General features: G+C 45.0%; 36 protein-coding genes (1 of these 36 running past the window's edge). 16 read left to right on the top strand and 20 right to left on the bottom strand.

What is annotated here, in order from left to right; genetic code table 11:
- The 3 genes from H6F77_RS02370 to H6F77_RS02360 all read left to right on the top strand — a co-directional run.
- A protein-coding gene (locus H6F77_RS02370; protein ID WP_190484978.1) for a winged helix-turn-helix domain-containing protein crosses the window boundary here: on the top strand, positions 1-616 show its 3' portion. 284 nt of this gene lie to the left of the window's left edge; 616 of the gene's 900 nt are visible here — the last part of the coding sequence; its start codon lies beyond the left edge, outside the window; its stop codon occupies positions 614-616.
- A 318-nt stretch (positions 617-934) separates the two neighbouring features.
- Positions 935-4,021 carry a PAS domain S-box protein gene (locus tag H6F77_RS27725; protein WP_190484975.1) on the top strand — a complete coding sequence of 1,029 codons (3,087 nt, stop codon included), beginning with the start codon at positions 935-937 and terminating at the stop codon, positions 4,019-4,021.
- A 97-nt stretch (positions 4,022-4,118) separates the two neighbouring features.
- Entirely contained in the window at positions 4,119-4,493 is a 375-nt protein-coding gene (locus H6F77_RS02360; RefSeq protein WP_190484973.1) for a response regulator, read from the top strand.
- A 37-nt stretch (positions 4,494-4,530) separates the two neighbouring features.
- Here H6F77_RS02360 and H6F77_RS02355 read toward each other — a convergent pair whose 3' ends face one another.
- Complete coding sequence (locus H6F77_RS02355) at positions 4,531-5,379, bottom strand: COP23 domain-containing protein (protein ID WP_242021842.1); 849 nt, start codon at positions 5,377-5,379, stop codon at positions 4,531-4,533.
- Positions 5,380-5,695: 316 nt separating this feature from the next.
- Between H6F77_RS02355 and crtR the strand changes: the two genes are divergently transcribed.
- The gene (gene crtR / locus H6F77_RS02350) at positions 5,696-6,586 is read left to right on the top strand and encodes a beta-carotene hydroxylase (RefSeq protein WP_190484971.1); all 891 of its coding nucleotides are present in this window, start codon (positions 5,696-5,698) and stop codon (positions 6,584-6,586) included.
- Here the strand turns inward: crtR and H6F77_RS02345 are convergent.
- The 4 genes from H6F77_RS02345 to H6F77_RS02330 all read right to left on the bottom strand — a co-directional run bounded on the left by H6F77_RS02345 (position 6,565) and on the right by H6F77_RS02330 (position 10,563).
- The gene (locus H6F77_RS02345) at positions 6,565-8,049 is read right to left on the bottom strand and encodes a sensor histidine kinase (protein WP_190484969.1); all 1,485 of its coding nucleotides are present in this window, start codon (positions 8,047-8,049) and stop codon (positions 6,565-6,567) included. The two genes, crtR and H6F77_RS02345, sit on opposite strands and share 22 nt — an antisense overlap.
- Positions 8,050-8,176: 127 nt before the next feature.
- Positions 8,177-8,563: a chorismate mutase gene (gene aroH, locus H6F77_RS02340; protein ID WP_190484967.1), complete on the bottom strand. Its 387-nt coding sequence runs from the start codon at positions 8,561-8,563 to the stop codon at positions 8,177-8,179.
- Positions 8,564-8,705: 142 nt separating this feature from the next.
- Positions 8,706-9,527 (bottom strand): signal peptide peptidase SppA, encoded by an 822-nt coding sequence (gene sppA / locus H6F77_RS02335; RefSeq protein WP_190484966.1) that lies wholly within the window; start codon positions 9,525-9,527, stop codon positions 8,706-8,708.
- Between the two features lie 367 nt (positions 9,528-9,894).
- Positions 9,895-10,563 (bottom strand): WGxxGxxG-CTERM domain-containing protein, encoded by a 669-nt coding sequence (locus H6F77_RS02330; RefSeq protein WP_190484963.1) that lies wholly within the window; start codon positions 10,561-10,563, stop codon positions 9,895-9,897.
- 662 nt (positions 10,564-11,225) lie between these two features.
- Here H6F77_RS02330 and H6F77_RS02325 point away from each other — a divergent pair.
- The 3 genes from H6F77_RS02325 (at position 11,226) to H6F77_RS02310 (ending at position 15,321) form a co-directional block, all read left to right on the top strand.
- Positions 11,226-12,326, top strand: coding sequence for a DMT family transporter (locus H6F77_RS02325; RefSeq protein ID WP_190484961.1), 1,101 nt, complete (start codon positions 11,226-11,228; stop codon positions 12,324-12,326).
- A gap of 210 nt (positions 12,327-12,536) precedes the next feature.
- Positions 12,537-14,009 (top strand): peptidoglycan-binding protein, encoded by a 1,473-nt coding sequence (locus H6F77_RS02315; protein WP_199321140.1) that lies wholly within the window; start codon positions 12,537-12,539, stop codon positions 14,007-14,009.
- 31 nt (positions 14,010-14,040) lie between these two features.
- Positions 14,041-15,321 carry a glycosyltransferase gene (locus H6F77_RS02310; RefSeq protein ID WP_190484960.1) on the top strand — a complete coding sequence of 427 codons (1,281 nt, stop codon included), beginning with the start codon at positions 14,041-14,043 and terminating at the stop codon, positions 15,319-15,321.
- 76 nt (positions 15,322-15,397) lie between these two features.
- On the opposite strand, the gene H6F77_RS02305 is transcribed toward H6F77_RS02310, so the two are convergent.
- Positions 15,398-16,570 (bottom strand): ABC transporter substrate-binding protein, encoded by a 1,173-nt coding sequence (locus H6F77_RS02305; protein ID WP_309228786.1) that lies wholly within the window; start codon positions 16,568-16,570, stop codon positions 15,398-15,400.
- Positions 16,571-17,028: 458 nt separating this feature from the next.
- Between H6F77_RS02305 and H6F77_RS02300 the strand changes: the two genes are divergently transcribed.
- The 4 genes from H6F77_RS02300 (at position 17,029) to H6F77_RS02285 (ending at position 21,713) form a co-directional block, all read left to right on the top strand.
- Positions 17,029-17,955, top strand: a complete 927-nt coding sequence (locus H6F77_RS02300; RefSeq protein ID WP_190484956.1) for a S66 peptidase family protein — start codon at positions 17,029-17,031, stop codon at positions 17,953-17,955.
- 95 nt (positions 17,956-18,050) lie between these two features.
- A complete protein-coding gene (locus H6F77_RS02295; protein ID WP_190484955.1) occupies positions 18,051-19,490 on the top strand; it encodes a hypothetical protein in 1,440 nt (479 codons plus the stop codon).
- A gap of 110 nt (positions 19,491-19,600) precedes the next feature.
- The gene (gene hemE / locus H6F77_RS02290) at positions 19,601-20,659 is read left to right on the top strand and encodes a uroporphyrinogen decarboxylase (protein WP_190484952.1); all 1,059 of its coding nucleotides are present in this window, start codon (positions 19,601-19,603) and stop codon (positions 20,657-20,659) included.
- Between the two features lie 103 nt (positions 20,660-20,762).
- Positions 20,763-21,713 carry an NAD-dependent epimerase/dehydratase family protein gene (locus H6F77_RS02285; protein WP_190484951.1) on the top strand — a complete coding sequence of 317 codons (951 nt, stop codon included), beginning with the start codon at positions 20,763-20,765 and terminating at the stop codon, positions 21,711-21,713.
- A 206-nt stretch (positions 21,714-21,919) separates the two neighbouring features.
- On the opposite strand, the gene H6F77_RS02280 is transcribed toward H6F77_RS02285, so the two are convergent.
- Together H6F77_RS02280 and mnmH are read right to left on the bottom strand one after the other, a co-directional pair.
- Entirely contained in the window at positions 21,920-22,552 is a 633-nt protein-coding gene (locus H6F77_RS02280) for a hypothetical protein (protein WP_190484949.1), read from the bottom strand.
- 507 nt (positions 22,553-23,059) lie between these two features.
- Complete coding sequence (gene mnmH, locus H6F77_RS02275) at positions 23,060-24,106, bottom strand: tRNA 2-selenouridine(34) synthase MnmH (RefSeq protein WP_190484947.1); 1,047 nt, start codon at positions 24,104-24,106, stop codon at positions 23,060-23,062.
- Positions 24,107-24,152: 46 nt separating this feature from the next.
- Between mnmH and H6F77_RS02270 the strand changes: the two genes are divergently transcribed.
- The 3 genes from H6F77_RS02270 to H6F77_RS02260 all read left to right on the top strand — a co-directional run bounded on the left by H6F77_RS02270 (position 24,153) and on the right by H6F77_RS02260 (position 31,262).
- On the top strand, positions 24,153-25,475 hold the full coding sequence (locus H6F77_RS02270; RefSeq protein ID WP_190484945.1) for a cytochrome P450: 1,323 nt from the start codon (positions 24,153-24,155) through the stop codon (positions 25,473-25,475).
- A gap of 96 nt (positions 25,476-25,571) precedes the next feature.
- Complete coding sequence (locus H6F77_RS02265) at positions 25,572-29,531, top strand: EAL domain-containing protein (RefSeq protein WP_190484943.1); 3,960 nt, start codon at positions 25,572-25,574, stop codon at positions 29,529-29,531.
- Between the two features lie 186 nt (positions 29,532-29,717).
- On the top strand, positions 29,718-31,262 hold the full coding sequence (locus tag H6F77_RS02260; RefSeq protein ID WP_190484941.1) for a glycosyltransferase family 39 protein: 1,545 nt from the start codon (positions 29,718-29,720) through the stop codon (positions 31,260-31,262).
- A 121-nt stretch (positions 31,263-31,383) separates the two neighbouring features.
- On the opposite strand, the gene H6F77_RS02255 is transcribed toward H6F77_RS02260, so the two are convergent.
- From H6F77_RS02255 to H6F77_RS02195, 10 genes are all read right to left on the bottom strand, one after another.
- Positions 31,384-33,633 carry an ATP-binding protein gene (locus tag H6F77_RS02255; RefSeq protein WP_190484939.1) on the bottom strand — a complete coding sequence of 750 codons (2,250 nt, stop codon included), beginning with the start codon at positions 33,631-33,633 and terminating at the stop codon, positions 31,384-31,386.
- Positions 33,634-33,668: 35 nt separating this feature from the next.
- Positions 33,669-34,784 (bottom strand): TRAP transporter substrate-binding protein, encoded by a 1,116-nt coding sequence (locus H6F77_RS02250; protein ID WP_190484936.1) that lies wholly within the window; start codon positions 34,782-34,784, stop codon positions 33,669-33,671.
- 438 nt (positions 34,785-35,222) lie between these two features.
- Positions 35,223-38,210: a CHASE2 domain-containing protein gene (locus H6F77_RS02245; RefSeq protein WP_190484934.1), complete on the bottom strand. Its 2,988-nt coding sequence runs from the start codon at positions 38,208-38,210 to the stop codon at positions 35,223-35,225.
- Between the two features lie 493 nt (positions 38,211-38,703).
- A complete protein-coding gene (locus tag H6F77_RS02235; protein WP_190484933.1) occupies positions 38,704-40,263 on the bottom strand; it encodes a diguanylate cyclase domain-containing protein in 1,560 nt (519 codons plus the stop codon).
- On the bottom strand, positions 40,256-45,481 hold the full coding sequence (locus tag H6F77_RS27335) for a PAS domain S-box protein (RefSeq protein ID WP_199321139.1): 5,226 nt from the start codon (positions 45,479-45,481) through the stop codon (positions 40,256-40,258). The genes H6F77_RS02235 and H6F77_RS27335 overlap by 8 nt, the downstream gene beginning before the upstream one ends.
- 162 nt (positions 45,482-45,643) lie before the next feature.
- Positions 45,644-45,784: a four helix bundle protein gene (locus H6F77_RS28810; RefSeq protein WP_190485021.1), complete on the bottom strand. Its 141-nt coding sequence runs from the start codon at positions 45,782-45,784 to the stop codon at positions 45,644-45,646.
- Between the two features lie 139 nt (positions 45,785-45,923).
- Entirely contained in the window at positions 45,924-46,697 is a 774-nt protein-coding gene (locus H6F77_RS02210) for a DUF928 domain-containing protein (RefSeq protein ID WP_190484931.1), read from the bottom strand.
- Between the two features lie 350 nt (positions 46,698-47,047).
- Positions 47,048-49,732 (bottom strand): CHAT domain-containing protein, encoded by a 2,685-nt coding sequence (locus H6F77_RS02205; RefSeq protein ID WP_190484929.1) that lies wholly within the window; start codon positions 49,730-49,732, stop codon positions 47,048-47,050.
- On the bottom strand, positions 49,732-52,047 hold the full coding sequence (locus tag H6F77_RS02200; protein WP_190484927.1) for a two-partner secretion domain-containing protein: 2,316 nt from the start codon (positions 52,045-52,047) through the stop codon (positions 49,732-49,734). Before H6F77_RS02200 ends, H6F77_RS02205 begins: the two co-directional genes overlap by 1 nt.
- Before the next feature lie 461 nt (positions 52,048-52,508).
- Positions 52,509-52,688 carry a hypothetical protein gene (locus tag H6F77_RS02195; protein ID WP_190484925.1) on the bottom strand — a complete coding sequence of 60 codons (180 nt, stop codon included), beginning with the start codon at positions 52,686-52,688 and terminating at the stop codon, positions 52,509-52,511.
- Between the two features lie 107 nt (positions 52,689-52,795).
- Here H6F77_RS02195 and H6F77_RS02190 point away from each other — a divergent pair, with 107 nt between their 5' ends.
- On the top strand, positions 52,796-53,629 hold the full coding sequence (locus H6F77_RS02190) for an aldo/keto reductase (RefSeq protein ID WP_190484924.1): 834 nt from the start codon (positions 52,796-52,798) through the stop codon (positions 53,627-53,629).
- Positions 53,630-53,823: 194 nt separating this feature from the next.
- Here the strand turns inward: H6F77_RS02190 and H6F77_RS02185 are convergent, their stop codons facing one another.
- Complete coding sequence (locus H6F77_RS02185; RefSeq protein ID WP_190484922.1) at positions 53,824-55,518, bottom strand: 2OG-Fe(II) oxygenase; 1,695 nt, start codon at positions 55,516-55,518, stop codon at positions 53,824-53,826.
- Between the two features lie 500 nt (positions 55,519-56,018).
- On the opposite strand from H6F77_RS02185, the gene H6F77_RS02180 reads away from it, so the two are divergent.
- Entirely contained in the window at positions 56,019-57,263 is a 1,245-nt protein-coding gene (locus tag H6F77_RS02180; protein ID WP_190484920.1) for a family 1 glycosylhydrolase, read from the top strand.
- An 18-nt stretch (positions 57,264-57,281) separates the two neighbouring features.
- Here the strand turns inward: H6F77_RS02180 and arfB are convergent.
- On the bottom strand, positions 57,282-57,671 hold a 390-nt coding region (gene arfB / locus H6F77_RS02175; protein ID WP_199321138.1), incomplete at its 5' end, for an alternative ribosome rescue aminoacyl-tRNA hydrolase ArfB.

The following is a 57,671-nucleotide window of genomic DNA, read 5'->3' as shown; positions in this document are numbered from 1 at the left end:
GCTGGGTTATCGTCTTTGCAGACAAAAAACATTCTGCACGAGTAGTAAAGCAAGCCAGAGTGCAAGTCTTATAGAGACGTTTCCAAGCGCGGATTCGCAATCTGACGATCCAGATAGTTCCACAAAGGAGGAAGAACAAAGAAATTTACCAATTCATCAATTTTCTCCATCGCCTTTGCACCCCAGTAACTTAAGCTTTCAGCCTTTCTCCCTCTGCGTACCTCCGAGTTTCTTCGCAGTCCCAGCCTTATCTGTTCCAGACCCACACCAGCTCCCAACGCAGCTACAGATCCAGGCAGCAATGGTCAGCGTGTGGCAGCGCTTCAAAGACAAGATCGTGGCTAGGGTAATTGTAATTGAGCAGGCGATCGCGGCTGTGCGTTTGGGCGAATTATCCGAGGGGTTGCGTTCTGAAGCAGAGTCGGAGGCTCACAAGCTGGCGGGTTCATTAGGTACTTTTGGTTTTCCTTGTGGTTCTCTTTTAGCCAAGGAAATAGAGGAAATTTTTAACAGCGGAGCGTTTTTAGGTGAAAATGAGGCTCTACACTTAGGCGAACTGTTAGCTGTTTTACGAAACGAGCTTCTAGAAACAGAAAAATATCCGGGAAGCGGGTAACATAGCAGCAAAAAATATTAAATGCCTCATGGAGATTTACAGCGGGATAGGGGTTTGTACAGCCACTCATACAACACAACATTTGGCGATGAGTTCTTCGATTGGTTAGCGAAGCGTAGCGCCAAGCGCTATACCACCACGCAGCGGACTTGATTTAATTGGGCGATCGCGCGTATGCCTCCTTTTTTTAGCCAACTCAGCTGAACCAGCTAGTACTAATTGCTAATATGCCTCCCGATAGATGACAATTAAAAGATTGAGCAGCATAGCGCTGCTTGTTGAGAGAGCCATCTTTGTCACCCCTGTCGAGGTAGAAATATGCAGCCTTGTGAGAAAGTAAACATTCTCCTGGTGGATGACAGCCAGCATAATCTGCTGGCTTTGGAGGCTATACTTGAGGGCTTGGGCCAAAATCTGGTTTTAGCCAGTTCGGGAGAGGAAGCCTTAAAATGTCTCCTCAAGCAGGATTTTGCCGCGATCTTGCTCGACGTGCAAATGCCCATTCTAGATGGATTTGAAACAGCAGCCTTAATTCGAGAACGGCAGAAGTCTAAGCACACGCCAATTATTTTTCTTACAGCTTTTAGTAATAGCGACTCGCTGATATCCAAAGGTTATGCTCTTGGTGCAGTGGACTATCTGCTCAAGCCAATCGTGCCAGAAATATTAAGAGCCAAGGTAGCTGTGTTTATCGATTTGTACAAGAAAACGCAGCAACTGAAACGACAAGCAAAAGACCTAGCGCTTACTAACAAACAACTAAAACATGAAATTAGCCAACGCAAGCGTATAGAAGATGAACGAGCTAATTTAGTAAACATCCTGGAAACAACTTCGGATTTTGTTGGTACTGCGAACATTAACGGAGAAGTCCTCTACTTAAATCGTGCCGCACGGATAATTTTGGGAGTCAGCGAGAATGAGGAAATATCAGCTCTAAAGATACCGGGCGTCCATCCGACTTGGGCAACTAAAATAATTCTCAATGGGATAATTGCAAATCCCCTTGGTAATCGTGTCTGGATTGGTGAAACTGAATTTTTAAGCGCTCAAGGATGTGAAATACCAGTTTCGCAGCTAATTATGTCGCACAAATCTCCCAATGGAACTGTTGATTATATTTCTACAATTGCGCGTGACATTAGCGATCGCAAAGCTGTTGAAGAAGCATTATCCGAAAGTGAAGAGTGCTTCCGCCGAGCATTTTACGACGCCGCAATTGGCATGGCGCTTTTATCAACTGATGGGCGTTGGCTGCAAGTCAATCGCTCTTTGTGCGAAATTGTCGGCTATTCAGAGCAAGAATTGCTGACAACAACATTTCAGGCAATCACCCATCCAGACGATTTGGATAAAGATCTCGAATACGTGCGCCAAATGCTAACTGGGGAGATTCGTTCCTACGAAATGGAAAAGCGATACTTGCACAAGCAAGGGCACGTAGTATGGATTTTGTTAAGCGGTTCCTTGGTACGCGATGTCGAGGGGAACCCGTTGTATTTTATTGGTCAAATCCAAGACATTAGCGATCGCAAGCGCGGGGAAGAAGCGCGATCTCAATTAGCTTCTATTGTCGAATCTTCAGATGACGCTATCATCGGCAAGACCCTAGATGGCGTCATTGTTTCTTGGAACTCTGGTGCCCAGAAGATTTATGGCTATAGTGCCCAAGAAGTCAAGGGGCAACATATTTCGATTTTGCTACCACCAGATCGCTTCGATGAGATGGAGGAAATTCTAGAAAAACTAAAGCGGGGAGAACGTATTAACTCTTATGAAACAGTGCGCGTGAGAAAAGATGGCAAGCAAATTGATGTCGCCCTAACCGTTTCTCCGATTCACGATGCTAATGGCAAAGTAACAGGTATTTCGGCGATTTCTCGCGACATTAGCGATCGCCGACTGATAGAACGAATGAAAGATGAGTTTGTCGGCGTCGTCAGCCACGAACTACGCACGCCCCTTACATCAATTCGCGGTGCATTGGGCTTGCTAGCAGGTGGTCTGCTAAAATCGCGACCTGAAAACGCTACTCGCATGCTGGAAATAGCTCTAAGCAACACTGACCGCCTAGTGCGCCTGATTAACGACATTCTAGACATAGAGCGAATAGAGTCGGGGCGCGTTCCTTTAGAAAAGCAGCTTTGTAATATCGCAAATCTGATGTCTGAGGCGTCAGACGCGATCGCCCCCGTAGCTGATAAGGCAGGGGTTGCTATATCAGTGTCTCCCATTTCAGCCCAAGTCTGGGGCGATCCAGACCGCATCATCCAAACCCTGACGAACTTACTCAGCAATGCCATCAAATTTTCGCCCGAAGGCTCTACAGTCTGGTTGAGCGCCACAGCTCAAGATAAAGAAATCTTGTTTGAAATCAAGGATCGCGGACGGGGAATTCCTGATAATAAACTCCAAACCATCTTTGAGCGATTTGGGCAAGTCGATGCGAGTGACTCGCGAGCTAAAGGAGGCACAGGTCTAGGTTTAGCGATCTGTCGCAGCATTGTCGAACAGCACAAAGGTCGCATCTGGGTTGAAAGCTGTTCGGGTGGCGGTAGTAGCTTCTACTTTACCCTACCAGTAGTTAAAGAAATCCAAATTGCCCCTGTAACAGAGCTAGCAGATATTCAGCCATCCCTAGAGCGAGCGATCGCTACCTTAATCCTCGCCTGCGATGACGAACCTGCGGTCTGCACAAGGCTCAAAACTTCACTAGAACAGCGAAACTACCACGTTTTAATGTCCAATTCTGGTCGGGAGGCGGTGGACTTGGCCACGCAAGAGCAACCGACGGCGATTTTACTCAACTTGCTCGTCCCCGGTATGAACGGCTGGGAAACCGCTGCTATCCTCAAACAGCGCCCCGATACCAAGGATATCCCCATCATTCTCTTCAGCGATTTATCCCTAGAGAACAAGGCTAACTCTCCTCATGCAGATGTTAGAGGTTGGGTAGCTAACTCCCTAGACGAAAATACATTATTCCATGCTCTAGAGCAGTCGGTGCAGCAGCGAGAAAAGTTAGCCACAGTCTTAGTAGTTGAGGATGACATCGATCTGGGGCGAGTGATCGCAGCTATGTTTGAGCGACGGGGCATCAAAACTTTCCACGCAACTACTGATCGAGAAGCTATCGATCTGAGTCAGCGCATCACTCCTGACTTGCTGGTATTGGATCTGGTGCTATCAGAATCAGATGGTTTTTCTCTAGTAGATTGCCTACGGCAGCATGACCGCCTGAGCCAAATCCCGCTAGTAGTATATTCTGCTAAAGATGTGGATAATGCTGAACGGGAGCGGCTGCGTCTGGGACAGACAGAGTTTCTGACCAAAGGGCGCATTTCACCAGACGAATTTGAACAGCGCGTTATTTCCTTACTTAATCGAATTATTCCCCACAGTTAATCGCTGGTTGAGAAAGGCAAAAGCAAAAAGTTGCCTTTTTACTTTTTGGGTCATTGGTCATGGGTCAAGCGAACAACAGACACAGACAAGGTACAAAATGACGGCAAAGCGTATCTTAGTGATTGATGATGAAGAGGATATCCGGGAAGTGGCTCAACTTTCTTTGGAGATGGTGGGAAACTGGGAAGTCCTGACGGCTGGCTCTGGTCGTGAGGGTCTTGCTGTCGCCGCTGCCGAACTGCCGGATGCTATTCTTCTAGATGTGATGATGCCCGACCTGGATGGCCCGAGTACGTTTGAGAAGTTGCAGGAAAATCCAAGGACGCGAAACATTCCTGTAATTTTGCTAACGGCAAAGATGCAAGCTGCCGATAGACGCCGCTTCGAGCGATTAGGAATTAATGGAGTTATTGCTAAACCTTTCGACCCCATGACTCTTGCCGAGCAAGTGGCAGAAGCTTTGCAACCCTAACCCTCTCCCTGTGGGAGAGGGTTAGGGTGAGGTTTCCTTAGCGGAAGTTGCCTGGACTTAAGCGACGAGGAGTAGAGCGTGAATTGCTACGGAAACGCGCTCCTCCTATCAGTTTTGCCCCAGTTCCGCCGTCTGCTGAATCTAAGAAGGGTCGCAGGTTAATACCATTCGCTCTCATAGAATTTCCGCCGATGCTGCCGATGCCTTTGCCTACTCCAGGCAACCCGGCTGCACCCAGCATTCGGTCTAGCAGTTCGCTATCTTTACCGCCACCTACAAAGGTGTTGACGCCTTCTGTCGTTTTGCCACTGTCAGCAATTGTTAGGTTTTCAAACACGCGATCGCGGGTTATATCTGCACTCTGTCCTGGGGGTACTGTAAGCACAATCCTACAGGTGCGATCTTTCTGCGTAGTTACACAAATCGTATTGTAGTTATTCTCTACCGCTGTTTGCAGTTCTTGCAAGCCATCTGGGCGGTACGTTTCCAATCGGCGGCTAATTTCGTTACAACGACGTTCTGGCGACCAACCGCTCCCCATTGCACTAGGAGTCGCCCAAGGGTAGGATTCATTGGGTTGGCTTTTTGGGTGGTACATTACGGTGTGCTGACCGTTAAACAACTCGCAGCTAAACCTTGCTGCTTGAGTGACTGTTCTGTTATCCGATGCTGAACCAGTGGTTGTCGTTGTTGACTCGTCACCTTCTGTCTTAGTATCTACCTCAACATCTTCACGTTGAGGTTTAGTTAAGGAGTCGTTTGAGGTGGTATTCGGCTCGGCGGCGATCGCCGCCCCCATACTTACTACCATTCCCAAACCAATTGCTAAACCAATACTTTTCAACGAAACCTTATACATCGGTCGTGACATAGAAACAATCCTCATAGCAGATTTCAAGACTCTTTTTTGCCCCGCATCGCCCCCCAACATCCCTGCTTCTTACCCAGCATCCTGATAATTAAATTAGCTACTTACTTCACAAATCTTTGTAAATAGCCTTTGTATCTTATACTACGGAAGAGGCGAACCTGGGCGGGCAACTGCTGAAACTGGACGCAGCGGGGTATTGCTATAAACGTATACTGCTCCCCTAGATGTCAGTATGACGGGTAAAACTGAAAAATGTTCCCTTCAGTTCTGAGTATCTACGCCCTTGGTAAGATTTTGCAGTCTAGTCTAATTAAAAGGAGTACAAGCAAAGATGTCTGAGGCAGTAAAGGCGCTGACAGTTCCCAGAGAATATTTGGAAGCGCCAGCGAATCTAAGCCCGACACTACTAATGTTTTTAGCATCGGCGATCGCTGCCGTGCTATCAAACTTTGGTTATTGGCTGTGGAACTGGCCTGATTGGTGCTGCTTTGTCATCAACGTCATTGCTTTGCATATCTGCGGGACGGTGATTCATGATGCCTGCCACCAATCTGCCCATCGTAATAAAATTGTCAATGCTATGTTAGGGCATGGCAGCGCGTTGATGTTAGCATTTGCCTACCCCGTCTTTACCCGCGTTCACTTACAGCATCATGCAAATGTAAACGATCCGGAAAACGACCCGGATCATTATGTTTCTACAGGTGGGCCGCTGTGGTTAATTCCGGTGCGCTTTCTATACCACGAAGTATTTTTCTTTAAAAGGCGGCTGTGGCGCAAATATGAATTGCTGGAATGGTTTTTGAGCCGATTGGTAGTCGGTTCTATTTTCTATGTGTCAATTCAATACCACTTTTTGGGTTACATTCTCAATTTTTGGTTTATACCCTCTTTCATAGTAGGGCTGGCACTAGGATTGTTTTTCGATTATTTACCGCACAGACCATTCCAAGATCGCGATCGCTGGAAGAATGCTAGAGTCTACCCCAACTCAATTTTAAATGTGTTAATTATGGGGCAAAATTACCATCTCATTCATCACTTGTGGCCTTCTGTTCCCTGGTATAACTACCAGCCAACCTATTACGCTATTAAGCCATTATTAGATGCCAAAGGATCTCCGCAAACTTTGGGATTGTGGAAAGGGAAAGCTTTTTGGAGTTTCGTCTATGACCTCTTTTTGGGCATCCATTTTCACGGTCACAAACCCAGCGTGAAATAAAAGGTCGCACCTTGTTCAACACTTGCTTCAACCCAAATGCGACCGCTATGACGCTCAATTATTCGCCCCACTGTAGCTAAGCCAACTCCCGTGCCTTCAAACTCAGTAATCGAGTGCAAACGCTGGAAAGGTTTAAATATTTTTTCAGCGTGTTTAATATCAAAACCAACACCGTTATCGCGGACGAAGTAAATAGGGGTAGGCAATTGGGGATTAGGGGTTGGGGATTGGGAAGAGGCCGTAAATGCATTATTGCGTTCCTCTAGTTCAGCGTCACCAGCCCCTGGTCTCCGGTTACTATCAACTATGCCAAATTCAATGATGGCATTTACTTTAGAACTTGTGTACTTCCAAGCATTACCCAGTAAGTTTTCTAACATTAATCGTAATAGCCCTTCGTCCCCTTGAGCGATCGCACCTTTGGCTATGTTAAATGTTACGTTGCGGTCAGCTTGCGTACTTTGCAGCTGGAGTGCAATACTTTCCGCTAGGCTGCTCAAATCAACGCTTTGCGGTTGAACTGGAGTGCGTGAAATGCGCGATAAATTGAGGAAATCATCAATCATTTTCCCCATCCGTTGACCTGCCAGCGCCATACGTTGGAGATACTCCTTACCCTCCTCATCCAGACTGTCAGCGTAAAATTGCTGTAGCAGCAGTGTAAAACCGTTGATATGTCGTAGCGGTGCGCGTAGGTCGTGCGAAACAGAGTAGTTAAAAGCCTCTAACTCTTTGTTAGCAGCTGCTAGTTCAACACTTTGGCGCATCAATTCTTGATTCAAATCTATTATTTGCTTTTCTGCCTGTTGGCGCTTGGAGATCTCGCGATGCATTTGATAATAGACAAAGCAGAGCAGGCAAAAATTCAGAAATATACCAATTAAGTAACTTAGAATTGTGTTGTGGGCGCTAGTTTTCTCCTTCTCAGACCGACCAGCCAGCAAAGCGTTCTCCTCAGTTTCCATCTGGTCGATCAGATTCCGGATTTCATCCATTATCTGTTTTCCCGAACCAGTCAAGACAAATTCCCACGCAGCGTTATATCCTTTTGTCTTGCGTAATTCAATCGTATACTTAAGAAGCTCAAATCTGTCGGAAATTTTCAACTGTAGGACGTTAATCCGTCGTTGTTGGTTGACGTTATCTGCTGTCAATTTCCTCAGCCGCTGTATACGTTCATCTATGGCAAAGATGGCCTTGTTATAAGGTTCTAGATAAGTTTCTTCTCCTGTGATGATATAGCCCCGCTGTCCAGTTTCGGCATCAGTAACAGTGGTGAGTGTTTTTTGCAGTTCTTTAAGCACCTCTTGCGTATGTGCAGTCCAGCGACTGTCCTGGATCAGGCTAAGGGTGCGCGCATAACCAACCAAACCAGAAGTGAGCAAAATTGCCGAGCCTAGAGCAAAACCTCCGACGATCTTGTTTTTGATAGACCAGTGCATCCCCAACTCACTTTTAGCCAAAATTGTTTTTTATAGATAATTAAATGTTGCAACAAATTTAACCCCTTAGCCTCCTTCCGAGAGGGGGAAGGAAGCGGGGGAGAAGCTATAATTTCGTGCAACAGGAAAGTTTTAGAGTTGGGGAAACCTACAAGGTGGCTGGAGCGAGTTGCCAATCTGGTCTAAGGTTTTTTGCCCCGCGCAGATAAGGATGATGAATTTTCTTATGGGCGGCTGGCATATTAACGTGAATTAAAAACCGGATGCAACGCTCTAAGCCGCCTTCGACGTGCATTTGCTGCACGTCGAGGAGGGGAACGTTGTCCCAGAAAGGACGCTGGCGGGCGATCGCGGCAGGAAAGATAGCATCTAGATCGCGGGTGACAGAGAAAACAACGCTGATAATCTCATCTGGGTCTAGTTGATTACGCGATTCCAATTCATCCATCAGTTCCGTGACCGCTTCTCGGATAGCCTGAACGGAATTTTCTGAAACAGTTGTTGCCCCGCGAATTCCTTTTACTCGCCACTCCACGCAAAAATCCTCCGTTTATTTACTTATTTTTTAATTGTTAATTTTCTTGTGGGTTGTTGGTTATTAGCAGCGATCGCTAACTGCCAACAACCCACAACTATAACAACGAACAACCAAAAACTAATAACCAATTACCTAGCGATTATGGTCTATATAACCACAAAGGCAGGCCGCTGGTAGATTGATCAAACTCTAACCACTCTAACCCAGTTGCCAACCTTGTTGGCAATTGCACTTTTTGTGATGTCAGACGGGTTAACAAGGGTTTACGCTCTTCTAAGGTATAACACTGAGCTTTCTCAGGGTCTAGATTTGCTAATTCTGCTGCCCAGCGCCTTGCATCTTCCTCAGTTCCCAGCCTGTCAACGATACCCAACTCTTTAGCCTGTTCTCCGGTAAAAATGCGCCCATCGGCGAAACTTTTTACTTTTTCAATGTCCAGGTTACGCGCTGAAGCAACAGTTTGGACAAACTGGAGGTAACTGGTGTCGATCAATTCTTGGAGAATTTCCTTTTCTGGCTCAGTCAGTTCCCGATCAAAAGATAGGATATCTTTATAGGGGCCGGATTTGATAACTTTGAAAGAAACTCCAATTTTTTCGAGCAAACGCTCGATGTTATTACCCCGGATGATAACGCCGATGCTACCCGTGATCGTGCCTGGGTTGGCGACTATGTGTTCTGCTCCCATGCCGATGTAGACTCCGCCAGATGCGGAAATATTGCCGAAACTGGCAACAATTTTGACTTTCTCACGCAGTCTGGTTAGGGCGCTGTAGATTTCTTGAGAATCCCCAACCGTACCGCCAGGACTGTCGATGCGTAGCAGTAGAGCTGGGAAGCGTTTTTCTTCAATGGTTTTAAGTGCTTCCAGAACTCGCTTGCGGGTTGCGCCTGCGATCGCTCCTGTAATTTCTATTCGGGCTATTTGTTTGCGAAATTTGGGCTTAAAAGGCCAGATCATGTGCGGTGAACGAACCAGTCGTGAAAGAATGTATTAATTTCGGGAAGTCGGTTTGCGGCGATCCCTTCTCTAGTTTGCACGATCTCTGTTAGTTTCGTGGCCTAGCTTGGTTGTAAGCCTGATTTTCATATACTTACCCCCTGTCTCGTATCCAAATTCTCGAGCAGATCTGCAAATTGGCTATTTTTAAATAAAACTTAGACGGAGAGTTTGCTTTTGCTGTACAGAAATTTATACTTTTATTTCCATGCCTGCTAAAGGTTAGGCATCAAAAATTTGAGAATGCAGAAAGTAGAGTGGGCTGAGACAGCCTCCACTCTACTTAGGAACAAAAACTATTGGCAACCAGAATTATTCTGGCCGTTCGTTAACGATAAGCGGAGTTGTCGTTGTTCTTACGGAACAGATTGGCGAGACCGATTAGACCTAATAATCCCAGCCAGCCCCAGTTATTATTGCGATCGCGTCTTTCAGGGCTAACTTGTTGGTAAGGGGTAGTACCTGTAGTCGTCGTGCCAGTCCCGGTTGTCGTATCAGTTCCAGTCGTGCTGGGTGATGTGCTGCTTCCACCTGTCGTGCCAGTAGTCCCGGTAGTCGTGTCAGTTCCGGTCGTGCTGGGTGATGTGCTGCTTCCACCTGTCGTGCCAGTACCAGTAGTGCTACTTCCACCTGTCGTGCCAGTAGTCCCGGTAGTCGTGTCAGTTCCTGTCGTGCTGGGTGATGTGCTGCTTCCCCCCGGCGTGCTGCCTAGACCACTGCCAGTTCCTCCAGTCGTGCCAGTACCAGTAGTGGTGTCAGTTCCTGTCGTGCCAGTTCCCCCGGTTGTGCTGGGTGATGCGCTAGTACCTGTGGTGCTGGGTGATGTGCTAGTGCCAGTACCTGATGTCGTACCACCACTAGATGTGCCACTACCTGTTGTCGAGCCACCAGTAGATGTGCCAGTCTGGGCAGAAGCAGGTACCGTTAAGGGCAAAGTAGCTGCACTCAGGGCAAAAGCACTCGCCAAAACAACTTTTGAAAAATCAGAAGGCTTCATAGTATTTGTTTCTCTTTTAGATCCCTGCGGGTTGTTAATATTCAAAAAGTCATTGACAACTACTTACCTGCTGAATTGAGTAGACCGAACGCAGACCTCTTTAAGAGTCTTGAGCCTTCCTCAATCAGCGCTACTGACCAGATCACTTGGGCCAAGCCAAAAATTTTCAGCTTGCGATCTGGCGGTAGTTTTTTCCAGTTACTCTGTGTCTCCTGGCTTGCAACTAAAATGAGTTAGTAACCAGGAGTGTTTGGAACGCGATCGCGATCGCTGCTAGCTACACCTACTAGCCCCAATCCTCACCTTTCGCGAAACCATTGTTGGTAACACCCTGGCTTCAACTCGCTCCGTCGATATTAAGAAAAGTAACTGTTACTGTCTCGCCAAACTTCTATCCCAGGAACCAAGTCATTTTCTCTCTAAAGAATGAGCCTGATGTTAAGCAAGTTTGTTACGTCCGTTACAAAAAACCCTAAAACGCTCTACAGGCTTGTATTCTGAATGCGATAAAAATAGCATATGCGGACATAAATTAGGTATGGCAATCCTAAATACCCAAGTCTGGAGATATGCCGCAAGGCGATCGCAATTGCTTAACACAAGTTCACAATTGAGTACAATAATGTAAAGCAAAGCCGTGTAATTCCCACAAACGCGATCGCATGCAGCTAAAACTCACGGAATCCAGACTTCCTCTAGCAACAATGCTACTAATAGCCCCATTTTTCCTTTGGGGGACAGCAATGGTAGCGATGAAAGGTGTCATCCCCAATACCACACCGCTATTTATGGCTGGGGTGCGCTTAGTGCCCGCTGGCATATTAGTTCTGATTGCAGCATTTTTGATGGGCAGACCGCAACCCAAAGGGTGGGCGGCTTGGCTGTGGATCGGCTTGTTTGCCCTAGTGGATGGCGCAATGTTTCAAGGCTTTTTAGCCTTTGGACTGGTTAGAACCACTGCTGGTTTGGGTTCGGTGATGATTGACTCTCAACCCTTAGCTGTAGCTTTGCTGTCGTGGTGGTTGTATGGAGAACAGATAAACTTTTGGGGCTGTATAGGTCTGGGCGCGGGCGTTTTGGGTATTACTTTAATAGGCGTAGGCGATGAGTTGGTTTTCAACCTGCTGCACGGAGGAATATCGACAGTAGGGACGTTGCAAATAAGCTCTATATTTCAGCTATTTGAGAACGGGCAGTGGTTAATGTTATTGGCAGCGTTGTCAATGGCAGTGGGAACGGTGACAATTAGGGCGGTTTGTCGATATGCCGATCCAGTTACAGCGACGGGATGGCACATGATTTTAGGCGGTCTGCCGTTATTTGCACTCTCAGGATTGTGGGAATCAGAGCAGTGGACGAATATTGATTCGTATGGGTGGATGGCGTTGGGTTACTCGACCGTATTTGGCAGCGCGATCGCCTACGGGTTATTCTTTTACTTTGCTTCTAGCGGCAGCCTAACCAGTCTCAGTTCCCTGACCTTTCTTACACCAGTATTCGCCCTGTTGTTTGGCAGCATCTTCCTAGCTGAGGTTCTCAGCCCGTTACAGTGGACTGGCGTCGCCCTTACCTTAGTTAGTATTTATCTAATTAATCAGCGCGATGCTTTAGCGCAAAAGTGGCGATCGCGCAGCCAACCTGAAGCCGTCTCGCTTAGCGCCACGACCTCAGAACTACGCCAGTTGGAGGCATCAGAGCGTCAATTAGCGCAACTTCCCCTAAAAATAACAGAATCGTCAGAGGAAATTTTGCCAAATCGTTAGTAATAAAAGTAGAGACGATTAGGCACACCTCACACAGGAGAGACACTTTTACCGAATCTTCCGTCCGCATTACTGGAATCGATAAATTGATGATTGTGGTAATTGGAGCATCCTATAGTTAATACGGTAATGCCAGTTAGGATTAAGCTAGCTTGAAGCCGTCCCCTAATAGGTAACACTGGCTGTACCTTCTTGGCACCGAGTTGGTTTATGATGCCCTACCGCTCAACTTTGCTATTACTCACCTGCGTTACCTGTATTGCGATCGCCCCCAGTTCAGGTAGTAATTTTGCTTTGGGGGAGGAAGCGATCGCCCAAGCGCCCGCCAGTACGTCTCCCTCTCCAGCAGCAGTTAGAGCGACGCCGCCTGCGACTGTCCTCAAACAGGGCGATCGCGGTGCAGAAGTCGTCGAACTGCAAATGAAGCTTAAGCAGCTAGGGTACTACACTGGAGCCGCAGACGGAGCCTTCGGAGAAACTACAAAGATAGCCGTTGCCAAATTTCAGAAAGCTCTTAAATTACCTGCCGATGGTACTGTAGGTTCTACAACCTGGGATAAACTCCAAGCTGCTCAAGACGCGAAAGCCAATCCCCCCAAAAAAAGTAAGCCCAAAGCAGCGGCTAAACCACGCTCTAAGAAGAAAATGCTTTTTTTGCTACTGAGCGCAATAGTGGTAGCAGCGACAGTGGGAGGATCGGTATACTTGTTGCTCAAATCTTTTGGTAAAGCCATCAATTTAGAGCCAGAAGAAGACGAAGCGGATGATGCTAACCAACAATTGCAAGACAACCCGTTCGATCCCCCAAACCACAGATCGAACGGTATAGCAGCCCATAAAGACACCAGCAGCAACGGCAATAGCAAAAATGGCTATGCTAGTACCGAGCAGTTTTTGGCTGATCCAACTGATACAACAGGCTCCTACACATCCGAAGATAGTTCCGACATACCGCACGAATTGGGTAACAAGACAGCATTACCCAACGTGGATGGGCACTTATCTAACCTATCGCCGCACGAGGAGCAAGCACCTCAAGACGCTTGGCTAGCTGATAGCGATCGCGGTGCAAAAGGCAATGCAGAATTACCCAACGTAGATAAAAACTTTTCTAAGGAAGAAAAGATACCTGACGCACCCAACCCAAGCGGTACCTCATCTAGCCTCTCGCCTACAGCGGACAAAAAACCTCAAGACAGCTTGCACATTGAGCAAACCACTAGGTTGCCTAAAATTGACATTGTTGAGGAATTAATCAAGGATTTACAGGGTGGAAACTCACAAAAGCGACGCAAGGCTATTTGGGAGTTAGCGCAGCGCGGGGACTCGCGGGCGGTACAGCCTTTGGTAGAGTTAATGATTGACTCAGATTCGCAGCAGCGCAGCTTAATTTTGGAGGCGCTGTCGCAAATTTGCACGCGGACTCTGAAACCAATTAACCGTGCTTTGGGGATATCGCTGCAAGATGAAAACGCCGATGTGCGTAAAAATGGTATTCGGGATTTGACACGAATATATGAATTGCTTTCTCAAATTAACCAGATGTTGCGCCACGCCACCGACGATCCGGATGCGGAGGTTAAGCAAACAGCGCAGTGGGCATTAGGACAATTAAACCGCGTCCGCAAGAACTCTGGCGTCGATAATTTGCCGGAGGGAAAATCCGATGAGCGATCGCCATAAAGTTTTGAATTTTGAGTTTTGAATTTTGAATATGACTCATTTTGGAATCATTTCCCCTGCTGCTGTTGGCCATCTCAACCCGATGACTACGTTGGGTCGAGAACTTAAAAGACGGGGACATCGCGTTACCCTAATTGGTGCGCCTTTTGGTAAATCAAAGGCATTAGCAGCAGGATTGGACTTTTGGGTAATAGGCGAGTCTGAGTTTCCCAGCGATCGCACAGTCGAAAGATATGCAAAACTGGGACAACTAACTGGATTAGATGCGTTGGCATACAATCTCAGTCTGGTAAAAGAAGATGCGGCGATGATCCTCCGGGAAACTCCAGCCGCCGCCAAAGCAGCAGGGGTGGACGCTTTCCTCATCGACCAAGTTTCATACGAAGGTATCACTGTTGCACAATACCTGGATCTTCCTTATATCACCGCCTGTACTGGGGTAATGCTGAATCGAGAATATACAATTCCCCCGTTTTTTACATCTTGGAACTACAATCCTGCTTGGTGGGCGCGTCTGCGAAACCGATACGGTTATGCTAAGAGCGATCGCATTGGCAAACCAGTCATGGAGGTAATCGACGAGTTTCGCAAAGAATGGAAGTTGCCCATATATTCTCATCCCGAACAAGCTTACTCGAAATTGGCTCAACTAAGCCCGCAACCTGCTGAGTTTGAATTTCCGCGCAGTGCTTTGCCTAAATTCTTCCATTTCACTGGCCCATACTATAACCAAGCTAGCAGGGAACCTGTCGCTTTTCCTTGGGAAAAGTTAACCGGGCAACCGCTGATTTACGCTTCTATGGGCACTTTGCAAAATCGTCTAATAGAAATTTTCCAATCTATAGCTGAAGCTTGCGTGGGATTGGATGCTCAATTAGCGATTTCTTTGGGTGGCGCAGGTAAACCAGAATCGCTTCCAAAACTGCCCGGTTCGCCTCTGGTTGTTGGCTATGCACCGCAATTAGAATTGCTACAAAAAGCCGCTGTTGCTATAACCCACGCGGGGATGAATACTGCATTAGAATCTTTAAGTAATGGCGTGCCGATGGTGGCAATTCCTATTACTAACGATCAGCCGGGTGTAGCAGCGCGTGTGGCTTGGACGGGAGCAGGTGAAGTTGTTCCTCTACCTAGCTTGGACGTTCCCAAGTTGCGAACTGCCATACAGCGAGTGCTAACCCAAGATTCTTATAAAAAGAATGCATCCCGCCTGCAAGAAGCGATCGCTCTTGCAGGTGGAGTCAGTCGTGCGGCTGATATTATCGAGCAGGCAATATCTACAGGAAAGCCCGTCTTGTCTGCTAACAGATAAACACTTTTTTGTAGGTTGGGTTTCGCTATTGCTTAACCCAACTTCCACTCTTTGCTTTAAAAAGATTACACCAGATTTATTGAGCATCCCAAATTAAATCTAGCCGATCTTGAGCTTTTTTTAGTGCTTTATTTGGCTCGTTACCTAGCAGAGTTTCTTCAATTGCCCGACCGAGATTTTCAGATATACGAGGATAGCCAGAGATATTAGGGCGCGATCGCGCGACAGAGGTCTGGTCTAGAAACACTTTCAATGCTGGCTGTTTAGCTACAAACGCCTTATAAGTCTCGCTTTCCCTTGATTTAAGGTTAATTGGCAAATCCCCAGTACCTACAGCCAATTCAGTTTGGAATTCTTCACTTAAGACATACTCCAAAAACTTCAAAGATGCTTTCTCGCGTTCTGGGGTAGTCTTCATTACAAACAGGTTAGGCCCTCCTATTACCGTCCCCTTTTGCTGTTGAATTGGAATTGGAAAAACATCGAAATCAATTCCAGCTTTTTCCATGTAGCGCACCGTCCAAGACCCTGTTATTTGCATAGCTATTCGACCAGCAACAAAGCGATCTTCTTCATAACCTCGTTCTGGCGCGGAGAGGATAGCGGAACCATCTTTTAATAAATCAGACCACAATTGTAAAGCTGCGATCGCGCCCTTATTCATTAAATTAGGCTTGCTACCTTCTAGCAACTCGCCGCCAGCGCTATACATGAAAGGCACCCAGGTGAAAACAGTCCATTCACCCTTACCCAACGGCAGCATTATCCCATATTGATCTATCTGCCCATCTTTATTTTTATCCTGCGTCAGTTTTTTAGCAGCTTCCCTTAGTTCTTCCCAAGTTTCAGGCAACTTATCGATTCCCGCTGCTTTAAACAAACTTGGACGATAATAAATCCCAATGTTACTCGTACTAAAAGGAATCGACCAAATATGACCATCCAGATTCATTCCACCGAATAGACGCGGATCGATTTCAGACTTCAAAGGTGAGTTATTTAGCCAATCTTCTAGCGATCTGATTGCCCCCAGTTCTACTAATTTACCTGTTAACAGCGAATCAAACCAGAATAAATCTGGGGCTGCATTGCCGACTACAGCAGTTAAAATTTTTGGCATCTGCTGATCTGCTTGACCCGTATAAAGCGATTCAACTTGAATATCAGAATGAGTCTGATTAAATTTGTCTACAAGTTTTTGAAATACATCCCGATTTGGTGGCGGGTTGATACTCTGCCACAACGTCAATTTAATTGGGCTATTTTTGTCCGCATTTGATGACTGACATCCGCACAAAAGCAGCAAGTTAAGGCAAAGCAAAGCTACCCCAAGAAAACGTACCCACTGATTTAGCATTTACAAGGTTATATAAAATACACTTTTTAAAGTATACAATCAAAATATATTGGGATGAATGCCAATAACTAAACTCTGTAATTTTATATTAATGGATGGTTCATATATTATTTTGGGCGATGGGTTTATGTTAATTTGCTGAAGTAGTAAGGGCTACTTATTGAAAGATTACACACCAGTTAAAGAAACTTGAAATAGGCCTGACGCAGATTATCTGCTAAAAGGCGATTATCCGTTTGCACCCAAGATATCCAGGGTTAATAGATATTTATTGGTTATCAAAGGTTACGATAGCGATCGCCTTGACGCTAAACTCAGATTCAACATTTTAAGCTTCACGCATCGCAATTATGAACTTGTGCCAACTGCCACCGCCCCTAAAACCAGGGGATTTGCTCAGAGTAATTGCTTCTAGCGGCGCTTTGCGAGAATTAGATGCCTTTCAGCAAGGTATCGAAGTGTGGCGATCGCGCGGCTACAATGTAAAAATCAGCACCAGTGTTGAAGACCGCTGGGGTTATCTCGCCGGAACAGACGACAATCGCCGCCACCAGCTTAAAGAAGCATGGACAGATCCAGAATGCAAAGCCATCCTCTGTGCTAGAGGCGGTTATGGCAGCGCTAGATTGTTAGAAGACTGGGTATGGCCAGCGTCAAGAGGCGATACGGAAAATCAAAAATCAAAAATCGGAAAGTGGCTAATCGGTTTCTCCGACGTGACTGGATTGCTGTGGAGTCTCAGCCATCAGGGAATTGCAGGCGTTCACGGGCCGTTGCTAACAACTATAGCAGCAGAACCAGAATGGTCGCTAAAGCGATTATTTGACTGCGTGGAGGGACGCAAATTAGAACCCTTGGAAGGTAACGGCTGGGGTGGAGGTACCGTGACTGGTGTGTTGCTACCAGCAAATCTGACAGTGGCGACGCATTTCCTCAACACTCCCGTACAACCGGAACTAGATAACGTCATCCTGGCTATAGAGGATGTGACAGAAGCACCCTACCGCATCGATAGGATGCTGACACAATGGCGAATGACTGGTGCTTTTGAGAAAGTTAAAGGTATTGCGCTGGGACGTTTTAGCCGCTGCGAGGCTCCACAAAATATACCAAGCTTGAGTGTAGAGGAAGTATTGCGCGATCGCCTCTCTAATCTCAGCATCCCCATTGTCTCCGATCTACCCTTCGGTCACGATGGCTGTAATGCCGCTTTACCAGTAGGAATACTGGCTCATTTAGATGGCAACAAAGGCATTTTAAGCGTTAACGATAAATAGGTATCTAACATCTGAGCCAGCCCTTTGGGAACTATCACCGTGTATAATCTGTCCAGACAGAAAGCACGTCTTTTTCGCAGGAAATGGGGCCTACCATGATCGATCGTAAGTTTGTTAATAAAGTCGCTAAAGTCGCTGCAACTATCGCTGTCTCAGGAATGATGATTGCACCGCTTTCCGAGGTAACTTGGGCAGCAACGACGCTAAATAATGGTCAAACTGTTAATGGAGTCATCCGTGCTAACTCTCCAGCATTCCGCTTCAGAAACGACTCAAAAAGAGGCGCTCCTCTAGAAATAGCCGCTGGTGACGAATATGTTTTTAATGCCCAGCAAGGTGACACTATTCAAGTTTCTGTTACTTTTCAGAACGCGGGGCAAATATTGCCTATTTTAGTTCTGACTAATTCACGGACTGGTAGACAAGTTGCCTTCACTAACAGAAATAATTCGCTGCGCTATCAAGTACCTTCTTCTGCTGAGTACAAACTCCTCGTTTTAGCTCAGAATAATTCTCGCGGTAGATATAGCGTTTCAGTATCGGGAATTAATCAGGGGGGAGGAATTGCCCAAAACCCCTCTACTCCAACCACAACCACAGATCAAAAGCGGCAATTTCTGCAAAATGAATATGGGTTGAGACTATTAGATACTTGCCCTCAAGTAAGAAGTTCTTTAGTTGTAGTTGCGTTTCAGGAATTTGGCCAAACTTCCACTTACTGCGCCAATCCCAGCCGCCTTGTCAAAGCAGGAGAATATGTTTATGACTCGGCAAGCAATGAGATAAAGCCTGTTGGATCTATTGGCCAAACTACATCGACTCAAACCACAGATCGCAGAAAAGAATTTCTACAAAATGAGTATGGGTTAAGAGTGCTGGATACCTGCCCTCAACTCAGAAATTCTGTAGTTGCGGTTACGTTTACTGAGTATGGTCAAACTTCCACTTACTGCGCTAATCCCAGCCGCCTTGTCAAAGCAGGAGAATATGTTTATGACACGGCAACTAATGAAATTAGACCTGCTGGATCTGTTGCCCAAAACCCATCTAGTCAAGCTACAGATCAAAGGAAACAAATGCTGTTAAGCGAGTATGGATTGAGGGTGCTGGACACTTGTCCCTCGGTAACGAGTTCTTTGGTTGTAGTTACGTTTAGGGAATATGGACAAACGTACACCTACTGTGCGAATCCTAACCGCGCTGTTGCAGCGGGAGAGTACACCTATGACGTTAGCAACAATGAGTTAAGACCTACTGGAAATGTTGCCCAAACTCCATCTCAAGATGAAAGAAGAAGAATTCTTCAAAATGAGTTTGGCTTGACAGTTCTAGACACCTGTCCTGCGGTAAAGACTTCTGTAGTTTCAGTGTCTTTTGCGGACACAGGTTTAAATTCTACTAGCGTATGCGCTAATCCCAACCGAGTTTTCCCAGCTGGAGAATATACTTACAACACCAGCACGCGCACCTTAGACTCTGCTACAAAACCTCGGCGATGCACTGTGGAAGTTGGCGGCATCTGCCTCGTCAAGTAGACAATCTGGGTTAAGGTCATTGCTTTGTCTGGGCTAGCAGCGAACGCAGACGCATACTAGAATGATAAGCTAACAAATGCGTTGAATAAACTAGCTGGGGTAAAGTGTAGATGGCCGTGTCAACCGAGATTCCTTACCTGCTGCGGGCCGCTCGTGGTGAAGTATTAGACCGCCCGCCCGTATGGATGATGCGGCAGGCGGGGCGCTACATGAAGGTTTATCGCGACTTGCGGGATAAGTATCCTTCATTTCGCGATCGCTCTGAGAAAGCAGATCTGGCAATTGAGATCTCCCTTCAACCCTGGAGGGCTTTTCAGCCTGACGGGGTTATCTTATTTTCCGATATTCTAACTCCGCTCCCTGGAATCGGCATTCCATTCGATATCATTGAAAGTCGAGGGCCGGTTATCGATCCGCCTATCCGCAGCCTGGAGCAGATTGACAAGCTGCATCCCCTAGATCCGGCAAGTTCTTTGCCGTTTATTCGGGAAATTTTGCAGACGTTGCGCCAAGAAGTTGGCAACCGTTCTACCGTCTTGGGTTTTGTGGGTGCGCCTTGGACGCTGGCGGCATATGCAATTGAGGGTAAAAGCTCGAAAGACTATACCATCATTAAGAGCATGGCTTTTTGCGAACCTGCGACGCTGCATAAGTTTTTGGGCAAATTGGCGGAATCGATCGCAACCTACGTGCGCTACCAAATTGATTGCGGTGCCCAAGTTGTCCAAATGTTCGACTCTTGGGCTGGTCAACTCAGTCCTCAAGATTACGAAACTTTTGCTTTACCATATCAACAGCAAGTTGTCAAGGCAGTGAGGGCAACTCATCCCGATACACCGCTGATTCTGTATATTAACGGCAGCGCCGGAATACTGGAGCGGATGGCACAATCGGGAGTTGATATCGTCAGTGTGGACTGGACAGTGGATATGGCAGAGGCGCGACAGCGGCTAGGCCAAAAAGTGGGAGTTCAAGGAAACATGGACCCCTGTGCATTGTTTGGTTCAAAAGAATTCATACGCGATCGCATTTTAGACACCGTTCGCAAAGCAGGCGATCGCGGACATATTATGAATTTAGGTCACGGTGTTTTACCCGCTACCCCGGAAGAAAACGTGGCCTTCTTCTTTGAAACTGCTAAACAGATCAAGTCAGGGGTTAGCGGGTAATGGATAAATGATGAATTATGAATGCTGGATGATGAATTGCCTATCTAAGCATTTCAAAATTCAGGATTCATAATTCAGAATTGATAATAAACAATTAAACTTTATGACCCCCAAGCGGATTTTGGTGACTGGTGCAAGTGGTTGCATTGGTCACTACATTACAGAAGCATTAATTCAAGATACAGAATACGATTTGTACCTGCTTGTCAGAAATCCAGACAAGCTGAAAATTGACTACGAGGCTCGTCCTGGCATCACCATCTTGCATGAAGATATGCGAGACATCGACCGAATAGGTGACTTGCTCAAGACGATGAACGGAGCTGTTTTGACAGCAGCCGCTTGGGGTGGCAAAGATGCGTTTGATATTAACGTTGTCAAAACGATTCAATTGCTGAACCTGCTGGACAAAAGAACGTGCGAGCAGGTCATTTATTTTTCAACAGCTAGCATACTCGACAAGAACAACCAAACACTCAAAGCCGCAGGTCAACTTGGGACAGACTATATTCGTTCCAAGTACGATTGTTTGGGGAGATTATCGAGACTAGCGATCGCCCCCCGAATTACTACTCTCTTTCCTACCTTGGTACTGGGAGGAGATGATACCAAACCCTACTCCCATCTCTCCTCTGGGTTGCCCGCAGTGGCAAAATGGATTGACCTGATTAAATATTTTAAAGCAGACGGCAGCTTCCACTTTATTCACGGACGCGATATTGCTCAAGTAGTGCGGTATTTGCTACAAAATCCCCCTGCACCCGACGAATCAAGGAATTTAGTTCTAGGAAATCAGCCAATAACAGCTAACCAGGCTGTAGAAGAAGTTTGCGCTTATTTGGATAAATCGATTCAGTTTCGCATACCGCTGTCTATGGGGCTGGCTAATTTATTTATCGTCTTGTTCCGAATTCAGATGGCAGCTTGGGATAGGTTCTGCCTGGACTATAGGCATTTTACTTACAAAGACACCGTTAATCCCGGTACATTTGGACTTCCTACCTACTGTGCCACAATGAGCGATGTTTTGAAAGTTAGTGGTGTTTCCAGATAACTGTTGCAGATATTTGTACGCTAGAGCCGACACTGAGAATTTTGCTATAGCAATCCTATGCGCCCGTTGTGATATATCAGAACTTAAGATACCCGACTTCTTAGAGAAGTCGGGTATCTCGCCTTCATTATAAAAAAACACCTTAAAAAAGGTGTTTTTAATAGTGCCTTAAAAATAGCTTCAGGATTTGATTTTGCAGTCAACTACTAGGTGTTATAGTGACGCGGTGTGCGGGCACCGATAGACGAGCCGATCAGCGATGCTGCTAAACCCAATAGGGAACCGATTGCAAACGACCAACCAACCTTAGCTGCATTACCAGCAAGTTCGCGAGCTTGTTGAGCGCTCACGTTTACATCGGGAGCGCTGTTTGGTAGATTCGCCCCACCCTGTTGTACTTGATTTATGACTTCCCCAGCATTTGCTGCAACCACTCCAAATGCACCAGATACGCCGTTAGCTAATAACCAAGAACTTAATGCTAAAGTAGTAGCCCACAAAATTGCTCCATTAAGCATAGCTGTGTTGCGGTTGAGGGGGCCGCTGCTGCGCGATGCTACCCAACTACCAATCAATAATGAAAGAAACAAAGAAATAATAGACCATATTCCAACGGCTTCACCAACATTACCTGCATTCGATCTTGGTGCGCCTGAACCTGCAATATTACTAGCAGCAATTGCTGCTCCGATAGCACTCAAAACGAGTTGAGATGCTAGAGCAGTCATAATACCTGCAATAATCGGCCCCCACCTTACACGGTCATGGTAATCAACAACTTGAGGCGCCACAACTGGATCGACAAGTACGTTTTCTCCTGGCCGATTAGAGTATGCCATAGCTAACTACCTCTCTTCCTTTGTATTAATTTTTTTGTTAATATTCGTCCTTAAGCAATACTTTACGGTGCTATTGAACTTGCCATATCTGCCACTAGGAATAACTCCTACCTCTATCGTTGGAAATATATCAAGTAAAAATTATTAAGTTGAGTTGTTACTTTTTGCTAGTTTGGATTAAATTAACCATAGTTAGAAAATAAACATATCTATAAGTTACTTAAGCGAGCATCGGGTAGGTTGTATATATCGTGGCTCATTTTAGCTGTATCAATCGCGATCGCACATTGGCTGGAAATAAAGCAATTCTGCCAATTTGAACATTACACTCTCTAAAATTGCTCAAATCGCACATTAAAAACTTATTAAGAGTCGCTAGGTTAGGAGATTTATGCGGATAATTTAGACTGCAAGACGATACCTCCTAACTGCGTTCTCAGCCCCCCTCACTTTTACAGAATTGTGATGTGGGGGTTGGGCTTCTATTGTCGCTAGGCTGGGTGAAAATCAGGAGTCAGCAACTACAGCATTTACAAGCGAGTCAACACTTGCATCTGATAAATCCGCTAGGCGCATAACCCGTTCCACATTGGAATAGCACTTGTCCATTGACTGAGTGTAAGTCGGATCGTAATGGCACTGTAGCAAGTCGCCCACAAAACTTTCCCACTTACCAGCATCGATCAGATTATTCCAATAATTGATTTTTTGCCCCCCATGCTTGGCTTTGAGCTGCTGTAGCTTGGCTTTCAATACTTCCGGGTGAGTTATCAAGTGGGGATATTCTTGCAAAAGAAATTCGACTCTGGCTTTTAGAGGTAACTGGATCTCTACACAACTTGCCTGTTTCATCTGCTCCCAAAGCGACTGGGGTAGATACACCCGCCCAATTTTGTTGCTTTCTGCTTCTACCCAAACTGGCTGAGTGGGATTTAAAGTTTGAAGTTGCTTTAGTAATAGAGATTCAAAATACTTTTGCGATGGCTGGGGTGACTTCCATTCTTCACCCAGTAGGGAACCGCGATGGTTAGCCAAACCTTCTAAATCCAGCACTTGGACACCCCGCTCCGCCATTTGTCGGAGCATGTGAGTTTTGCCGCTTCCAGTTAAACCGCATAATACGCGGTAGGTAAACTTTTCTGGCACGTGTTGCAAGACATCGCGCACATAAGCTCGGTAGGTTTTGTAGCCACCTTGGAGTAGGGTGACTCGCCAGCCAATTTCACTCAACACCATTGCCATGCTATTGGAACGCTGCCCGCCGCGCCAGCAGTAAACTAAGGGATGATAATTTTTGTCAATGCTGGCGAAGTGGGTGGTGAGATGCTTGCTAATATTTGCAGCTACTAGGGATGCTCCTACCTTGCGGGCGGTGAAGGGACAGACTTGTTTATAGATGGTGCCGACTTTGGCACGTTCCTCGTCATCCAAGACGGGTAAATTGATAGCGCCCGGAATACGATCTTCGGCAAACTCTGACGGAGAGCGAACATCGATAATTTCGCTATATGTTTCTCCAAAAGGCATTTGGGTATAGATAAGCGATCGCACCATAATTACAAATTAGTCGCCAGTGGCGCACAACAACGAACAATTAACTATGAACAATAAACAACTACCGCCAGGCAGCATAGGTCTGCCAGTTGTTGGCGAAACGCTAGCATTCCTCCTCGACCCCCAGTTTATCCAGAAGCGCTACAAGCAGTATGGTTCTATCTTCAAAACCAAGATAATTGGCAGACCTACTGTATTTATGATTGGCCCAGAAGCCGTCGAATTTGTCCTTTCGAGCCATTTTGACCATTTTTCCTGGCGTGAAGGCTGGCCAGACACTTTTAAGCTGCTGCTGGGAGAATCGCTTTTTGTCCAAGATGGTGAAGAACATCGGCGCAATCGGCGTTTGATGATGCCAGCTTTTCATAGTTCGGCACTGGCACGCTACTTCACCACGATGGATGCAATAACGCAAGGCTATCTCCAAAAGTGGGAACAGAAACGAGAGTTTATCTGGTTCGACGAATACAAACAGCTAACATTTGATATTGCCAGCGAACTGTTATTAGGCACGAAGCCAGGTGCGGACTCAGTTCGATTGAGCCAACTGTTTGACACCTTGACACATGGTTTGTTTGCCCTCAATACCTGGACGTTACCCGGTAGTAAATTTGGACGTGCGATCGCTGCCCGCAATCAATTGCTAGAGCATCTCGCCTCTGTTGTGCGCCAGCGCCAGCAACACCCCACCGACGACGCCCTTAGTCTCTTAGTGCAAGCACGAGATGAAGAGGGAAACGGCATGACATTACAAGAACTTACTGCACAGTCGATGCTGTTGCTGTTCGCCGGACATGAAACAACAACATCCATGCTCACCTGGTTTTGTCTAGAGTTAGGGCGTCACCCAGAAGTCTTGCAACGCGCTAGGGAAGAACAGTTGCATCTGGCAAGCTCGGGAGCGCTAAGTTTAGAACAAATTGGGCAAATGCCCTACTTAGACCAGATATTCTGCGAAATCGAACGCTGCCATCAACCTGTAAACGGTGGATTCCGGGGAGTCGTCAAGCCGTTTGAGTTTAATGGCTTTTACGTGCCTGCTGGGTGGCAGTTGCTCTATTCTATTTTGGGAACTCACCAACTAGAAGAAATCTACCCGCAGCCAGAACAATTTGACCCAGACCGATTTGGCCCGCAACGACAGGAACAAAAACCAAAACATTTCAGTCTAATAGCCTTTGGGGGCGGCCCGCGCATTTGTTTGGGGATCGCGTTTGCGAAGCTGGAGATGAAAATTGTTGCTGCCCACTTATTGCGCGACTATCAGTGGGAAATAACTGCCCGACAAAGGCTTGAACCAGTACTAATTCCAACGCGGCGCCCGAAGGATGGGCTGCGCGTTTGCTTTACAAGGTTTGAGAAGAATTAAGCAATTATTAAGAGCGCCAGAAAAAGAGAGAGAATGAGATAGAGAAGCTGAGAAATAGCGCATATCGCCGCTAGCATTGCAACCAGCTAATTATTAATGATTAAACCACATCTGAATGGGCATCAAGTAGTAAAAATCTCTACAAAGCTCCAATCTCCTCTGTTCGACGCCTACTCGGAGATGGAGTTCGGGGATATTGCTCGCATGGCAGCCCATATTTGCCAGACTCCACTTGCGCTGCTATGGCTGAGCGATGGTACCAGACAATGGTTTACATCCCTGGTGGGCGATTATCTCCCGCCGGAACTGTCTTTTATTGAAACTTTGTTAGCGAGTCATCCTCAATCGTCTGATTTGTTAATTGTCCCGGATACACACCAGGACATATGTTTTAGCGCAACTTCGCACTTTATATCTAGCCCCTATATCCGCTTTTATGCAAGTGCTACCTTAATGACTCAGGTAGGCCATCCGACCGGAGCTTTATGCGTAATGGACTTAGTACCGCGTGAATTGAGCTACGAGCAAAGCTCATCATTGCGAACTTTAGCACGACAGGTGCGGACGCTTCTGGACTTGCGAAATCAATTTAATCAGATGGAGCGTAGGCTCCGGGATTGCCAGCAAGCGGAGCAGGATCTAGAGCATTTATTCGCTCTGTCGCTGGATATGCTTTGCACTGCTGGAATGGATGGGTACTTCAAGCGGCTGAACCCCCAGTGGGAAAAAATCTTGGGCTATACCAACGATGAATTGTTGGCTAGACCGTTTATCGAATTTGTGCATCCAGACGACCGTGAAATAACAGAGGCAGAAATCGAAAAACTGACTCTTGGTGGCGAGACACTTTCTTTTGAAAATCGCTACCGCTGCAAAGACGGCTCCTATAAATGGCTGTTGTGGAACGCCACACCTCTGAAGGGACAGCAGTTGATTTACGCAACGGCGAAGGATATTAGCGAAAGCCTGTGGCATACTACTCAACGCAAGGAAGCAGAGGAAGCGCTGCGAAAAAGCCAGGAACGCTATCGCTCGGTTGTTGCGGCGATGGAAGAAGGTGTTGTACTGCAAGACGCTAAAGGCACTATCCAAGCTTGCAATACTGCTGCGGAGCGCATTTTGGGGCTAACAGCAGATCAAATTATAGGACGAACATCGATAGATCCGCAGTGGCGTGCGATTTATCCTGATGGCTCTCCCTTTCCTGGCGAGATACATCCAGCAATGGTGACGTTGCGAACCGGGAAGCCTTGTGCGAATGTGTTGATGGGCATCTACAAACCGGACGGTATTGTTACTTGGATTGCGATTAATTCACAACCCTTGTTTTCCCCAGGGGAAACAAAGCCATACGCTGCTGTGACTTCGTTTAGCGACATTACAGAACCTAAGTATGCAGAGGAAAGGCTGCGCCTGTTAGAGTCGTGCGTAGAAAATGCCAACGATGCGATCGTTATTACTGAAGCTAGTCCAATCAATGAGCCGGACGGCCCTAAGATTGTCTATGCTAATAAAGCTTTTACTCGCATGACAGGTTATAGCTTAGAAGAGATTATTGGCAGGACACCGCGCTTTCTGCAAAGCTCTAATACGCAACGTTCTGAACTAGAGAAAATACGTCAAGCAATATCACGATGCGAGCCAGTCAGAGCGGAACTGATCAACCAGCACAAAGATGGTTATGAATTTTGCGTGGATCTGAACATCGTACCCATTGCAGACGCTAGGGGTTGCTATACTCATTTTCTTGCCGTGCAGCGCGATATTACCAGCCGCAAGCAGGCAGAACAAGAAGTAAGAGCTTATGCCCGTGCGAGTGCAGTTGTGGCTGAATTGGGTCAGCAGGCATTGGCGGGGATAGAGCTAGCGACGCTGATGGAGCGAGCGGTCACTCTTGTGGCTCAGACTCTTGGGGTGAAATATTGTCAAATTTTGGAACTGATGCCAGGTGGCAGCACTTTATTATTACGTGCAGGTGTGGGCTGGCAGGAAGGGCTTGTCGGGTCTGCGGTCGTAGGTGCTAATGGGCGATCGCAGGCAGGCTATACTTTGCTTGTTGGCGAACCAGTCATTGTCGAAGACCTCCGCATAGAAACCCGCTTTGCTGGAACGCCGCTGCTGCACAATCACAGAATAGTTAGCGGCATGAGCGTGATCGTTCACGGGTCTACTCAGCCTTTTGGTGTTTTGAGCGCCCACACATCCAAACACCGACGCTTTACCTCTGATGAGGTTAACTTTATGCAAGCCGTTGCTAACGTGCTGGCGACAGCAATTGAGCGCAAGCAAGCAGAAGTTGCTCTGCGGGAATCGGAAGAACGCTATGAACTTGCAGTGCGCGGTAGTAATGAGGGGTTGTGGGATTGGAATATAAAAGCCGACACGATTTATTTATCCCCGCGCTGGAAAGCCATGCTCGGTCACAAAGATAACGAAATTGGCGATAGCCCGGATGAGTGGTTTAACCGGGTGCATCCAGAAGACTTTGAACGAGTCAGCGCAGCTATTACGGCGCATCTAGATGGGCTGACTCAACATTTTGAGAAAGAGTATCGCATGTTGCATCGAGACGGAACCTACCGCTGGATGCTGTGTCGGGGGCTGGCGGTGAGGGAAAAAAATGGAGTTGCATACCGCATGGCTGGGTCGCAGACGGATATTAGCGATCGCAAGATAGCTGAGGAACAATTGTTTTATGATGCCTTCCACGATCCGCTAACAGGTCTGCCGAATCGCTCGTTATTTATGGATCGGCTGTCCATTGCGATCGCGCGGCTGCGTCGCCAACCAGAATATCAGTTTGCGGTCTTGTTTTTAGATCTGGATCGGTTCAAGATCGTCAATGACAGTTTGGGGCACGTAGTCGGCGACCAATTACTAAGCGCGATCGCGCGACGATTGGAAGTATGTCTGCGATCTGGCGATACTGTCGCACGACTTGGGGGCGATGAATTCGTCATTTTGCTTGATGAGATTAACGATGTTAGCGATGCAACGGAAATTGCCGACCGCATCCAACAGGAACTGAGGTCGTCTTTTAATCTCGACGGCCACCAAGTTGTCGTTACGGCTAGCATTGGTATTACCTTGGGTGGAATTAGCCATAGCGATCGCTGCTACTGGCCGGGAAATCTTTTGAGGGATGCTGACATCGCTTTGTATCAAGCTAAAGCAATGGGTAAAGCACGTTACCAGGTGTTTAACGCCCCCATGCACGCCCATGCTGTCGCCCGCTTGGAGTTAGAAAATGACTTGCGACTGGCGCTTGAGGAGACCCAGCACTTAGCAACAGGCGATCGCCAACATTCAAAACACGGGGCTAAAAAGCCATACTTCCTACTTTACTATCAACCAATTGTTGCCTTAACGAGCGGTCAGATTACTGGGTTTGAGGCGCTGGTGCGTTTGTTGCATCCCACTCGTGGCATGGTTTCCCCAGTAGAGTTTATTCCTGTCGCTGAAGAAACTGGTTTAATTATCCCTCTGGGAGCCTGGGTGCTGCGCGAAGCTTGCCTGCAAATGCGTATATGGCAGATGCAATTTCCCCATCAGAAATTGACGATTAGCGTTAATCTTTCTGGCAAACAGTTTTCCCAGCCAGACTTAACGCAGCGAATTGAGCAAATACTCTGCGAGACTGGGCTGGACGGGGGCAGTCTCAAGCTGGAAATTACAGAAAGTATTGTAATGGAAAATGCGAGTGCTGCAAAAGCTATGCTTCAAGAACTGAAAGCACTGGATATTCATTTAAGTATTGATGATTTTGGGACGGGTTATTCTTCTTTAAGTTATCTGCACAGTTTTCCCATAGATACATTGAAGATTGACCGTTCTTTTGTCAGCCGTATGGGTGCAAACGGCGAAAATTCCGAGATCGTACAGGCGATTATAAACTTAGCTCATAGTTTAGGTATGGATGCGATCGCTGAAGGGATAGAAACTCAAACTCAGTTAGCCTTACTCGAAGGGTTGCAATGCGAACACGGACAGGGCTACTTTTTTTCTAAACCTGTAGATGCGATCGCTGCTGGTGCTTTACTTGCTGCTGGAGAGTAGCAGTGATATTTTGTTAGGGGGAAACGAGAGGAAATTTTTGTGGTGCAAATGATGCTTTCCTCTAAAGTGTATGAACATAATACGTGTGGCTAGCGATCGCGCGAAGTAAAATTAATTACGCGATCGCTAATCTTGTCTTGTAATATTGTTGCGCGATCGCAACCTTGATTTTTAAGGAATATTGCCATGAATCCGCCTTATCCAATGCCTCAAAAATGGTTAAATTTTTTCGTTATTATTATTTTAATCCTTGGCATATTTTTCCGTTTTGCTAGCCTCAATCAAAAAGTTTACTGGGAAGATGAAACATATACTTCATTATGGCTAGCTGGTTATGACGATAAAATAACAACCGAGTTAGCCTACAACAACCAGCAAATTACTATTGATGATTTACATAAATATCAACAAATTAAATTTGATAAAAATATAAACGATACATTAAATATTCTCAAAAAGAGGTCTGAACATCCACCTATTTATTATGTATTAGCAAGATTTTGGGCGCAGTGCTTTGGCAGTTCTGTAACAGCCATGCGAAGTTTCCCTGCTTTAATTAGCTTATTTATATTTCCTTGCATTTACTGGCTATGTTTAGAATTATTTGAATCCTCAACAGTAGGCTGGCTGGCAATGGCGTTAGTTGCTGTATCGCCTTTTTTTGTCAGATATGCTCAGGAAGTGCGCCAGTACAGTCTATGGGCAGTAATGATATTGCTATCAAGCACGTTATTGTTACGGGCTATACGCATTAAAACAAAACTTGCATGGATTGCTTATGCGGCAATTATGGCGTTAAGTTTTTATTCCCATTTATTTTCTATTTTAGTTTTAACGAGTCATGGAATTTATCTCATTATCCTTCAACGCTTCCGCTTAAATAAAACTCTTATTGCTTATTCGCTAGCCTCTATTTTTGCGGTTTTAAGCTTTACTCCTTGGGTATGGTTTATTCTTAGGAACCGGGCATTTGATGTTATGGAGTGGATAAAATTACCATTGCCTTTTTTATCTTTGCTAAAAAAATGGAGTCTCAACCTATGCCATTTATTTATATCTTGGAATTATGAATATGATAATTTATTAATTTATTTGAGCCTACCAGTATTAATTTTGGTAATTTATTCAATTTATTTTTTATGCCGTCATACTGAAGAACGAGTTTGGTTATTTATTTTCACCTTAATAGGAGTAACGGCATTAGCATTTGTACTGCCAGATTTAATTTCCGGAGGACGACGCTCAACGGTAGATAGGTATTTTACGCCATGTTATTTAGGTCTTGAAATTGCTGTTGCTTATCTTCTAGCTAGTCAAATTAGCTCTCTAAACATTAGCTTGCAACGGGTTAAATTATGGCAACTTGCCACTAGCTTGCTAATTTCTGCGGGCGTTTTATCTTGTGCGATAGATTCACAAGCACAGACGTGGTGGGGGAAAGATAAATTTATTGTCGATATGTCTCGCGTCATCAACCAAGCTTCATCCCCAATTATAATTTCCGATGCTCGTTTAGGCCAAGTAATGCCTTTAAGCTATCGCCTCGATCCTAAAGTCCGGCTGCTGTTGTTTGTGCAGCCAAATGTACCTAAGATACCTGATGGTTATAGCGATGTATTTTTATTTAATCCTTCTAAAAAGTTTATTGCCGATCTTCAGCAAGAGCAGAATATTAAAATAGATTCTATTTACCAGACGGATATATCGCTTTGGAGACTGAAAAAAATATAATTTTATATTGGCGATCGCGCTAAAGAAGCTCAAGTATAAAGAACCTAGTTAGAGCTAAAGGATTCGCGCCATAAATACATTTTAAAACTTGTTCAGACAAACACCTCCGGTAGTATGCATATTAAATGCGATCGCTATTACAATGCTGGTGAATTGGAATTTCAATCACAAACTCAGCTCCTGCTTTAGGACTAGAAATACAACTCAGAGTACCTTTGTGTTTTTCAGTGATAATTTGATGGCTAATTGACATTCCCAGACCTGTACCTTTGCCGACAGGCTTTGTAGTGAAAAAAGGATCGAACAACCGCTGCTGGACATTTTTTGGCATACCAGGGCCATTATCTGCAATGCGAATAGTAACGCGATTAGTACCTAGCACTTCAGTGCGAATCCAAATGGTGGGAGCTGAGTGAATCTCAGAATTTGAGCCATTTTTAATCTCTAATTCCCGCTTCTTATTTTTTTCCTTTTCCTCCAAAGCATCGATCGCATTTGTCAAAACATTCATGAACACCTGATTAAGCTGTCCTGCATAGCATTCAATCCGAGGTAAATTCTTGTACTCTTTAATAATTGTAATTTCTGGATGATCGGGTTTTGCTTTCAAGCGATTATGCAAAATCATCAGCGTACTATCAATTCCTTCGTGAATATTCACTTCTTTAACTTCGGATTCATCTAAACGAGAGAAAGTTCGTAGCGACTGAACAATCTCACGAATGCGTTCCGTTCCCACTTGCATGGATGTGAATATTTTGGGTAAATCTTCTTGCAGAAACTCTAAATCAATTTCTTTTATAAAGTCTTCAATTTTGCGATTAGGGTGAGAATACTCAGTTTGATAAAGTTCCACTAACTTACACAAATCTTGGACGTATTGATTGGCGTGTAAAACATTACCATGAATAAAGTTTACAGGATTATTAATTTCATGTGCTACACCCGCCACCAGTTGTCCAAGGCTAGACATTTTCTCAGTTTGGATTAATTGAGCCTGAGTTTGTTGTAAATGTATAAGTGTTTCGCCTAATTGTTGGTTCTTTTCCTGCAATTCCTGGGTTCGTGCATCGACTCTTTGCTCTAAGGTACGGCTGTACTCCTCCAATTCCTCTTTCGAGCGCTGCAAGTAATCTGTCATCTGGTTAAACGTCTTAGCCAAAATACCAATTTCATCTCGCGATTCTATGCTAGCTCTGGCATCAAGATCGCCTTCTATGATGCGATTAGTTACGGTTGTGAGGCGATTGATTGAATTGGCAATTTGTCGCCGCAGGAGTAGAGTTAGGCTGATACTCACCCCCAAGGCAATTAGTCCTCCTAAAAGGGTTTGCCACTCACCTGTCGCTAATCCTTGACTTCCAGCTTGTAACTCAGACGTAAGTGCATGTTGCTGACTTGCCACAATTTCATTTAGCAGGCTCAGCATTTTTTCAGTTAAAGGTTCCGTTTCTTGGCGAAACAAAAATAAATCTTCTCGATAATGTTCGCCTTCCACAATTTCAAACATGCGCTGAGGCAATGGCTGAAATTGCTGATACGATTGTGCAATTTTGTCTAGACGAGCTTGCTGGCTTGCGCTTAGGGCATTTCGTCTGCTATTTAAAGCCTTCCAAGCAGCTTGGTTTGTTTTGAAATAGCTCGCATAGTCAAATCGAAATTCTGGATCTTGCGTCACCAGATAGCCGCGCAATTGCGAAATCATAAGTGCAAACGAGCTTTTAAATTCGACTACATCTTTAAGGAGTAAGGTGTTGGTATTTGAGGGCGATCGCTCTTCTTGTTCGTCCAAGATGCGATCGGTTTCGACCAAGATGGTGGAAATGAGAAACTCCCCGTCTTTGTCTAACATTCGCAACGCTGGTTGATTATCAAGTAAGTTGTTGTGGAGGGCAAATAGCCGATCGGGGAGCGCAGCCCATAGTTTATAAGTTTGCTGGAGTTCCCTCAGACGACGTTGATTGTCCGAAGATGGCTGTTGCTGGAGAATATTTGTTAGTTCAGCCAGCCTTGCTTCAAAGGTTTGCCGGGACTGCTGATAGCGATCGCGAAACACAGATTCTCCAGATACCAAATAACCCCGCATATCAGACACCATCTTCAGCAAGTTAGTTTGAGCATCGGCGGAGATAAGAGCAGCGGGCATCCTTACTTGTCGCGTTCTATTAATGGTAATAGTTGCCTGAACGCTACTCAGATAACTGCGTCCAATAACCAGAAATGTAAGAACAACCAGTATGCCAAAACCCAGATTCAGTTTGCCGCTGATCTTTAAATTGCGAAAGCGAACGTCCAGCATTGAGAGAATGCTTCTTCCTTGCTTGCCTAATCGCTTTAAACCACCATCATTAAACTGCGGGAGTCGTAGCATATAAAAATTTCACTAATAAAAAGTTAAACCCAATCTTATTTTTCTTGGATAAACGCAAAGCTGGCAAAACTTAGCTCGTTAATGCGATTCCAACTATATACTTGGGTGCGAAATGTTTTCCAATGCTCGTAGATGGCTTTGAACGTTGCATCTTTACTGGCAGTTTCTTCATATAGTTCAAACGCCGCTTTTTGAGCAGATCGTAAAATTTCCTCGCTGAAGGGCAGCAACTTTGTTCCCTTTAGCGCCAATCGTTCCAGCGCTTCACCATTAACAGCATTATATTGAGCTTGCATAGTCAGATTAGCTTCTACAGCTGCGCTTTGAAAAATTGCTTGATACTCTTTGGGCAGCCTATCCCAAGCCGCTTGATTCACCTGAATTTCATACATCGTTCCTGGCTCCCACCAGCCCGGATAGTAATAGTAGGGTGCGACCCGATCCAATCCTAGTTTTTCATCTTCGTAGGGACCAACCCACTCTGCGGCTTGAATTTTTCCAGATTCCAATGCCTTGAAGATTTCCGTTCCTTGCATTGCTTGCACATCTACACCCAGGCGCTTCATAAGTTCTCCACCCAAACCGGGAATCCGCATCTTTAGACCTTCTAGGTCAGCAACAGAATTAACTTTACGAGTGAACCAACCGCCCATTTGTGCGCCTGTATTGCCTGCGGGAAATTGGATGACACCGTACTGCGCGTAAACTTTTTGGAGCGCTTCTAACCCACCACCGTAATACAACCAAGCATTTTGTTGTTGGGCATTCAATCCAAACGGAACAGCCGTCGAAAGCCCAAATGCGAAATTTTTATTGACGTAGTGATAACCAGCCGTGAAGCCACACTCAACGGTTTTAGCGGATACAACATCGAGAATTTCTAGCGCCGAGGCAATCTCTCCGGCTTCGTAGGGCGTAATGGTGAACCGCCCATTGGTAGCATGACCAACTCGTTGGCAAAAACGATCGATCGCCCCAAAGACGACGTTGAGGGACTTGTTCCAACCCGTTGCCATACGCCATTGAATAATTGGCTGGCTAGGACTCGCGATCGGAGATGAAGTGTTAGGGGCAGTTTTGCTGCAAGCTGCTAGTGCTGCTGCGCTAGTTGTTGCGATCGCCGCATAATTAAGCAAATTCCGACGTTTCATAAATAACCTCGTTTAGCTTTCTGCATTAAAGGCAAAGTTGGCAAAACCCAGCTCATTCACCCGATTCCACTGGTAAACCGTCTATAGGCGCTGAGTTATTAATTATTTGCAATTTTAAATAACCAAAAATATATACTAATTTTAGTTAATAATTTTCCAGTAAGAAAAGTACTTTAAGTATTTTATTACAAAACTCCGCGCTACCAACTTATTCGCTAACAAACACTAATTTTTAAACCTTTGCCACAAGTCCATCAATAACAAATAATCTGTCAAACCTCACTTATTTTGTCAGCTCGATAACAATGTGTTAACGACGATAAATAATCTGTTAAACCACAAGCCGAACGAATGGGCGATACAGGATTTAAACCTGTTACCACTTCTGTACGAATGAGCAGCTCAAACACCTAAAAATTACCACGATCCTCGCTTAATTTAAAGAGACATCGCTGCGATCGCCTGCTGCTGACAGCGTTCCAGATAAATTTGAGCAACTTTATCCCAAGGGGTAATCTCCAAACACCGTTGAAACAGTTGTGCTGCTTCTGTGAAAGAATGCATATAGTAATGAAACACAGCCTGCTCGAAAGTTGCTTTTGTAGCTAATTTACTCTCTCGAACTTCTGGTGGATCGGCATCAAATATCTCAAATACTGACACCATTTCTGATTTCCCCTTAACTTTGACGCGATCGATGAGGCGCAACCCATACTCGTCGCAACGCTGCAAACAGCTAAAAGTATTATGAGAAATTAACAACGACACCCCGTAATATTTCGTCAGCCCTTCTAGGCGAGAAGCTAAATTAACAGCATCGCTAATCACCGTACCATCCATGCGGTTGCGCCCCCCTACAGTTCCCAACATCAAAGAACCCGTGTTGATGCCGATGCCGATCTGAATCGGTGGACTTTCTGGTGTATTTCTTGTTGTATTGTATTCGGCAAGTCGGTGCAAAATATCTATTCCGGCTTTAACTGCATCATCAGCACTGCCGCCAAACAGCGCCATAATTGCATCGCCAATATATTTATCAATAAAGCCATTATTTTCACGAATAACAGGCTCCATGTGACTGAGGTAAGCATTTATGAATTTGAAATTCTCTTCTGGAGTCATTTTTTCCGATAGCGTCGTGAAATCGCGAATATCCGTAAAGAGAATCGACATATCTAGCTGTACGTGGTCGCCTAATTGGACATCAAGAATGCTTTCTTTCTCTAACAACTGGAGAAATTTACGCGGCACAAAACGTTCGTTTGCCTTATTGATTTGATAGAGCTGATTGGTAAATTTTTGCCTTTCTTCTTCTGCCAGTTTGCGTTCGGTGATGTTCTCAACGAAGCCTTGATAGTAGAGCAGTACGCCATTATCATCGCAGACAGTACGGGCATTCTCGCTAATCCAGATAATGCTGCGATCTTTGCGATAGACCTGAGATTCAAACCCAGATATAGCACCATACTGCTCCATTAATGACAGGAACTCGCTGCGGCGTTGCAGATCGACGTAAAGTTGATGCTGAATGTTAGTGAGAGTTGCCATCAACTCTTCGGCTGAATCGTAGCCGTAAATCTGTGCCAATGCTGGATTGGCGCTCAAATAACCTCCGTCGGGCGTGGTCTGAAATATGCCTTCAAGGGCATTTTCAAAGATACTGCGATACTTCTCTTCAGCTTGTATTAGTGCCTGTTGAGCCTGTTTGCGTTCGGTAATGTCTTGAAAAGCCGCGATCGCGTAAGTAATTTGCCCAGACTCATCGTAAATGGGGGTTCCCCAAACTTCTATGGGGATAATCTTGCCCCCTCGGCGGATCTCCATATCATCCACAGAAGTGCGCTCCCCCTTCAACGCACGCACGATAGGCATCTGTTCTACAGGGTAAAAGCGATCGCTACCCGCGATATAGAATTGGTAAACTTCTGCCAATTGCTCGATGGTAGCTGACGGCACGACTCCTTTACCCAGTAACTCTTTTGACCTCTGATTAAAAAAGTAGGGTTTGCCCGTCCCATCAATGGCTACTACTGCCAACGACGCAGCATCTAAGAATTGAGCCAGCTTCCTCTCACTTGCTTTAACCGCTTCCTCTGCCTGGATTTGCAACTCCATCGTCAAGGCATCGTAGTGTTCGTTAGTAGCCTCCAGGACGATTTCCAGATCGGTATTTTCCTGCTGCAATTGGGCGCGATGATAACCTGCGATCGCAACTATAGACCCAATCAAAGCCAGCGATGGGGAAACTACAGGTATCCACCAACCTCCCAAAAAGGCTAAATAGCTGCAAGTAAAAATAGCGCCTCCTGCTAAGACAATGCAAATGCTATGGATTGCCCAACTGGGAAGCAGGCTCTTTTTCAACAGTGCCCGTAGCAACATCCAACGCACTGAGGCACCTGCAAACGACCAGCTGAAAATCCACAGCCATTCAATTGGTTTAGGCAAACTCTTAATTAAAGGTTGCCCCTCTAGAGCAGCACTTAAAATCTGGCTGGCTAAATTTGCATGAATGACTACACCAGGCATTCGTTTGGGACTGGTAATGCTGCTACTGTAGGGAGTAAAAAACAAGTCGTTAGAACTCTGCCCAATAGCACCGATCAAGACGATGCGTCCTGCGAAAGCAGAGCCGGAGGCATCGCCTATCAAGTTCGGATCGATGCGGTTCTCTAGAACTTCTGTCATTGATACAGTATGGAAGTTTTTTTGCGTCCCGCGATAGTCCAACAAAATCTGGTATCCACCCGTATTAGCACGGACATAACCTGCTTCATTCCCCGTAAACGGCTTGATTACAGCTCGACCCAAGCGATAATGCTTCTTGGCGGCATCGCTCACCTCGAGGGTAACGCCTTTACTTTCCAGATACATCAACGCCAGCTTCGCTCCTAAGCTTTCTCTGGTCTGGCGCTTGTCATTTTTAATCGTCAACAAACCTCTACGCACCTTGCCATCGGGATCTAGCACCAAGTCTGCCGCCGCAACTTGGCCGAGCTGATTTAAGGTGGGGGGTGGTGCAACCATCTCTCCACCTACTTTTTCAATGCCAATCAAGTTGGGGGTGGACTTAAACACCTCCACTAATGTCTGATAGCCGGGTTCGACGGGTAGATTTCGATAAAGATCTAGACCGATTGCTACAGGCTGCTGTACTTTAATTTTCTGGAGCAATTTAGCCAAAACAGCATCAGAAACTTGCCCTTGCTTAATGTTCGCAAGATCTGATTCTCCAATAGTGACAATAACAATACGCGGGTCAGGTGGCTCTTCGGGACGCAGCCGAAAAAATTGGTCGTGGACTGGCCATTCTAGAACCTGAAGCAATCCAAGGGAAGTAGCTCCAATAGCTAATCCTGCTACACTTGGGGCGGTAATTAGTACCCCTCGCCATTCTAAAATTCGCCGCCTGAGCTTTCGCCACATATATCCTTGGCAACTAGAAATCAACCGTCGAGCGCTAACGCTTATTCTTACAAGCGGTTAGCTATCAGCTACCGGACACTGGCACCCCGATATAATTTTTAATGGTACTTAGCGCTAGGGTAATAGTGGCTGGGTTGCGATCGCTTCTAGTCCAACCGATGTTAACAGGTTTTTCCAGGTGGCAGCTATAGTTGCATCACTCAGGTAGCGATCGCCATGCTATTCCATTAGACAATTTGTTTTCAACATATAACAGTCTTAAATAATTCGTGAAGGCGAGATACCCGACTTCTTTAAGAAGTCGGGTATCTGAACCTCTGACATTTTACATATTTTAAATCGCCTTCATACGCTTAAGCGTTAGGGCGATAAAACTTCCCGCCCCTACAGAATTGAGAATCGCTATAATATTTTTTAAATACATCAACTACCAAGTTTATTATTCAATAATTTTAGTAATTAAAGGAGTTTTGACCGCTCAAACTGCTTTGCTTTAGCCGGAAAGCGCCTTGTCTTGCAAATGCGAGGATAGGGAATCAAAACTTTTCATAATACAGCGATTTCTCCCCTTGTCTTTAGCTTCATATAGTGCCTTGTCAGCCAGAGCAATTAAAGCTGAAGGGTCAAGTTTATGTTGGGGAACCAAGCTAGCAACACCCGAACTTAAAGTAACATATTCACTAACACTAGAGTGAAGGCGAGCAATTTTAAGACTTTGCACCCCATCCCGGATAGCTTCCGCTACTTGTAAAGCTCCTTCAGTATGAGTATTAGGCAGAACGACAGCAAATTCTTCCCCTCCATAACGAGCCACTAAATCTGCCGGACGCTTAACAGCCCTTCTAATTGCTTTAGCTACTTGCTGCAAACAAAAATCTCCCGCTAAATGACCATAAGTGTCGTTATAGCTCTTGAAATAATCAATATCGCATAAAATCATCGATAAGGGTAATTGCTCTCGTGCCAGTCGCCGCCATTCTTTATTTAAATACTCATTAAAGTGACGGCGATTGGGGACTCCGGTCAATTCATCTAAGGTGGCGAGACGCTCTAGCTCAATGTTGGCTTTAACAAGAGCGGCTTCTGCTTTTTTGCGCTGGATGAGCGAACCTAATTGAGTAGCAACAGCATTGACTAGCTCAATTAATCTTTCTTCTGGTTTTCGTTGTTCTGTTTTAAAGAAAACTAAAACAGCCAGCACTTGGTCATCGAGAACTAGGGGAACGCCTAAAGCAGTTTTGAGTCCTGCTTCTAAGGCAATATCAGAACGTAAAAAAAGTTGGTTTTGCTCAAGCGAAACATTTTCTATCCACTCAGGTTTCTGCGACATCCAAACTCGCCCTGGTAGCCCCGTATGGGGAGTAAATGTCAACTTTTCGCTATAATATCGAAATTCCTGGAGACTTTCAGTTGTGGCATACCACCCGCAACTGCATTCTAAAAATCCATCATCATTAGGAATCCAGGCTTCTCCAAAATTCCAACTAATAGTTTCACATACTTGCTGGAGGGTAACTTCTAAGGCTGAGTCCAAGTCGGAAGATTTACTAATTGCTTGCGTTATTTGTAAGAGAAGATTAGTTTCAGCCTCAGCTCGCTGACGTTCTTGGATTTGTTGTTGCAAAACTGCATTTTGTGTGGCAAGCTGATTATATAGGTGTCGGATGGTTAGTTGGTTTTTTACCCTCGCTAAAACTTCTGCTTCTTGGAAGGGTTTGCTAATGTAATCTACAGCACCGACTTCAAAACCTTTTACCTTATCAAATATGTCGTCGAGAGCGCTAATAAAAATTACTGGAACATCCGATGTCTGGGGATTAGCTTTTAGTAACGAGCAGACTTGATAGCCATCCATATCTGGCATTAAAATATCGAGTAAAATTAAATCGGGAGGAGCGGCTTCAACTACCTTCAAAGCTAGCTTTCCGTTAATTACTTTCCTGACTCGATACCCGCTTTCACCGAGCATGGTGGATAGAACTCGCAGGTTGTCTGGAGTATCATCAACAAGAAGAATGTCTGGGGAATAAGCAGATGTTTGATGGCTACTCATTTATAAATGATTGAGTTAAATCAAAGAGCAGATCTAGACGAAAGTTATTAACTAATTCTTTAAGAGCGTAAGCCAAAGAAGCTTCGGGGGAGGGAATTTGTTCGATTAGCTTTAAGATTTCCTCGTCGTTGGCGCATAAGACGGCTTGATGTAGCTGCGCTATCCATTCCGTTGGCATCACGCTAATATCCTCGGGTATCAGTTGTCTAGGTATTGTAGCTGGCTGAGACAAAGGGGGGTAATTTTCTTCTTCAAAGAGATAGCGTACCCCCAAGTGTTGAGCCATTTTGTCAAATAGCACTGACTCGCGGAAAGGCTTAGAAATGAAGTCGTCGCAGCCTGCTGACAATATATTGACTCTTTCTTCTTCAAAAGCGCTGGCAGTAAGGGCAATAATAACAGTCTTGGCGATCGCGCCTTGGGTAGAAGAGTTTTCAAGGCTATTTATTTCCAAGTCCCCACTCGCTAATTGCCTTTCCCTAGCTTTAATTTGCCTGGTCGCTTCATAACCGTCCATGACAGGCATCTTTATATCCATCCATATGAGATCTGGTCTCCAGCTTGACCACAAAGCGATCGCTTCGATGCCGTTAGCTGCCTCCCGCACTTGGAATCCTAACGGTTCAAGCAGCTTCATCATTAGCTGGCGATTCTCTTGTACATCCTCAACAACTAAAATGCGATAAGTAGGTTGGTTCGGATCTAGTCCAATTATATTTTTGTTGGTAGATAAAGCCTTTTTATCAACAGTGCTAACCTTACTCACCAGCAAGTCAAATATAAAAATCGTTCCTTTACCCACTTGGCTGCTGACTAAAATATCTCCCCCCATCAACCGCACAAATTGTCGGCTTATAGGTAAACCTAATCCCGTTCCTTGCATTGATTTGCGGCCAGTCTCAGTTTGTACGAAGGGGTCAAACAAGGTGCCCATCTCATCAGGTGCGATGCCAGGGCCAGTGTCTTCAACTTCAAAGGCGATTAAGAACTGATAATCTTTTTGGTTTACTTTGTAACCTTTTTCGCGTGCAAGTTTCACTCGCAAAATAACGCTACCTTTTTGAGTGAATTTGATAGCATTTCCTAACAAATTTATTAAGACTTGGCGCAATTTATTTTCGTCATTTTGCACGTATTGGGGAACGTTTTCCCCGCGTTCAAATATGAGCTGTAAGCCTTGGGAGATAGCTTTGAACCGCAGCATCTTTTCTAGGTCGTCGAGTAGCTGATACAAGTCAAAACGATTTTCATGGAGAGTGGCTTGACCCGCTTCTATTTTGGCCATTGACAGAACATCATTAATCAGACTTAGCAAATGTTCGCCACTGCGATTGATGATTTTTAGCTGTTCTTTGTGGTCAGCGGAAAGAGAATGGCTGCGAACCATCACTTGGCTAAAACCTAGAATGGCATTGAGGGGGGTACGCAGTTCGTGGCTCATGTTAGACAGGAAGCGGCTTTTTGCAATGGATGCGGCTTGGGCTGCTTGGAGTGCCTGTTGCAGGGCTGCTTCTGCAAGTTTGCGATCGCTCACATCTATCGCGTGACCTATGGCTCGAATTGCTTGTCCGTCTGCATCTCGTGCTATCGTCCCATAATCTGACAGGTAAACATAGTGACCGTCTCGGTGGCGAAGTCGGTACTCAAGCACGTAATAATTTTGAATTGGAGTAGTAAATGCTTCGGATAGCTGTTGGGAAACTTTCGGTAAATCTTCTGGGTGGACGTGTTTGTTCCACCAATCAACTTTAGCTTCGGCTTCTTCGGGGCGGTATCCAACCAGTTCAAACAGTCCCTGCGTCCTTAGAACGATATTTTGTTTGAGATCCCAGTCGTAGATAAATCCTTTAACTGCCGATGCTGCTAAGTGAAAACGTTCGTTGCTTTCTTGCAGCGCTTGCTCAATTTGCTTGCGATCGCTGATGTCGAAGGCTAAACCTTGAAGCACTTGCGCCTGTCCATCGCTGGAAACTACTAACTTGGCTCGATCTCTTATCCAGATGGTTTTGCCATTGCGGGTAATCATCCGATATTCTGCGATTAACGGTTCTCCTGTAGAGATCGTGGTGTTTACGGCTTGCAAAACGCGATCGCGATCTTCTGGATGAACGTAATCAACCCAACTATTAAAGAAGCCAGGAGACCATTCTTCTAGAGGAATCTCTAATAGTTGTTGCAGTTGGGGGCTAATATAAGCTTGCTCGGTAGTTGCTCCAGTAGGCGATATGTAAACTACTCCGGGAATTTGTTCGACTAATGTACGGTACTTATACTCGGCTTGCTTCAGGTTTTCTTCTGCAAGTTTGCGATCGCTAATTTCTACCAGTACCATCCCAATCCCAATGGGCTGATTGCTTTGCGCCTGAATGGGAAAGTAAGAAGCTAACCAGGTTCGATTGACACCTGGTAATTTTGGCGTTTCTCCATTAATTTCAACGTACAGGACGGCTTCTCCAGTCGCCAAAACTCGTTGGAAGATCTTCTCCTGCTTAAGTGCTAAGTCAGGTACGATTTCCCACGGTGTTTTACCTATATGTTCTGCTGCGGAAATACCATTGATTTCTGCAAGGCTTTCGTTGATCAGGGTGAAGCGCAGTTGACTGTCAAGAACGCACATACCCACCGGGGCACTTGTGATGAAGGCATCTAAAAGTTCTTGCTTTTGAGCAAGTTCTAGTTCTAGTGCTTTGCGTTCGGTGATGTCTCGTCCTTCAGCGATCAGTAACTTCACCTGCCCACATTCATCTCGCATCGGACGCAGGGAAAAGTCAATAGTGGCGACGCGATCTCCTTTCCCCAAAACATCCACTTCATAGCGGATAAATTTTCCTTTGGCAGCAAGATCGACTCCGGCTTCTAATTGCTCCTGAGTTGCTTTTGAAATCGTCCAGCATCGCGCTTCCCAAAATGGCTTTCCAATCGCCTGTTCGCGAGTCATACCGGCGAATTCAAGGGCAGTCTCGTTGGCTTCCAAGAGAATCCCATCGCGCTGGAGCAATTCAACGAATTGAAATGTTTGGTTAAAGATAGCACGGAATTTTTCTTCGCTTTCTTTGAGTGCCGATTCTGCAATTTTGCGAGCGGTAATATTTTGAATCTGCCCAATAAAATAGAGCGGATTCTCCTGGGAATCTCGCACTAAAGATGTACTCAGGCTACTCCAAATAATATGCCCATCTTTATGTAAGTAACGCTTCTCTAGGTCGTAAGTAGAAATTTTTCCTGCTAGTAATTGCTGCACATAATCAAGGTCAGATTCGAGATCGTCCGGGTAAGTAATTCCCTGAAATGTGAGGGATAGCAATTCCGTTTCTGAATAACCTAACATTTGACAAAATGAACGATTAGCTGCTACTAATTGTCCCTCCGGAGCAACTAGAGCCATGCCAATTGCTGCTGTTTCAAATGCATTTTTAAATAATGCCTGACTTTGCCGTAATTGAGCTTCTGTCTCCCGGCGTCTGCCAACCTCTCGTTTTAAGCGAGCATTGCTTCGGGCTAGTTTAGCGGTGCGCTCTTGTACCTGGCTTTCTAGAGTGCGGTTGTAGTCGGCTAGCAGCTGTTCTGCTTGCTTGCGCTCGGTGATATCGACGAGCAAGCCGTCCCAGATAATATCCCCATTGGGTTGTTTTTCTGGGCGGGAGTTGCCCTGCATCCATTTCCAGCGACCCGAAGGCAAGCTAATTCGACCTTCCCAGTGCCAAGGCTGCAAGTCTCTAGCAGAAATTAGGATGCTTTCATCTAAGGAAGGTAGGTCATCCGGATGCACGGCATCCCAGGCAATATTAGAATTGTGTACGATCGCTTCTGGTTCGTATCCATAGATTTCGCGAATGCCGGAACTCATGTATGTAAACTCATGGGTGCCGTCTTGATAGCGAATATATCGGTAAATTACACCAGGTACATTTTCCGCAAGGTGGCGAAATTTAGCTTCACTTTCCCGCAGTGCGGCTTCTGCTTGTTTGCGCTTCAAGTTCGCTAAGTGCTGTAATTTCAGACTGCGATAACCGATGAGTGACACGGTGGAGCCAGTCATTGCTACTAGCGGGGAAACTACTGGCAGCCACCAACTTGCTAAAAACGCTAGGTAACTGCCTCCGGTCAGAATTCCTCCACTTAGGCAAATGCTAACTCCATAGACGAGCCACCTACACCAAGCATTTCTTCTGAAGGGTTTGATGCCAAGTAAAGTCCAACTCACCCCACCGCCAATAAAAGACCAAAGCAAAATCCACAAAGCCTCAACTGCTTCAGGCAAAACATGGATTAAAGGACGACCTTCTAAAGCAGCGCTCAAAATTTGACTGGTTAAGTTGGCATGTATGACTACGCCAGGGGAGCGTTTGGGAGTTGAATATAGACTGCTACTGTAAGGCGTCAAAGTTTGGTCATTGAAGCTAGCGCCGATCGTACCAATCAATACAATACGCTCGCGTAGAAGATTGGGCGGGATGCGGTTCTCCAGAACATCTGTCAGCGATACGCTGTAGAAATTTTCTAGCGTTCCCCGGTAGTTCAACAAAATCTGATATCCACCGGAATTGGCACGAACGTAAGGGCCTTTATTTCCTGTAAATGGGGCAAATACAGCTTTACCTAATCGCAACTGATTTTTCTTCGCATCAACGCTCTGGAGGGTAATTCCTTCTTTCTCCAGATACATTAAAGCCAGCTTTGCTCCTAAGCTCAAATGAGTTTTACCGTCTGATGTTTTTACAGATAGCAAACCTCGACGCACTTTGCCATCTGCATCTAACACCAGATCTGCTAACGCTATTTGGTTCACACGATTCAATGTTGGTGGCGGCGCAACTGTATTTCCCGCCAGTTTTTCGACACCAATTAGATTAGGCGTAGATTCAAAGACTTTAACGAGCGCTGGATGGCCGGGGGGGACTGGTAAATCTCGGAAAATATCCAACCCAATCGCTCTAGGTTGTTGGGCTTGGACGGTTGCGATCGCTTTAGCTAAGAGAGCGTCCGAAATAGGCCATTGCCCTAATTTTTTGACATCTGATTCATTAACAGTAATAAGTATAATACGTGGATCTATTGGTTCGCGAGGTCGCCAGCGAAAAAATTGATCCAATATAGCCCAATCTAATATTTGGAAGAAGCCTAAAGAACCTATAGCAATGGCTGTGAAGGCTACGGTAGGAGGTGTAATCAGTAGGCCACGCCATCGAAAAATTTGCTTTTTAAATTTTTGCACCATTAACTCTTCGCACCAAACATGGCACTAAGATTAGGGTAAAGGGTAACGCGGAATTTATTTTACATAACGCTAATGGGTAAAGCGTTTATGATTTTGGGGATGGGTTGATGCTTAAATTTCATTAAACAGCATCCGACTCAAGTCCATAGCGTAGTTATAAGATTATGTATTGTTATGTTGCTCTAGATAGCCAACACAACAATACCATCTTAAAATACTGCGAACTTCTCCGGCAGAACCCTTAGCAATATTCAGAAAGTTTAGGTATTCTCTGCGAAAGGAGCTTTCAAATCCTTCCGTAATATTTTTAAGTCTTTATACTGTTGCACATCTCCATCAATCTCTCAAGCCAAAGTCTCCGCTCAACTCACCTCCCTAATTTCATAACTATATTCACTTAAGGCGGGTTAATTACTTTCCTTTTTCCCCTTTACCTGTTGCCCTAGTTTAAAAACGGTTTTGTGGCGATCGCCTCTAGCCCAGCCGATTTTAACAATTCTTGCCACGTTGAGGCCAAGGTTGCATTACCCGGCTCTTCACGTCTAGCTTCAGCTAAACTAGCGAGCATATCGTACCAAATACCATTTTTGCCATACAAAGCTGCACGCTCCAGTAGAGGTTGATTCTGTAACTGGCTCATTAGCTCGGCGCTAGGTGTAATTCGCCGAATTTCTCCTCGTACACCAGAGCTATCAGGTCTGAGTCCTTGTTCGCCAACAATGATAAAAGTCCACCGATAATTCTTGCCAATTTCTAGAGGTGGCGCATTATCTGGGAGCTTGAAGCTGAGGATGCCAGATTTGCTAGAGATGGGAACTTTTATTTGGTAATGAGAATTGTTGTTTTCATCTACTAATCCAAAAAATATTTCTTTGGCAGAAGTTTGAGGTAAATAAACAAAGAATGTCGGATGCTCTAGCACTGTTAAGGTGTTTTTAATTGCAGGTGTCAAGGCAGTAATGCATTGACCTACAGCCAATTGCTCTTGAGGACATCCATCACCACGAGATGCACCTCCTGCCGTGTCATCTGGTTTTCCTTCTCCTGGCGGCTCGAAGGTTACGCGAGCTATCGAAGTATGAACTATACTTTGAGATGGGTTAGCCGCTTCCGCTTGGGCGCGTATCTTTAATAAGAAACCAGGAACAATAATGATTCCGAGCGCTAGAGATAATGCAAATAGCCTTAAATGGCTAAAAATTTTCTGTTGTGTCATTTCTTTCTAGCAATTTTTAGGAGTATTTCTACGGAGTGTTTAATGTAATTATAGCGATGGTTGCGTTTTTGGCTTCAGTAATTATACGGAATTTATTATAGTAAAAGCTCTTTGAAAAAGATTATTTAAATATATGTTAGATATTCAATATCCTACATAAGTTCTTTTTTTAAGCAAAAATTTAGTTTTATATGTATAACCTATAGGCAACTATTCAGGTCTTGGAGAAATATTGCATTAAATATTTTTATGGTTAAGTTTAAAAATAAATATTAATAAATTATTTACAAAATTTATACTATAGTTTTGAGCTTTAATGTTAAAACTAAAGAGCTTTTTTTAATTATTATTTAGAGCCAACTTCCCAATAAAATGAAAGGTGCCCAATAAAAGGGATGAGAATATTTAGGTTGCTTGAGCAGAGTTAGCTGAGCCTGACGAAGAGCTTTTGCTTTACTCTGCCCTTGTAATAGCTGCTGGTAAAATTGACCCATGAGTTTGGCAGTGGATTCATCTTGCACTGACCAGAGAGTTGCTAAAGTACTGCGTGCGCCAGACCGCACAGCTACTCCTGCCAATCCCAAAGTTGCTCGCTTATCGCCAGTTGCAGTTTGGCAAGCACTCAAAACCAATAGTTCAATCGGATTAAAGCTAGCCTGCTCTCTAGAGCGTAATAAATTTTCAAATTCCTTGACATTAATTTTGCCGTCCCACATTAGGATAAAGGTAGAGTCAGCTCTAGAACTAAATTGACCGTGGGTAGCTAAATGAACGATGGGAAAGGAAGTGGCGTTCAACTGTTTCTGTAAGTTTGTTTCGGTAAAATTTTGATTTATAAATACCTTAGAAGGAACTTCGGATGCAATTTGGCTAACTTCAAATCCTACTCCTGGTAGCGCTGAAAAGCCTTGACGGGCCTCGGTAATTCCGCCTGCTAAAATTTTCGTTCGCCTTTGGGTAAGTGAGACGTTTAAGGGCACGCTTCCCCCTCGCGGTGCAATTAGCTGTAAACCCGGAGCTACTGCAATATTATATTTCTCAATAAGATACTGTTTGCCATCATAAAGGGCTGACATTGGTAGATTTCGTAATAAACCATCTAGCACAAATACTAAAGTTTTAATTTGACTTTTACTTAATTGTGTTTCAGCAGGTTGAATCAGCCAGCTATAAACTTGTTCAGAAAGGCGCAAACGTTCCTGGCTTGAGAAAAATGGGTTAAGAGATTCCAACAACTGCTCAAGTGTTTTTTCTGTGTCGCTCTCCCGCAATTTAGTAGCGTAATGCTGTAGATGCTGTCCTGGCAAGGATAGTATTACCTCTAAACGGTCTGCCAAAATAATTGGGTAGATTACCGCTGCTTCAGGATCGAGTTGGTCAATTTGCTTCTGTTTAACATCTAAACAAGATTCTCTAAAGAAGTTATCTAATTCTGCTAATTGCAGAGCTTCAATGACTTCACGAGCTTGTTTGAGATTATTTTGGCTGGGATTAGATTCTAATAGTAATCCAACTAACTGACGGTAGACAGGTTCGATATTTTCTCGGAAGGAAAATTGTACGTCGCGATTAATTGCTACTAAGTCACTGCGGAGGGATTGTAAGCTATTAACTGCTTGGGTATAAGCCGCGATCGCATTTGGGATATCGCCTTTCTGTTTGAGGATTTCGCCTAATTGCCCTTCCCAACGAGCGAAAATATCATTAGCGTTGATGGATTGCGCGATCGCTAGTGCTTGTTTAGTCAGCTCCTCTGCTGCTTCCCACTGCTGCGTTTGTTCATATAAATATCCTAGTTCACCCAGCGCGTAAGATTCAGCACGCGCATCTTTAAGTATTCTTGCTTGTTCAATAGCTTTTGCCAATATCCGTGCAATATCTTGAGGCTGGGAAATTTGCGATTGCGCTCCGCGCAGCGCCAAGGGCAATCGCTCCGTAGTCACCTCTCCCTGATAGCCTAATTTTAGGATATTTATAGCCAGATTGACCCGGCTGTAAACAGCCAAGCGACTGGGGGATATATTCTCTAATTCAGAGTGAATTTGAGGCAACAATAATTCTGCTGCCTCTTTTTGTTTCGTTTCTACTAAAAGGCTGAACTGGTTTATATGAGCTTGTAGTTTAGTAGTAGGATTGATTGCGTTATCGGCTAATTTTTGGTAATTTTTCAGTGCTTCTTCTGGATTATGTAAAGTTCTAAGAGTATTAGCCAAACTAAATAAACTGGCATTTATTTCCGAATAAATGTTTAGTTTTTGAGCAATTGCCAAACTTTGTTCTAAAACTTGCTGAGACTGAGTTAAATCTCCCACTACTTGCAAAACGACTCCCAGACTTCGCAATCCTGATACTTTTAAGTTGGTATCCGGAAAAGTTTGTAATTGAGCATTCAATTGTTCTAATGATATTTTGGCTCGTCGGTAAAGCCCCAATGTTTGCAAAGCTTGAGCTTGGTTAATTAGACTGCCCAATTTACCAATTTCATCGCTAGACGAAGCATAAGCTTTTTCCGCTTGTTTCCAAGTATCTAAAGCTGCTTCGGTTTGCCCCATCGCTAGCAAGAGACTGCCTTGAGCGTTCAAAACTTGGGCGAGAGTGGCTGCATCGCGTTGAGTTTGCAATAAATTCAGACTTTGGGCGATCGCGCTTTTAGCTTCCTCCCATTTTCCTAATTCTTGATAAGCGTTCGAGAGATAGCTTAAAGTGAGGGCAACTTGCAGGCGATCTCCCTGCGCCTCGAAGTTTTTAAGAGATTGTTCCCATAGTGCGATCGCACTCGAAAATTGTCCCCCATCATAAAGTCTTCTACCTTGTTCTAGCAGAATTAAGGCATCATTTGTAATTTTAGGTTCTGAAGGAGTAGTTTTAGAACCATTCAAATTTTGTGCAAGATATACGACGCCAACATCTGAATAATAAAATTTAAACTTAGTTTGAGCTACAGCAGGATAAACAGTTGTAACGAACAACAAGGTTAGCAAGCCTATCCAGATGCTGTAATGAATATTTTTTACTAGCGAACTAATTTTTCCCATTATTTAGAAACACTGCACTTGGCGACATTATCCCAGGGGTTTTGACTAACACCATTAATAGATTTTGCGACCAACTCTATCTCCCCATTAGCATTTTTTAACCATCCATTTGCCTCAATTGTTGGAGTAGGTGGGGACGCAGCGATCGAAACGGTGACAGATGTGGAACTAACACCCCTACGAGGGCGCAAATCCCGCCAAACTGTACTCCCTAATAAAGTCTGGTTGGGATCTTCGGGTAAACCGCCGCGTCCTGTCAGGACAAAACTATTACTACTATAAGCAGAACAAACCTGGGCGATTTCACTGCTGTTGTCAGTAAAATTTTCTGACAACGCGACTAAACCAGCAGAAGGGTTAATATCAAGAGTATTAATTTGCACCATGCCGCTGAATTCCGCCCCAAGATTAGAAGTAGCAGTAATGTCACTCTTTGGAGTAGTTTGGCTACGCAACGTTGTTCCAAAGATGCCACTAGCATTAATTCTTACCCTGCCCCCAAAGCTTTGTTGAGCATTGGCAGTAATATCGCTATTTTCTAGAGCCACCAAAGTTTTTGTATTAATGATGATGTTGCCGCCATTGGTACTGATATCATTATTAGCAATCGTCTGACCCGTATCAAAAATGATGATGTTGCTGGCATCAGTAGTAATCAGGCTGTTGCGCCACAATCGTAAATCTTGGGATTCAATCGTAATATTTCCCTGTTCTGCTTGTCGCTGCGTTGCTCTAATACTCGAATTATTAGCTAGCTCAACTGTAGCAGCGCGAATATTAATGTTACCAGCATTCCCTTTCCCAAAATTAGCAACATTAATGGTTCCCCGATTTTCAAGACTTAATCTGTCAGCAATTACCGTTACGTTACCAGCATTTCCTGTTAACGGCGGTGGAGAACTCGCAAGATTGCTTAAGCTAGTCCGGGCATAAAAACCGCTACCAATTCCCCCGGTTGCAGAAGTTCCTCGTATTTGTACGTCATTGGCTCGAACTGTTATATTGCCACTTTGACCTGCGCCAAAGGTAGATACAGAAATCACAGCTCCGTTCTCAAGGGATACTTGTTTAGCATCAATAATGACATCACCACCAACTCCAGTTGAGTCAAGAGTAGGATTAGAAAAAATACCTGTCAGACGCCCTCCATTCGCTGAAAGGCCCCCCAGTTGCACATCCCTCGCTTGCACCCTTAAAGCACCAGAATTCCCAGAACTATCGGTTCCCATACCAATAGATGCCCCATCTCGCACTAGCAACCGATCTGTTGTAACTGTTAGATCGCCGCCTTTTCCCTCACCATTCGTCTGAACAAAAAAGCCGCTACCCATTCTACCATCGGCTGTTCTAGCAATCAGTTCCACTGCATCTAAAGCATTGATGGTTGAGCTTTTCCCCGGTTGATAGCCTCCGGTAAGGGATACGATGATCGAACCTTGCTCTAGTTTCAGGTTTCGGCTTTGTATCTGGAACGAACCTCCCTGCGAACCGCTACTATCTACTGAAGCAGCACCAGATAAATTGATATTTCCTAATTCTGCAAGTTGTTCGTTGTTGAAGCTGATTTGTTCGCTGCTGACTTGCATTGGCAATGAGCCACGAGTAACCGACCAAAGCTCAATTGCTCCAGACTCAGCCTTTAAATTACCGCCCTCTAACGCGATTTCTCCTGCTACTAAAGCTAAAGTTTTACCAGGTTGCACCGCTAAACCATTGGTTGTCGTATTTGGCTTTAATCCGCCTGTCTGTCCGAATCTGAAAGTGTGACCCAACCCTTGAACGCGAATTACTCCCGCATTTGACTCGTTGAATTGTAAGCCAATCGGAACATTTATTGTTAGCAATGGGGGGGCGCTGGGATTGGTAGCGCTGAACTCAGTTCCATTGCTAAATTGAATGCTGTTAGCAGTCGAGGCTAGGAAGGAACCGCCTATATTTAGTTTGGCATTTGGGCCAAAAATAATGCCGTTGGGATTAATAAGAAATAAGTTAGCTATACCGTTAGCTCGCATCAACCCATCAACTTGGGAAATATCGCTACCTGTAACCCGACTGAAGATGTTTTGAGTGTCTAGAGAGTTGTTGAAGAAAGCTTCTGCGCCTGTAAGAAGAGAAAATTTTGTAAAACTGTGAAATAGGTTCCCGCCTACTTGCGTGCCACGCTCGATGCGGATGATGTTACCTTCTGAGATAGCAGCGGTACTGTTTGGCAGCGTCGCATCAGGTACGATTTGTGCTAGGGTGCTGCCAGGATTACTCAACCACAAAAGAAAACTTGTACTACTAACCCAGACTAAGTGACGAAGCTGGCTCATATATTTTATATCTGAAGGTAGCGATCGCTTACGGTATATCTTTAGCTAAACATAAATTTATTTGTGCTGCCTTTTTCTTGTCCCTGTTGCTCGGAACCGATTTATAAATTACAGGGCTTACTGGGACTTAAACAGCCAATTAGTAATAAATAACTTATAGCTTAGGGAAGGTCAGCCTTTCAAATTGAGCAATAACTATGCAGCAAATGACGCCCGCTACACTGCCTCCATGTTTTTATGAATTGTGCCCGTAACTCTATTATTAATCCTTAGTTTGTATGGCGCGATCGTTGTTTCAAATTAGGCAGATATTCTTTTTTTGCATAATCTCTATTTTTGGTTTTTGACAACTTATTCTAGCAATTATTCCAGTAAAGTTAATCGATATAACTTTGAAAAATATTAAATTTCAAATCTTGATTAATAGTTAATTGATTGAGAATTTGTGCGAAACTTCTCAATTATGAGCGCGAACGGCACGCACCTCTAGCACGACATTCGGCAAATATTGAGGCGACTAGCCGCCCAAATCCCCAATATTGCCTGTCTCTTACTTTATCGGGTTGGCGATCGCGCGTGATAAAGATGCGTAAGTCCTGGTAGTTATAGTAGTGGTTGGGAAAAACTTTAGTCCGAAACAACGGAAGCACCTGTCGCTCTAACAGTGGTTTTCTCTACAATTAATGCCATACCCATGTGTTAGCCAAAAATACGCTCTTGACAATAGCTTGAATGGATGGAAACTGCCATGCGAACTCTTAAACTACCTTCTGGACAATTAATTCCGGCTCTTGGTATGGGCACCTGGCAGATGGGGGAGAATGCCAGGAATCGTCAGAGCGAAATTGATGCCTTGCGTCATGGACTCGATTTGGGTTTATCTTTGATTGACACTGCTGAAATGTATGGTGAAGGCGGTGCAGAGGAAGTAATCGCCCACGCGATCGCAAGTCGTCGTGCATCCGTCTTCTTAGTCAGCAAAGTTTATCCGCACAACGCCTCCAAGCAAGGTGCGATCGCTGCATGCGAACGAAGTTTGAAACGCTTGAAAACTGACTATCTTGACCTTTACCTATTGCACTGGCGCGGTTCTGTGCCATTAGCAGAAACTCTGGAAGCATTTCAGACGCTTCAACAAGCAGGCAAAATTCGCAGCTATGGGGTGAGCAATTTTGATGTCGAGGATATGGAGGAAGCCAGCCAACTAAAGGGTGGAAACGCGATCGCAACCAATCAAGTCCTCTACAACCTAATGCGACGGGGAATTGAGTGGAATTTACTGCCCTGGTGTCGGCAACGAAGCATCCCAATTATGGCGTATTCCCCAATTGAGCAAGGGCGTTTGCTGAACAATCGGACACTTAAGACAATTGCTCAAGAACGAGGAGTTACTGCGGCGCAGGTGGCGATCGCGTGGTTGTTGCATCAAGATAATGTAATTGTGATTCCCAAATCCAGCCGCATTGACCATGTAGAGCAAAATTATGCTGCCCTGAATTTGAAATTGAGTGCTGATGAATTGGCTGCCCTGGATGCTGCCTTCCCACCGCCTACTAAACCTGTTCCTCTACAAATGCTTTAACGACTTCTCCAGGGGTTAGTTGCCTCACGCGGCTGGTTGGGGGGCAACAATAGGTTTGCATGACTTGGAAAGGAGTAGGGGACAGATTATCCGAACCAAAAGCAGGTCTTTATCAAAGACTAAGTATTTCACATTACGAGCATCAATTTTATTTCGGAGAGTAACAGAAGAGGGCTAAGCCCCACTAGCAGTAATCATGGTCGAAAAGCCGCTCCAAATCGTAACTTTGATAATGGAATTCTAGGAATTACAGTGTATTCTATCCATTCATGCAATAGCTGAGTTCTTTCTGGAGAAACATCACTGTTATCCCAACAGGCTGTCCAATTAAAGAAACTATCAAGTTCAGTTTCAGTATGCAAGGAATCTTTTCTTTGGCAAGGATTCCATCCTCTTAACTTGCGGGTTTCATCTGATGCCGTTATCCGTAACAGTACCACTTCACCAGGCTGTTGCTTGAACCAATGTAAGTCTTGTAGTGTGCGGATATCACTCAGTAATAATACCTCGGCATTGGCTTGTTTCGCATTGGATTTTACTTCCTTTAGACACCCTTCTGGATCTTGAGCATTTCGTGCTGTATGGTGAGCGACCATAGCGATACGATGAGATTCTTTAAATTCACGATCGTTCTCTAAACGTATAGCATCAATACCTATTGATGCAGCATACGAACGCTTATTGATATGACCCAGCGCAGCGCGGTGAACTGAAATACCTTTAGAAATTAAGGAATCGTAAATCAGATTAGTGATGTAATCTTTGCCTGATGCTCGTTTGCCACTTATTAGAATGTATATCAATGATTGACCATTTTTATCATGCAATTCCTTATCATGCAAGCCATTTAGAGCTTCTGCTGTGGATGCAGGACGTACTTTTTTCTTTTCCTCATTGGAATCTTCCTTTGAAACATATTCATCAGCATAAGAAAAAGCTTCACAGTGATGAATACCAGAACCGTGACCATCATCAGCACAGTCACATAGCCATACTTCCCCAACATGGTTCCTAGTGCCGTATTTAATTGCTGTTTCTGGGCACCAATTTAACAGGTTAGGCTCTAAATTTGATACATTATGTAGTAATTGAGGAACATCTTCTTCAAACACTTCATACAGTACATCACCTCTCATAATGTACTTCACTCCAGATTTTACTTCAGCACCATCGTGTAGCACATTGTTAACGTGATCGAAGATCAAGACGCTACCTGTTTCTGGTTTTACTTCATGAGTAGGTGAACTAGATGGCTTAAAATTTTTAACTTCCCCAATAGGAATATCATGACTGGCATATCGGACAGGTTCATAGTCAGAATAAAAACGAGTATTTCCACCCGTAAAATCATCATTCAAATAAATTTGTACAGTAAAAACACTAATAGCTGGAGTGGGATATCGCAACATTTTTGCTCCATCATAATGAGGCACAAAATGACCTTTGGGCAAGTACTTAATATATCGCCAATGATGAGTGAAGCGTTTTAATCTCCAACGCACGCCATCTATATGTACAATTTCTGGCAAGTAACTTTTCAAACGTGCCATGATAGCGTCACTCATACCCAGATCAACTGTGTGACGGCGTTCACATGCCCGCACTGACTTATCAAAGGCAGTGGGGGTACTGAAACCTAAACTCTCGATGGCTTGAATCAAGCTTGTACTTTCAAAAGCAGACAATAGTCCCTTTACAACACGAACTTTATTGCTACCAGGAATCAAAAAGCGGAATCGTGGCTCTAAAAATTCAGAGGAAGTAGTTTTATCGTGCCAAACTGGTAGAAGCAAATGAGATAGATTTTCACGATGAACAGTGCATTTTGGTTTAGATGTTTTAATTGGCATATTTGATGAAGCTAGTGCGGGCAACATAACATCTTTCATAATAAACAAACAAGATTTAATGAGATACCTTTATCAGGTATACTGATGGTTTTTCTGCATCCAGGACTATTTGGAATTTATACTCCAGTGCCAGGAAATCATCGCTGAGTAGCTAGGAAATTAGGGTTATCACTCAAACCGAGTAAAATACGTCTTGTACATACTTTGGTAGCACGTATTGGGTTAGACCCTGGATTTGATTTTCTCGGTTTTAATATACTGCAATACCCAGTCGGGAAATATCTTTCTCGGCAGGATAACAAAACCTTAATTAAGCCTAGCAAAAAGATTCAACAAATACACTACTAAAAGCTCAAAGAGACGATAAACTAGCATAAAACACGATAGGCTGGGCAAGCTGTCTATTCGCTAGGTGACTTTGTAACTGACTCTACCCAACATCAGAAATCGGGTAATCAATGGATTTATCTCGCGCTGGATAGTGTCTTAAATGAGCAAGATTGCTTAGGATGACGAATAAATTTACCAGAGCGTAACGCATGGCTCAACGACCTGGAATCTTCCCCACCTTCTTCATCTCTGGCTTTGAGTGTTCGACATTTCTCTGGAAGGACAAGGGACGGCGGAATCTAATTGAAGAGACACAGCACGATCGCCACGCGCAGGAAGACTACAACATATTGCGATCGCTGGGGATTGATGTGGCACGGGAAGCGATTCCTTGGCCGTTAGTCGATCGTAATGGCTGCTACGACTTCTCTAGCATCGACCCCATTATTGAGGCGATGCAGCAAACGCAGATCGTTCCCATTTGGGATCTCTGCCACTATGGGTATCCAGACGATCTCGATCCATTTACTAATGAGTTTACCGATCGCTATGCTAATTACTGTCGCGCAGCAGCAGAGTATGTGATTCCCCGCTTGCGTGGCCCCTATTTTTTCACGCCGATTAATGAAATTACGTTTTTCTCCTTCTGCGGCGGCGAGTGGGGTTGGGTGGCTCCTTATAAAACCACAAAAGAAGACCGTTTTCGCTTGCGATTAGCGTTGTGTAAGGCAGCGATCGCTGGTGTTAAGGCGATTCGAGAAGTGGAACCTTCCGCCAGGATGATCCACATCGATCCCCTAGTTCAGGTGGTCGCACCGCGCGATCGCCAGGATCAGATCGATGCAGCACATCACGAAACCTATGTCGATACGTTTTTGGCGTGGGATATTCTCTACGGGAAAGAACATCCCGAACTTGGCGGTTCCCCGGAAATCCTGGACATCGTTGGCGCAAATCACTATTCCTTCGGTCAGATGGAATACCGAGAACATGGCCCCCATCAGGCACTCGAACCCCACGACGATCGCATCAAACCGCTTTGCGAGCTAATGCGGTGGGTGTGGGAACGCTATCACAGGCCGATGATTATTGGCGAAACCAGCGGGATGGAAGCAGGTAGAGATGAGTGGCTCAAGGATGTAATGGAAGAGGCTATGGCGGCGGTGAATGCGGGGATTGATCTGCATGGGATTTGTTTATTTCCCGCTGTTGATATGCCGGATTGGCATACCGGAAAGTGGCTGCACAATGGGATTTACGATTTGGTAGAGGAAGGGGATAATCTGAAGCGGGTGCCTTGCGAAGCATACGTTGCAGAACTGCGACGCTGGCAGAAAGAACTCAATCGGGTAATGACACTTGATGCTGACCCGTTCAGCGATCCGGTAGAACTGCAAGATGTGATTGACGCGGCTAAACGATTGCGGCCAGAAGCCGATCGCAATTGGAGTTAAATATTTAATGCAGCACTGTCATTCTTCTGTAATTTTTCCTCGCATCGTCTTAATCTGACTTCGCTTAGTTTTGCTATCCAGACGCTTTCTTTGAGAACTCCGAGTCGGTTTACTCTTTTTGCGGGGTTTGACGACTGCGATCGCACTTTTAATCAAGTCTTGCAGTCGTTGCAATGCCTCTTCTCGGTTTTGCTCTTGGCTGCGGTGTTCTTGAGCTTTGATGACAATCACCCCTTCTTTAGTGATGCGTTGGTCGGAAAGCTTCAACAGCCGCTCTTTGTAGCGTTCGGGTAGCGAGGAAGCCACAATGTCAAAGCGCAGGTGAATGGCAGTCGCCACCTTATTTACATTTTGTCCCCCTGCCCCTTGCGATCGCACCGCACTCATCTCAATCTCATGCTCTGGAAT

The sequence above is a fragment of the Microcoleus sp. FACHB-831 genome (assembly GCF_014695585.1).
Classification (GTDB): Bacteria; Cyanobacteriota; Cyanobacteriia; order Cyanobacteriales; family FACHB-T130; genus FACHB-831.
Note: the sequence above shows the minus strand (reverse complement) of the source record. Positions and strands in the feature narration are given on the sequence as shown.

What these genes read in the sequence shown, in the direction of transcription:
- H6F77_RS02205 (WP_190484929.1), bottom strand. Translation starts at nt 49,732, where the DNA reads ATGGGAAAAATTAGTTCGCTAGTAAAAAATATTCATTACAGCATCTGG.
- H6F77_RS02180 (WP_190484920.1), top strand. Translation starts at nt 56,019, where the DNA reads ATGGCTCAACGACCTGGAATCTTCCCCACCTTCTTCATCTCTGGCTTT.
- H6F77_RS02300 (WP_190484956.1), top strand. Translation starts at nt 17,029, where the DNA reads ATGAACTTGTGCCAACTGCCACCGCCCCTAAAACCAGGGGATTTGCTC.
- hemE (WP_190484952.1), top strand. Translation starts at nt 19,601, where the DNA reads ATGGCCGTGTCAACCGAGATTCCTTACCTGCTGCGGGCCGCTCGTGGT.
- H6F77_RS02265 (WP_190484943.1), top strand. Translation starts at nt 25,572, where the DNA reads ATGATTAAACCACATCTGAATGGGCATCAAGTAGTAAAAATCTCTACA.
- H6F77_RS02185 (WP_190484922.1), bottom strand. Translation starts at nt 55,518, where the DNA reads ATGAAAGATGTTATGTTGCCCGCACTAGCTTCATCAAATATGCCAATT.
- H6F77_RS02250 (WP_190484936.1), bottom strand. Translation starts at nt 34,784, where the DNA reads ATGAAACGTCGGAATTTGCTTAATTATGCGGCGATCGCAACAACTAGC.
- H6F77_RS02285 (WP_190484951.1), top strand. Translation starts at nt 20,763, where the DNA reads ATGACCCCCAAGCGGATTTTGGTGACTGGTGCAAGTGGTTGCATTGGT.
- H6F77_RS02245 (WP_190484934.1), bottom strand. Translation starts at nt 38,210, where the DNA reads ATGTGGCGAAAGCTCAGGCGGCGAATTTTAGAATGGCGAGGGGTACTA.
- H6F77_RS02295 (WP_190484955.1), top strand. Translation starts at nt 18,051, where the DNA reads ATGATCGATCGTAAGTTTGTTAATAAAGTCGCTAAAGTCGCTGCAACT.
- H6F77_RS02355 (WP_242021842.1), bottom strand. Translation starts at nt 5,379, where the DNA reads ATGAGGATTGTTTCTATGTCACGACCGATGTATAAGGTTTCGTTGAAA.
- H6F77_RS02330 (WP_190484963.1), bottom strand. Translation starts at nt 10,563, where the DNA reads ATGAAGCCTTCTGATTTTTCAAAAGTTGTTTTGGCGAGTGCTTTTGCC.
- H6F77_RS27725 (WP_190484975.1), top strand. Translation starts at nt 935, where the DNA reads ATGCAGCCTTGTGAGAAAGTAAACATTCTCCTGGTGGATGACAGCCAG.
- H6F77_RS02270 (WP_190484945.1), top strand. Translation starts at nt 24,153, where the DNA reads ATGAACAATAAACAACTACCGCCAGGCAGCATAGGTCTGCCAGTTGTT.
- H6F77_RS02255 (WP_190484939.1), bottom strand. Translation starts at nt 33,633, where the DNA reads ATGCTACGACTCCCGCAGTTTAATGATGGTGGTTTAAAGCGATTAGGC.
- H6F77_RS02360 (WP_190484973.1), top strand. Translation starts at nt 4,119, where the DNA reads ATGACGGCAAAGCGTATCTTAGTGATTGATGATGAAGAGGATATCCGG.
- H6F77_RS27335 (WP_199321139.1), bottom strand. Translation starts at nt 45,481, where the DNA reads ATGGTGCAAAAATTTAAAAAGCAAATTTTTCGATGGCGTGGCCTACTG.
- crtR (WP_190484971.1), top strand. Translation starts at nt 5,696, where the DNA reads ATGTCTGAGGCAGTAAAGGCGCTGACAGTTCCCAGAGAATATTTGGAA.
- H6F77_RS02200 (WP_190484927.1), bottom strand. Translation starts at nt 52,047, where the DNA reads ATGAGCCAGCTTCGTCACTTAGTCTGGGTTAGTAGTACAAGTTTTCTT.
- H6F77_RS02315 (WP_199321140.1), top strand. Translation starts at nt 12,537, where the DNA reads ATGATGCCCTACCGCTCAACTTTGCTATTACTCACCTGCGTTACCTGT.
- mnmH (WP_190484947.1), bottom strand. Translation starts at nt 24,106, where the DNA reads ATGGTGCGATCGCTTATCTATACCCAAATGCCTTTTGGAGAAACATAT.
- H6F77_RS02280 (WP_190484949.1), bottom strand. Translation starts at nt 22,552, where the DNA reads ATGGCATACTCTAATCGGCCAGGAGAAAACGTACTTGTCGATCCAGTT.
- H6F77_RS02190 (WP_190484924.1), top strand. Translation starts at nt 52,796, where the DNA reads ATGCGAACTCTTAAACTACCTTCTGGACAATTAATTCCGGCTCTTGGT.
- H6F77_RS02260 (WP_190484941.1), top strand. Translation starts at nt 29,718, where the DNA reads ATGAATCCGCCTTATCCAATGCCTCAAAAATGGTTAAATTTTTTCGTT.
- H6F77_RS02235 (WP_190484933.1), bottom strand. Translation starts at nt 40,263, where the DNA reads ATGAGTAGCCATCAAACATCTGCTTATTCCCCAGACATTCTTCTTGTT.
- H6F77_RS02210 (WP_190484931.1), bottom strand. Translation starts at nt 46,697, where the DNA reads ATGACACAACAGAAAATTTTTAGCCATTTAAGGCTATTTGCATTATCT.
- H6F77_RS02325 (WP_190484961.1), top strand. Translation starts at nt 11,226, where the DNA reads ATGCAGCTAAAACTCACGGAATCCAGACTTCCTCTAGCAACAATGCTA.
- H6F77_RS02310 (WP_190484960.1), top strand. Translation starts at nt 14,041, where the DNA reads ATGACTCATTTTGGAATCATTTCCCCTGCTGCTGTTGGCCATCTCAAC.
- sppA (WP_190484966.1), bottom strand. Translation starts at nt 9,527, where the DNA reads ATGATCTGGCCTTTTAAGCCCAAATTTCGCAAACAAATAGCCCGAATA.